Annotated in this window: 48 protein-coding genes and 2 pseudogenes; 26 read left to right on the top strand and 24 right to left on the bottom strand. The window is 70.0% G+C overall.

Going from position 1 to position 57,671, the window contains the following annotated elements; genetic code table 11:
• Positions 1-95 precede the first annotated feature (95 nt).
• Entirely contained in the window at positions 96-899 is an 804-nt protein-coding gene (locus tag FGD71_RS27740) for an SDR family NAD(P)-dependent oxidoreductase (protein ID WP_240436802.1), read from the bottom strand.
• A 94-nt stretch (positions 900-993) separates the two neighbouring features.
• Here FGD71_RS27740 and FGD71_RS27745 point away from each other — a divergent pair, with 94 nt between their 5' ends.
• The 6 genes from FGD71_RS27745 to FGD71_RS27775 all read left to right on the top strand — a co-directional run bounded on the left by FGD71_RS27745 (position 994) and on the right by FGD71_RS27775 (position 9,911).
• Entirely contained in the window at positions 994-2,034 is a 1,041-nt protein-coding gene (locus FGD71_RS27745; RefSeq protein WP_119103263.1) for an NAD(P)-dependent alcohol dehydrogenase, read from the top strand.
• A 59-nt stretch (positions 2,035-2,093) separates the two neighbouring features.
• Complete coding sequence (locus tag FGD71_RS27750; RefSeq protein ID WP_119103264.1) at positions 2,094-2,846, top strand: SDR family oxidoreductase; 753 nt, start codon at positions 2,094-2,096, stop codon at positions 2,844-2,846.
• A 94-nt stretch (positions 2,847-2,940) separates the two neighbouring features.
• The gene (locus tag FGD71_RS49120) at positions 2,941-5,397 is read left to right on the top strand and encodes an FAD-binding protein (protein WP_240436803.1); all 2,457 of its coding nucleotides are present in this window, start codon (positions 2,941-2,943) and stop codon (positions 5,395-5,397) included.
• A 404-nt stretch (positions 5,398-5,801) separates the two neighbouring features.
• On the top strand, positions 5,802-6,866 hold the full coding sequence (locus FGD71_RS27765) for an extracellular solute-binding protein (RefSeq protein WP_119103265.1): 1,065 nt from the start codon (positions 5,802-5,804) through the stop codon (positions 6,864-6,866).
• 107 nt (positions 6,867-6,973) lie between these two features.
• Complete coding sequence (locus FGD71_RS27770) at positions 6,974-8,167, top strand: ABC transporter ATP-binding protein (RefSeq protein WP_119103266.1); 1,194 nt, start codon at positions 6,974-6,976, stop codon at positions 8,165-8,167.
• A gap of 4 nt (positions 8,168-8,171) precedes the next feature.
• Entirely contained in the window at positions 8,172-9,911 is a 1,740-nt protein-coding gene (locus FGD71_RS27775) for an ABC transporter permease (protein ID WP_119103267.1), read from the top strand.
• 7 nt (positions 9,912-9,918) lie between these two features.
• Here FGD71_RS27775 and FGD71_RS27780 read toward each other — a convergent pair whose 3' ends face one another.
• Both FGD71_RS27780 and FGD71_RS27785 read right to left on the bottom strand, forming a co-directional pair.
• A complete protein-coding gene (locus tag FGD71_RS27780) occupies positions 9,919-11,220 on the bottom strand; it encodes an MFS transporter (RefSeq protein WP_119103268.1) in 1,302 nt (433 codons plus the stop codon).
• Between the two features lie 206 nt (positions 11,221-11,426).
• A complete protein-coding gene (locus FGD71_RS27785) occupies positions 11,427-12,062 on the bottom strand; it encodes a TetR/AcrR family transcriptional regulator (protein WP_119103269.1) in 636 nt (211 codons plus the stop codon).
• A gap of 200 nt (positions 12,063-12,262) precedes the next feature.
• Here FGD71_RS27785 and sthA point away from each other — a divergent pair, with 200 nt between their 5' ends.
• Together sthA and FGD71_RS27795 are read left to right on the top strand one after the other, a co-directional pair.
• Positions 12,263-13,666: a Si-specific NAD(P)(+) transhydrogenase gene (sthA, locus tag FGD71_RS27790; protein ID WP_119103270.1), complete on the top strand. Its 1,404-nt coding sequence runs from the start codon at positions 12,263-12,265 to the stop codon at positions 13,664-13,666.
• Between the two features lie 74 nt (positions 13,667-13,740).
• A complete protein-coding gene (locus tag FGD71_RS27795) occupies positions 13,741-14,361 on the top strand; it encodes an L-threonylcarbamoyladenylate synthase (protein WP_162931235.1) in 621 nt (206 codons plus the stop codon).
• Between the two features lie 36 nt (positions 14,362-14,397).
• Here the strand turns inward: FGD71_RS27795 and FGD71_RS27800 are convergent, their stop codons facing one another.
• Complete coding sequence (locus FGD71_RS27800; protein ID WP_119103271.1) at positions 14,398-14,622, bottom strand: hypothetical protein; 225 nt, start codon at positions 14,620-14,622, stop codon at positions 14,398-14,400.
• A 453-nt stretch (positions 14,623-15,075) separates the two neighbouring features.
• On the opposite strand from FGD71_RS27800, the gene FGD71_RS27805 reads away from it, so the two are divergent.
• Complete coding sequence (locus tag FGD71_RS27805; RefSeq protein WP_119103272.1) at positions 15,076-16,572, top strand: metallophosphoesterase family protein; 1,497 nt, start codon at positions 15,076-15,078, stop codon at positions 16,570-16,572.
• A 231-nt stretch (positions 16,573-16,803) separates the two neighbouring features.
• Positions 16,804-17,649 carry a hypothetical protein gene (locus tag FGD71_RS27810; protein ID WP_119103273.1) on the top strand — a complete coding sequence of 282 codons (846 nt, stop codon included), beginning with the start codon at positions 16,804-16,806 and terminating at the stop codon, positions 17,647-17,649.
• A gap of 65 nt (positions 17,650-17,714) precedes the next feature.
• On the opposite strand, the gene FGD71_RS27815 is transcribed toward FGD71_RS27810, so the two are convergent.
• The 3 genes and pseudogenes from FGD71_RS27815 to FGD71_RS27825 form a co-directional block, all read right to left on the bottom strand.
• Entirely contained in the window at positions 17,715-18,482 is a 768-nt protein-coding gene (locus FGD71_RS27815; protein WP_119103321.1) for an NPP1 family protein, read from the bottom strand.
• Between the two features lie 237 nt (positions 18,483-18,719).
• Positions 18,720-19,407, bottom strand: a pseudogene (locus FGD71_RS27820) (2-phosphosulfolactate phosphatase).
• Between the two features lie 96 nt (positions 19,408-19,503).
• Positions 19,504-20,373: an alpha/beta fold hydrolase gene (locus FGD71_RS27825; protein ID WP_119103322.1), complete on the bottom strand. Its 870-nt coding sequence runs from the start codon at positions 20,371-20,373 to the stop codon at positions 19,504-19,506.
• Positions 20,374-20,608: 235 nt separating this feature from the next.
• On the opposite strand from FGD71_RS27825, the gene FGD71_RS27830 reads away from it, so the two are divergent.
• Positions 20,609-21,646 (top strand): questin oxidase family protein, encoded by a 1,038-nt coding sequence (locus FGD71_RS27830; RefSeq protein ID WP_119103274.1) that lies wholly within the window; start codon positions 20,609-20,611, stop codon positions 21,644-21,646.
• Positions 21,647-21,685: 39 nt separating this feature from the next.
• Here FGD71_RS27830 and FGD71_RS27835 read toward each other — a convergent pair whose 3' ends face one another.
• The 3 genes from FGD71_RS27835 to FGD71_RS27845 all read right to left on the bottom strand — a co-directional run bounded on the left by FGD71_RS27835 (position 21,686) and on the right by FGD71_RS27845 (position 24,347).
• Positions 21,686-22,891, bottom strand: a complete 1,206-nt coding sequence (locus FGD71_RS27835; RefSeq protein ID WP_119103275.1) for an MFS transporter — start codon at positions 22,889-22,891, stop codon at positions 21,686-21,688.
• 370 nt (positions 22,892-23,261) lie between these two features.
• Positions 23,262-24,002, bottom strand: coding sequence for a class I SAM-dependent DNA methyltransferase (locus FGD71_RS27840; protein WP_119103276.1), 741 nt, complete (start codon positions 24,000-24,002; stop codon positions 23,262-23,264).
• A 102-nt stretch (positions 24,003-24,104) separates the two neighbouring features.
• Positions 24,105-24,347 (bottom strand): DUF6296 family protein, encoded by a 243-nt coding sequence (locus FGD71_RS27845; RefSeq protein WP_119103277.1) that lies wholly within the window; start codon positions 24,345-24,347, stop codon positions 24,105-24,107.
• 337 nt (positions 24,348-24,684) lie between these two features.
• Here FGD71_RS27845 and FGD71_RS27850 point away from each other — a divergent pair, with 337 nt between their 5' ends.
• Positions 24,685-27,501, top strand: coding sequence for a SpoIIE family protein phosphatase (locus FGD71_RS27850; RefSeq protein WP_162931236.1), 2,817 nt, complete (start codon positions 24,685-24,687; stop codon positions 27,499-27,501).
• Positions 27,502-27,729: 228 nt separating this feature from the next.
• Complete coding sequence (locus FGD71_RS27855; RefSeq protein ID WP_119103278.1) at positions 27,730-28,359, top strand: lytic polysaccharide monooxygenase auxiliary activity family 9 protein; 630 nt, start codon at positions 27,730-27,732, stop codon at positions 28,357-28,359.
• Between the two features lie 102 nt (positions 28,360-28,461).
• Here FGD71_RS27855 and FGD71_RS27860 read toward each other — a convergent pair whose 3' ends face one another.
• From FGD71_RS27860 to FGD71_RS27870, 3 genes are all read right to left on the bottom strand, one after another.
• Positions 28,462-28,842 (bottom strand): DoxX family protein, encoded by a 381-nt coding sequence (locus tag FGD71_RS27860; protein ID WP_119103279.1) that lies wholly within the window; start codon positions 28,840-28,842, stop codon positions 28,462-28,464.
• A gap of 130 nt (positions 28,843-28,972) precedes the next feature.
• Complete coding sequence (locus tag FGD71_RS27865) at positions 28,973-29,467, bottom strand: peptidylprolyl isomerase (RefSeq protein WP_119103280.1); 495 nt, start codon at positions 29,465-29,467, stop codon at positions 28,973-28,975.
• 122 nt (positions 29,468-29,589) lie between these two features.
• On the bottom strand, positions 29,590-30,558 hold the full coding sequence (locus FGD71_RS27870; RefSeq protein WP_119103281.1) for an alpha/beta hydrolase: 969 nt from the start codon (positions 30,556-30,558) through the stop codon (positions 29,590-29,592).
• 186 nt (positions 30,559-30,744) lie between these two features.
• Here FGD71_RS27870 and FGD71_RS27875 point away from each other — a divergent pair, with 186 nt between their 5' ends.
• The 4 genes from FGD71_RS27875 to FGD71_RS27890 all read left to right on the top strand — a co-directional run bounded on the left by FGD71_RS27875 (position 30,745) and on the right by FGD71_RS27890 (position 33,151).
• On the top strand, positions 30,745-31,203 hold the full coding sequence (locus FGD71_RS27875; protein ID WP_181359289.1) for a MarR family winged helix-turn-helix transcriptional regulator: 459 nt from the start codon (positions 30,745-30,747) through the stop codon (positions 31,201-31,203).
• Between the two features lie 176 nt (positions 31,204-31,379).
• Entirely contained in the window at positions 31,380-31,739 is a 360-nt protein-coding gene (locus FGD71_RS27880; RefSeq protein WP_119103282.1) for a cupin domain-containing protein, read from the top strand.
• A 138-nt stretch (positions 31,740-31,877) separates the two neighbouring features.
• A complete protein-coding gene (locus FGD71_RS27885; protein ID WP_119103283.1) occupies positions 31,878-32,645 on the top strand; it encodes a tetratricopeptide repeat protein in 768 nt (255 codons plus the stop codon).
• Positions 32,646-32,917: 272 nt separating this feature from the next.
• A complete protein-coding gene (locus FGD71_RS27890) occupies positions 32,918-33,151 on the top strand; it encodes a hypothetical protein (protein ID WP_119103284.1) in 234 nt (77 codons plus the stop codon).
• Here the strand turns inward: FGD71_RS27890 and FGD71_RS27895 are convergent.
• From FGD71_RS27895 to FGD71_RS27905, 3 genes are read right to left on the bottom strand one after another with little or no spacing between them, the layout of a single operon-like run.
• Positions 33,140-33,658 carry a hypothetical protein gene (locus FGD71_RS27895; RefSeq protein WP_119103285.1) on the bottom strand — a complete coding sequence of 173 codons (519 nt, stop codon included), beginning with the start codon at positions 33,656-33,658 and terminating at the stop codon, positions 33,140-33,142. The genes FGD71_RS27890 and FGD71_RS27895 overlap by 12 nt on opposite strands.
• Positions 33,655-34,311, bottom strand: coding sequence for an RNA polymerase sigma factor (locus FGD71_RS27900; RefSeq protein WP_119103286.1), 657 nt, complete (start codon positions 34,309-34,311; stop codon positions 33,655-33,657). The genes FGD71_RS27895 and FGD71_RS27900 overlap by 4 nt, the downstream gene beginning before the upstream one ends.
• Positions 34,308-35,747 carry a S8/S53 family peptidase gene (locus tag FGD71_RS27905; protein WP_119103287.1) on the bottom strand — a complete coding sequence of 480 codons (1,440 nt, stop codon included), beginning with the start codon at positions 35,745-35,747 and terminating at the stop codon, positions 34,308-34,310. Before FGD71_RS27905 ends, FGD71_RS27900 begins: the two co-directional genes overlap by 4 nt.
• Positions 35,748-35,890: 143 nt before the next feature.
• Between FGD71_RS27905 and FGD71_RS27910 the strand changes: the two genes are divergently transcribed.
• Entirely contained in the window at positions 35,891-38,494 is a 2,604-nt protein-coding gene (locus tag FGD71_RS27910; RefSeq protein ID WP_119103288.1) for a CHAT domain-containing protein, read from the top strand.
• A gap of 97 nt (positions 38,495-38,591) precedes the next feature.
• Here the strand turns inward: FGD71_RS27910 and FGD71_RS27915 are convergent, their stop codons facing one another.
• A complete protein-coding gene (locus FGD71_RS27915; RefSeq protein ID WP_478131492.1) occupies positions 38,592-40,532 on the bottom strand; it encodes a LuxR family transcriptional regulator AbsR2 in 1,941 nt (646 codons plus the stop codon).
• 96 nt (positions 40,533-40,628) lie between these two features.
• On the opposite strand from FGD71_RS27915, the gene absR1 reads away from it, so the two are divergent.
• Entirely contained in the window at positions 40,629-41,714 is a 1,086-nt protein-coding gene (absR1, locus tag FGD71_RS27920) for a beta-glucuronidase AbsR1 (RefSeq protein WP_119103289.1), read from the top strand.
• 157 nt (positions 41,715-41,871) lie between these two features.
• On the opposite strand, the gene FGD71_RS27925 is transcribed toward absR1, so the two are convergent.
• Genes FGD71_RS27925 through FGD71_RS27940 form a run of 4 tightly spaced genes read right to left on the bottom strand, consistent with a single transcriptional unit; the run spans position 41,872 to position 45,665 of the window.
• A complete protein-coding gene (locus tag FGD71_RS27925; protein WP_240436804.1) occupies positions 41,872-43,170 on the bottom strand; it encodes an NAD(P)/FAD-dependent oxidoreductase in 1,299 nt (432 codons plus the stop codon).
• A complete protein-coding gene (locus tag FGD71_RS27930; protein WP_119103290.1) occupies positions 43,167-43,979 on the bottom strand; it encodes an amino acid ABC transporter ATP-binding protein in 813 nt (270 codons plus the stop codon). Before FGD71_RS27930 ends, FGD71_RS27925 begins: the two co-directional genes overlap by 4 nt.
• On the bottom strand, positions 43,976-44,737 hold the full coding sequence (locus FGD71_RS27935) for an amino acid ABC transporter permease (RefSeq protein WP_119103291.1): 762 nt from the start codon (positions 44,735-44,737) through the stop codon (positions 43,976-43,978). The genes FGD71_RS27930 and FGD71_RS27935 overlap by 4 nt, the downstream gene beginning before the upstream one ends.
• 4 nt (positions 44,738-44,741) lie before the next feature.
• The gene (locus FGD71_RS27940; RefSeq protein WP_240436805.1) at positions 44,742-45,665 is read right to left on the bottom strand and encodes a substrate-binding periplasmic protein; all 924 of its coding nucleotides are present in this window, start codon (positions 45,663-45,665) and stop codon (positions 44,742-44,744) included.
• Between the two features lie 214 nt (positions 45,666-45,879).
• On the opposite strand from FGD71_RS27940, the gene FGD71_RS27945 reads away from it, so the two are divergent.
• Together FGD71_RS27945 and helR are read left to right on the top strand one after the other, a co-directional pair.
• Positions 45,880-47,076 carry a CdaR family transcriptional regulator gene (locus tag FGD71_RS27945; RefSeq protein ID WP_119103293.1) on the top strand — a complete coding sequence of 399 codons (1,197 nt, stop codon included), beginning with the start codon at positions 45,880-45,882 and terminating at the stop codon, positions 47,074-47,076.
• A 261-nt stretch (positions 47,077-47,337) separates the two neighbouring features.
• Positions 47,338-49,500, top strand: coding sequence for an RNA polymerase recycling motor ATPase HelR (gene helR, locus FGD71_RS27950; protein ID WP_119103294.1), 2,163 nt, complete (start codon positions 47,338-47,340; stop codon positions 49,498-49,500).
• Between the two features lie 93 nt (positions 49,501-49,593).
• Here helR and FGD71_RS49125 read toward each other — a convergent pair.
• Positions 49,594-49,647: pseudogene (locus FGD71_RS49125) on the bottom strand (hypothetical protein); the annotation flags it as partial.
• Here FGD71_RS49125 and FGD71_RS49130 point away from each other — a divergent pair.
• Positions 49,630-50,706, top strand: a complete 1,077-nt coding sequence (locus tag FGD71_RS49130; protein ID WP_119103295.1) for a substrate-binding domain-containing protein — start codon at positions 49,630-49,632, stop codon at positions 50,704-50,706. The pseudogene FGD71_RS49125 and the gene FGD71_RS49130 sit on opposite strands and share 18 nt — an antisense overlap.
• 264 nt (positions 50,707-50,970) lie before the next feature.
• On the opposite strand, the gene FGD71_RS27960 is transcribed toward FGD71_RS49130, so the two are convergent.
• The gene (locus FGD71_RS27960) at positions 50,971-51,432 is read right to left on the bottom strand and encodes a DUF6069 family protein (RefSeq protein WP_119103296.1); all 462 of its coding nucleotides are present in this window, start codon (positions 51,430-51,432) and stop codon (positions 50,971-50,973) included.
• A gap of 154 nt (positions 51,433-51,586) precedes the next feature.
• On the opposite strand from FGD71_RS27960, the gene FGD71_RS27965 reads away from it, so the two are divergent.
• A complete protein-coding gene (locus FGD71_RS27965) occupies positions 51,587-52,351 on the top strand; it encodes a YqjF family protein (protein WP_119103297.1) in 765 nt (254 codons plus the stop codon).
• A 61-nt stretch (positions 52,352-52,412) separates the two neighbouring features.
• Complete coding sequence (locus FGD71_RS27970) at positions 52,413-55,394, top strand: ATP-binding protein (protein ID WP_119103298.1); 2,982 nt, start codon at positions 52,413-52,415, stop codon at positions 55,392-55,394.
• Positions 55,395-55,437: 43 nt separating this feature from the next.
• Here the strand turns inward: FGD71_RS27970 and FGD71_RS27975 are convergent, their stop codons facing one another.
• Positions 55,438-56,058, bottom strand: a complete 621-nt coding sequence (locus FGD71_RS27975; protein WP_338120084.1) for a DUF6624 domain-containing protein — start codon at positions 56,056-56,058, stop codon at positions 55,438-55,440.
• Positions 56,059-56,589: 531 nt separating this feature from the next.
• Here FGD71_RS27975 and FGD71_RS27980 point away from each other — a divergent pair.
• Entirely contained in the window at positions 56,590-57,411 is an 822-nt protein-coding gene (locus tag FGD71_RS27980) for a helix-turn-helix domain-containing protein (RefSeq protein ID WP_119103327.1), read from the top strand.
• 3 nt (positions 57,412-57,414) lie between these two features.
• Positions 57,415-57,660, top strand: coding sequence for a DUF397 domain-containing protein (locus FGD71_RS27985; RefSeq protein WP_119103300.1), 246 nt, complete (start codon positions 57,415-57,417; stop codon positions 57,658-57,660).
• Positions 57,661-57,671 lie beyond the last annotated feature (11 nt).

Consider the following 57,671-nt stretch of genomic DNA (forward strand, 5'->3'; position numbering starts at 1 on the left):
CAGCGAGCGGGCAAGACTGCCGCACGAGTCGATTCAGGCCCGCGACATGCCCGACACTCCCGCCGGCGGGGCCGGGGCCCGCCCACCGGGGCCGATCACGTAGTGAACCGGCCGCCGTTGGCGAGCAGCACGGCGCCCACCAGGTTCGCCGCCGCATCGCTCGCGAGAAAGAGGGCGATGTCGGAGATCTCCTCCGGCGTCGCGTACGGACGCACTCGCGGATCGGCGAAGCCGGCACGCAGCGCCTCGGGCGTGCGGGCCGCCATCCCCGTCTCCGTCGGTCCCGGAGCCACCACGTTCACACGGATCCCGGACGCGACGACCTCTTTGGCCACCGCCTGACTCAGGGCGTGCACGCCCGCCTTGGAGGCGGCGTAGTGGGGATAGCCGACGGGGGTGTCGAAGGCCGACGACGAACCGATCACCACGATCGCCCCGGCTCCGGCGGGCCGCATGGCCCGCACCGCGGCGCGCAGCACATGGAACGTACCGTCCAGATTCACCCGCATCACGCGCCGCCAGGAAGCGTCGTCGAGGGAGTCGGTGATCTCGATCGGCCGCCCGTCGACCAGTGCGTCCGCGATGCGCTGCTTGGCCTCGGGGTCATCGACCCCGGCCGCGTGCACCAGGACGTCGAGTCGCCCGTACCGGTCCAGTACGTCCCGTACGACCGCATCGACGGCCGCCGCGTCCGCCACGTCGAGCGCGACCGCGCGAGCGGCGGGCAGCCCCACGGCGACGGCCGCGGCACCGTCGCCGTTCACGTCCGCCAGGACGACGACCTGCGCTCCTTCCGCGGCCAACTGACGCGCGACCGCGGCACCCATGCCGGAGCCGGCGCCCGTCACCATCGCGATCTTGCCCGCGAACCTGCCTGTCTGCCCCTCTCCCGCCGCCAAAGCACTCTCCCTTCACCTCACTGGAATCTATTGAACTGACTTCACCTCTGTTACCGTGACGGCCGCGGGGATGACAAGACCAGGGACGGTGACGATGAGGGCACTGCGACTGACGGCCTGGGGCGAACCCGCGACACCGACCGAGGTCGAGCGGCCCGTCCCGCACGGCACCGAGGTGCTGGTGCGCGTCGAAGCCGCCGGGCTGTGCCACTCCGACCTGCATGTCATCGACGGGGTTCCGGGGGCGCTCCCTTACCGGCTTCCGTTCACCCTCGGCCACGAGGTCGCCGGGCGGGCCACGGCGCTGGGGCCCGACGCCGAAGGGGTGACGGCCGGTCAACGCGTGGTCGTTTACGGACCGTGGGGCTGCGGCGCGTGCGATCGCTGCGCCGCGGGCCGGGACAACTACTGCGACCGGCGTGACACCCTCCCTTGGCATGGCGTGGGACTGGGCCGTGACGGCGGAATGGCCGAGTATCTGCTCGTCCCGTCCGCCCGCCATCTGGTGCCGATCGACGACTTGCCGGCCGTACAAGCGGCTCCGCTCTCCGACGCGGGCCTGACGTCGTACCACGCCGTGGCCGGGCTGCGACCCGCGCTCGGGGAGGGCGGCACCGCCGTCGTCATCGGTGTCGGCGGGCTCGGACACCTGGCGGTGCAGATCCTCCGCGCGACCACCGCGAGCCGCATCCTGGCGGTCGACGTCCGGGAGGATGCCCTGGCTCTGGCGGACCGCTCCGGCGCGGACTTCGGCACCCTGGTGCGGGCGGACACCGCGCGTGTCTTGCGGACGCGGAGCGGTGGCGCGGGGGCGGACGCCGTACTCGACTTCGTCGGCACCGCTCAGACACTGGAACTCGCGACCGGCATTCTGCGCCCGGGCGGTGAACTCGCCGTCGTGGGCAGCGGCGGCGGCCGGCTGACGGTCGCCAAGCCGGGCGTGCTCCCACCGGGGTTCAGGCTCTCACTGCCCTTCTGGGGAACTCGCGCCGAGCTCGCCGAGGTCGTCGGGCTCGCACGCTCGGGGGCGATCCAGGTCGAGACGGAGCGGTTCCCGCTGTCCGCCGCCCCGGAGGTCATCGGCCGACTCCGCCGGGGCCAAGTGCGGGGACGGGCCGTACTCGTCCCCGACTGACCAGGTGCACGGGCAGCTCAGTGCCCTGTGCCCCACTCCTACTGAAGGGAAGCTCGCCGATGCGCTTCGACGGAAAGGTCGCGATCGTCACCGGAGGGGCCCGGGGCATGGGCGCCTCGCACGTCCGTGGGTTGGCCGCGGAGGGCGCCCGGGTCGCCGTCTGCGACCTGCTGGACGACGAGGGAAAGGCTCTGGCCGAGGGCCTCCCCCACGCGCAGTACCACCACCTCGACGTCACCGACGAAGAGGCATGGCGGTCCGTCGTCCGCACCGTCGAGGACACCTTCGGCCCGGTGGACGTCCTGGTCAACAACGCGGGGATCATTCACTTCGGCGGCGTGGAAGAGCAGTCGTCCGCACAGTTCCGCCGGATCCTCGACGTCAACCTGGTCGGTGCCTTCCTCGGTATGCACACCGTCCTGCCCGGCATGCGCGCCCGCGGTCAGGGCTCGGTCGTCAACATCTCCTCGGCCGCCGGCCTCATGGGTTTCGCCGACGGCATCGGTTATGTGGCGAGCAAGTGGGGGGTGCGGGGCATGACCAAGGCCGCGGCGCTGGACATGGCGGGCACCGGGGTGCGCATCAACTCCGTGCATCCGGGCGTCATCCGCACGCCGATGGGTGTGAGTGCCTCACCCGAACTGTTCGCCCACCAGCCGGTACCGCGCATCGGGGAGCCCGAGGAGGTCACCCGCATGGTGCTCTTCCTCGCGAGCGACGACGCCTCCTACACCACGGGCGGCGAGTTCCTCATCGACGGAGGCCAGACCATCGGCCACGCCGGTCAGGCCCACGCGACGGTGGACCAGTGACCCGATCCGCCGAGCAGGTCGGCGGCTGCGCGCACACCCGGGATGCCGCGCTGGAGTACCTGACGCACCGAACGTCAAGAAGGGGTGAGCGCACATGCCGGACCACCAGACGGTCGACCTGCTCGTCATCGGGGCGGGAATGGCCGGACTGACCGCGGGCGCGAGAGCCGTACGCAACGGGCTGTCCGTCCTGGTCATCGAGATCAGCGATGACATCGGGGGATCCGCGCGCTTCGCCGGTTACGCCTGGACCGCCCCGAGCCACGAGGTGATGGAGCGGCACAACCCGGGCGGAGAGGCCTCGCTCAAGCGCGCCCTGGTGGACCGCTTCCAGGACGGTATCGCGTGGATACGGAGCACGGGGGTCGAGGCCAAAGACGCTCAGCCCATCCTCAGCTTCGGTCAGGGGCACCAGTTCGACACCCATCACTACGTCGACACCTGCCGCCGCATCATCGTCGAGGCGGGTGGCGAACTGCTGCTGACCACCGACACCGAGCGACTCCTCCTGGAGGAGGGGGCCGTGACCGGAGCGGAACTCGTGATGGGCGACGGCACGCGACGAACGGTGCGCGCCACGTCGACGCTCCTGGCCACGGGGGGCTTCCAGGGGGACGTGGGTCTCCGCAACCAGCTCGTCCATCCCCATGCCGACCGCATGGAGCTGCGCTCCAACCCCTGCAGCCGCGGGACCGGCTACCGCCTGGCGACCGCCGCCGGGGCCTCTGCCGGACTACCCGGGGCCGGCTTCTACGGGCATCTGATCCCGAGCGGCATCCCGTTCGCGGACCCGTCGGACTTCGTCGACCTGTCGCTGTACTACAGCGAGCACGCGCTGCTGTTCAATCTGCTGGGCGAGCGGTTCACCGACGAGACGCTGGGCGACCACCTGACGACGATGGCGCTGATGGAGCAGCCCGAGAACCGCGGGCTCCTCATCGCCGACGCCCGCGTGTTCCGCGACTGGGTGGTGGGCTCGTACGTGAAAGGGGCGGTCGCCGTCGACAAGTTCGCGCTGGCCGGCAAACGGGGCGGCCGGGTCGGTTTCGCCGAGGACCTGGACGAACTCGCCTACCTTCCCGAGGAGTGGGGATACGACGGGCCGACCGTCCGCGCGGCCGTCGAGCGGTTCAACGCCCGGACGGCGGCGGGTGAGGATCCGGTGCCGGGCCGCCGGCTCGATCGCCTGCCGCTCGACGAACCGCCTTACTACGTCGTCGAGACGGTACCGGCCATCACGTTCCCGTTCCACGGGATCCGCATCGACGACCGGGCACGGGCTCTGAGAGAGGACGGCGAGCCGGTGGAAGGGCTCCTCGCCGCCGGTTCGGACACAGGGGGCCTGTGGTACCGGGCCTACGCCGGCGGTATCGCGTCGGCCCTAGTGTTCGGACTCACCGCGGCCGACACCGCGACGCTTCGTGCCGCGCCTCATGGCACGAGGCGCACCCGGTCCGGGTCGGGTCCCGTGCCCCGGGAAGGCACGGCGACGATCGGCCGTGAAGTCCGGCCGATCGCCTATCCCCGCGGCGAGGTCCGGGCGTCGGACTTTCGCGTCGTCGAGGTCGAGGTCCGGCAGCCACGGGCGGGCGAGGTGCTGGTCCGGAACACTTGGACATCCGTCGACGCCGCCCTCCGGCTGCGACTCAGGCAGACGGCACCACCGGGATACTTTCCGGCCTTCCCCCTCGGAGAGCCGATGGACGGGATCATGACCGTCGGGGAGGTCGTGGAGTCCCGCGCCGACGGGTTCGCCCCCGGCGACACGGTGTGGCACGCCGCCGGCTGGCGCGACTACGCCGTCGTCGAGGCGGGGAAGCAAGCGCTCGGCGGCGTCGGCACGCTCACAAAGCTCGACGTGCGCGTCGCACCACCGCAGGTCTACCTCGGTGCGCTCGGCGGCAACGGACTCACCGCCTACGCCGGCCTCTTCCATGCCGCGGGCCTGCGCGACGGCGACGTCGTCTGGGTCTCCGCCGCGGCCGGCGCCGTCGGCAGCCTCGCCGCTCAGATGGCGAAGATCCGCGGGCATCGCGTCATCGGCAGCGCCGGTTCCGACGAGAAGGTGCGCTACCTCCTGGAGGAGCTCGGTCTGGACGCCGCGTTCAACTACAAGCGCGGCGCCCTACCCGACCTCTTGCGCGAGGCGGCTCCGGACGGCATAGACGTGTACTTCGACAACGTCGGTGGAGACCATCTCGAGGCCGCCCTCGGGGCGCTGCGGGGGTCGGGCCGTGTCGCGATCTGCGGCATGATCTCGGAGTACGCGGCGAAGGAGCCGCCGCACGGCCCCGGAAACCTCATGTTGGCGGTGACGAAGGGCCTGACGATTCGCGGCTTCCGAGGCAGCGCCCACACCCACTTGCTGCCCGAAATGACACGGCATGTAGGCGCATGGATCCGCGAAGGCCGCCTCCGCTGCCACGAAACGATCATCGATGGGCTGTCGCAGGCGCCCCCGGCACTGGCGGGGCTACTGCGGGGCGACAACACCGGCAAGACGCTTGTGCGGATCGATGGCTTCACGCATCGTGAGAACGCCATCGACTGAGGCTGACCCCGTGGGGCGCCCGGGCGTTACCGAGCCCAGTGCCGTTGCCGACGTCGCCACCCTCTTCGATGCGCACCACTCATGACGCCGTCCCGCACACGCCACCCCGATCGTGCCGATACTGAACTGAAATAAGTCCAACACCTGTCACCGGGCGGCGGCCGCCGGTGCGACCGGGCCGCCCCACCACACTCCGCACCCAGACCGACCACCGCTTACTACTGCGGCGCCACCCATGCCATCCCATCAACCCCCTGCACCGTGCAGCTGCGCATACTATTGCCTAACCTAGTTCAGTTTGGTAACTTCCACGAAATCTTGGCCATCCAGCCACCGTCCAGCGCTAAGTCCGCTCGGTTGTGTGCCGGTTCGGCCTGAGCCGGTTTCACATAAGGGAGCCGAGAATGAGATCAGATCCGCGACGGCGCGGGACTTTGCTCATCCTGCTATCGATCACCACCCTGATGCTCGCCGCGTGCGGTGGCGGCAGCGACAACAAGGCCGAGTCCAAGGTCGTGCCCGCATCGGCGGGCATGGACGAACTGGTCGCCGCAGCGAAGAAAGAAGGAAAGATCACGGTCTACTCGGCCCAGGATCTGACCGCTCTCAACAACCTCGCAAAAGCCTTCGAGGCCAAGTACCCGGGGATCGACGTGAAGACCGTCCGGGGCACCGACGGTGACCTCGGAGTGAAGGTCGAGACGGAGTTCAACAGCGGCAAGGGCATCGCCGACATGTATGTCAGCGCGAGCCTGTCCTGGGTGAAGCCGCAGGCCGAGGCCAAGCGGTTCCTGGCGCCGACCGGTCCCGAACTGACCGGCAAGGGCGCCTACGACACCAAGGAGTACGTCCACGACGGCAACTACTTCGAGACCAACTCCGCAGTGCTGACGTTCGGTTGGAACACCAAGCTCTACGCCGAAGGGCTGACCGACTACACGGGCCTGCTCGATCCGTCGCTCGCCGGCGGAAAGATCGGCGTCATCGAGCCGACGGCGCCGTCGATCGTCGACTTCTACCTGTGGCTGGAGGAGACGTACGGCGCCGACTTCGTGAAGAAGCTGGCCGCCCAGAAGCCACGCATCTACCCCAGCGCCCTGCCCATGGGTGAGGCGCTGCAGTCCGGCGAGATCGCCGCCGGCAGCTTCGTGGCGCCGATCGCGCTCGATCCCGCCAAGAAGAAAGGCGCGCCGGTCGACTACCGCATGCCGCCGGACGGCGCGTGGGGTGCCCGGTATTACGGCATGGTGCTGGAGAGCGCCCCGCACCCCAACGCCGGCCAGCTGTTCGCCAACTTCATGGTGACCGCCGAGGGGCAGAAGCTGATCACGCCGTCGGCGGGTTCGGTGCTGCCCAAGGTTCCCGGCACAGTGATCACCAACGACAAGGTACGGGTACAGGATCCGGCCAAGCTCACACCGGATGCCGTGGCCGCGTACCAGAAGAAGTGGAAGTCCCTGTTCAAGTAGGGACAGTGGGCGGCATCTGCCAGGACCGACGCACAACAGTGTGGGCACCCGCGACGACGGGTGCCCACACACCTGATCTTTGGATATCTGGATATAAGGAGTCCCCCGTGTCCCACGTGCGCATCGAGGGTCTGACGAAAAGGTTCGCCGGCAAGCCACCTGCGGTCGCCGTGGACGACCTGTCACTCGAGATCGAGCCGGGCGAGTTCATCGTTCTGCTCGGCCCGAGCGGCTGCGGGAAGACCACGACTCTGCGCTGTCTGGCCGGTCTGGAGACGCCCGACGAGGGACGCATCTCGCTGGGCGACCAGATGGTGCTGAACGTACGCGGGAAGGTGAACCTCCCCCCGAACAAGCGCAGGATCGGGATGGTCTTCCAGTCGTACGCGCTGTGGCCGCACATGACGGTGCGCCGCAACATCGGATATCCCCTCAGGACCCGACGGGTGGCCCGTGAGGAGGCGCGCAGGCGGATCGACGAGGCGGCGGAGCTCGTCGACTGCGCCGCCCTGCTCGACCGCTATCCAGCTCAGCTCAGCGGCGGCCAGCAGCAGCGGGTCGCCCTGGCCCGCGGCCTGGCCGCCCAACCCGACCTGGTGCTCTTCGACGAGCCGCTCAGCAACCTCGACGCCCGGCTGCGCGACCAGGTGCGCGCCCAACTGCACGAGCTGCACGCACGGCTGGGCTTCACCGCCGTATTCGTCACTCACGACCAGAGCGAGGCGCTGGCGCTCGGGGACCGCCTGGCCATCATGAAGGCGGGGCGGATCGAGCAGCTCGACACACCGGAGCGGGTCTTCGACGAACCGGCCACCGAGTACGTCGCCGGGTTCATCGGCATGTCGAACCGGCTTCCGCTCCGGCGTCAAGGCACGGGATGGATACTCGCCGGCGGTCCGGGCACCGACGAACAACCGGGCGAGGCAAGCTCATCGGCCGGCGCGAGCCGGCTGGTGGCCGACGAACTCCCGGTCCCCCGCTCACACAGCGAGGTCGCCGTCCGGCTGCGCCCCGACGACCTTCGGCTCTGCCCGGCCGAGGAGAAACCGCCGGCCCACGGCGTCGCCCTCGCGGCGGAGGTCGTCGACGCGCAGTTCGGCGGGCGGCACATGGACGTGGTCGTCGCGATCGCCGGCAGTCGCCTGCACGCCCAGGCACCCCTGACCGGCAAACCATGGGCCCGGGGGCTGGCGCGCGGACAGCGGGTGACCGCGTGGTTCGCCAAGGACGCGGCCCTCTACTACGACGCCGACGGGGCACGGGCAGCCGCGCACGCGCCCGCCGCCGCAGTGGGGGCGTGACGTCATGGCCGCACCCGCCGTACCCGCCCCCTCCACCACGCCGACACCGCCGCACCCGAACCCGCCGCACCCGACGGCACTGACCCGTGCGCGGCGCCACCTGCCGCGACTCGGCGCGCTCGTCTTCCTGGCCGCCATCGGCTACTTGGTGATCGCCCCGCTGGTGGGCCTGCAACGGCTGGCCTTCGAGGACGACGCCCGTGGCTACAGCGCCGCCTTCGACAACCCCGACATGGCCGAGACGCTGGGCACGACGGCCGGCCTGGCGCTGGGCTCGCTGACCATCGCGCTCGTACTCGGCACGTTCCTGGCCTGGGCGGCGACGCGTCTGCCACCCCGGCTGCGGCTGCTGCGCGTCCTGCCCATCCTGCCCATCGTGATCCCGGCCGTGGCGGCGGTGACCGGCTGGGCGTTCCTGTTCTCGCCCCGCCCCGGCTACCTCAACGCGGCACTGCGCAACCTGCCCTGGTGGGACCATCTCGACGAGGGTCCCGTCGACATCTACACCCTGCCGTGGATCGTGCTCATCACCGGCTTCGGCCTGACCGCCTTCGTCTACCTGTTCGTCAGCGCCGGCTTCGGCAACATCAACGCGGAGCTGATCGAGGCGGCACAGGTCAGCGGATCGTCGGCCGCCGGGGTGTTCTTCCGGGTGACGCTTCCCCTGCTGCGCCCGACCCTGGTGTACGGGGGCTTTGTGGCCCTGCTCCTCGGACTCGGGCAGTTCACGGGACCGCTGCTGCTCGGCAGGAACAACGGCATCAACGTACTGACCACCGACATGTACGTCGCCGTGTCGCAGAGCCCGGTCGACTACGGCAGGGCCGCCGCGATCGGGTCACCGCTGCTGCTCTTCGGCATCGCCGTCGTCTTCTTCCAGAAGGTCGTCCTCGGCGACCACAGCCGCTTCGTCACGCACGGCGGCAAGGCGTTCCGGTCCGGCGGGCGGCCGTCGTGGGTGGCCGTCACGGGCATCGTCCTCTACAGCCTGGTGGCGCTCGCACTGCCGCTGGGCGCGCTCACGGTGGTGTCGCTCTCCGCCTTCTGGAGCGGGAAGATCCAACCGAGCGGGTTCACGCTCGACAACTTCCGGCGCGTGTTCCAGGAGTCGGGGATCACCGACGCGATCGTCAACAGCCTCACCACTTCGGTCATCTCCGTCGCCATCGCGCTCCCGCTCGGCTTCATCGCCGCCTCGCTGCTGCTCAAGGGACGCCGGTTCCGCATCATCCGGGCCGCGGTCGACTTCATCGTGGCGATGCCCCTCGGGATCCCCGCGGTGGTCTTCGGCGCCGGTTTCCTGCTGACGTACAGCCGCGAGCCCTTCATCCTGTACGGCACCCGAACCGTCATCGTCCTGGTCTATGTGACCCTGATGCTGCCCTTCGCCACCCGGATGCAGCTGTCCGGGATGGTGGCGCTCGGCGACACATACCTGGAGGCGTCGCGGACCAGCGGGGCGGGCGCGCTGCGGACCAACACCGAGATCGTGCTGCCGCTGCTGCGCCCCACGCTCGCGGGTGCCGGAGCGCTGATGTTCGTGCTGCTCACCCACGAGTTCACCGCCTCGCTGCTGGTACGGGCGCCCACGACGCAGGTCATGGGCACCATCCTGTTCGACTACTGGTCCAACGGCTCGTACCCGCTGGTGGCGGCGATCGCACTGGTCATGACGCTGGTGACGTCGGCGGGTGTCTTCGTGGCCATGTCCGTCGCGGGCTCCGACATCTTCGAGAAGCTCTGACCGCCGGCTACACATCCTCGCGGACGGTGAGGAGGGCACCGATCCCGATCACGCAGACCAGCATGACGAAGAACGCCGGGGAGAGCAGGTTCCCGGTCCGCTGGACCAGGAAGGCCGCGATGTACGGAGCCGTACCGCCCGCCAGGACGGTGCCGATGTTGTAACCGATCGCCATGCCGGTGTAGCGGACCCGGCGTTCGAACAGATGCGGCCACAGACTGGCCGCCGGAACCTGCACGAACGCGCTGCTCAGCATGAAGATCAGGTAGGCCACCCCGGCCAGGGCCAGGCTCTGCCGGCCCATGAGGACCATCGCGGGGTAGGCCGTGACCAGGAATCCCAGCAGTCCGAGAAGCAGGACGCGACGGCAGCCGAACCGGGCGGCGAGCCAACCGGCCGGCACCATGAGCAGCACGGTGAAGAGCACGACGCCCGCGGTCATCCAGAACACCAGCGTGGGGTCGTAACCCAGGTTGGTGGACAGGTAGATACCGATGTACGTCAGTCCGAGGAAGATGGCGCCGCCCTGTGCCATGGCCAGGCCGATGGACTGCAGAAGGGCCTTGCGGTGGGTGGACAGCACCTCTCGGATCGGAGCCGCGGGGATGTCGGCCTTTCGTGCGGCATCCTCGAACTCCGGTGTGTCCTCGATCCGTAGCCGGGCCCACAGGCAGAACAGAGTGAGCGGCACGGCCATCAGGAAGGGCAGCCGCCAGCCCCACTCGGCCATCTGGTCCTTGGTGGTGAGGGCGGAGATCGCCCCGGCTGTCGCGGCGGCGAGCATGAACCCGAGATTGGATCCGATGGGTGTGACAGCACCGAGGAAGGCCCTGCGCCGGGGAGGCGCCGACTCGTAGATGTAGGTGTAGGCACCGACCGACTCGCCACCCGTGGAGATGCCCTGCACCAGCCGGGTGACAAGGAGCAGCACCGCGGCGGTCACACCGATCTGACTGTAGGTCGGCAGCAGCCCGGTGATGCTGCTGGCCACTCCCATGCACAGCACGGAGGAGACCAGCGCCTTGCGACGCCCCCATCGATCGCCGAGCCACCCGAAGAAGACGCCGCCGAGCGGCCGCACCACGAGGCCGGTGGCGAACACCGCGAGCGCCGCGAGCATGGAGGCCGCCGGATCGGCGCTCGGGAAGAACTGTGGCGCGATCACCACGGCGAGATAGCCGTAGACGCTGAAGTCGAAGTACTCGATCAGGGTGCCGACGCTCCCGGCGAGCATCGCGCGACGCACGGTACGTGGTTCGTACGACGCCGATTCCGCCCCCTGTGTGGCGGACTGGTGGGTGGTGCTCATGATCCGACTCTCCTTCCCACGGCACGGTGGCTTGGCCTGTCGACGCCGGGAACGGTACCGAACTGAATTCAGTCCAGCTACCCTTGACGCAGGCCTTTCTACGGATGGCGAGTGGAGGAAGAGGGTGCGGAACTCGACGCCGTCGAGCTGTTCAACCAGGCGGGTCCGGCAGGGCTGGAGCCGGAACCGGCCGGGCTCTCACGGGCTCAGCGCGCTCCGGCCAGCCGCAATGCGAAGTCGCCGTACTGGTACACGACCTGGTCTTCCGTCAGGTCGCCGTGCTCGTGGTACCAGACGGGCACGCCCATCCCGAGGTCCAGGATCGCGTAGGACGTCAGCTTCACCGTGGTGATGCTGAAGCGGTCGGCCTCCACGCCTTCGGTGAGCAACGTCCGGAACGCCTGCTCGTAGGCCGCTCGGCGCCGCAGGACCTCCGTGCGGTGGGGCTCCTCGAGACTGCGGATCTCCCGCGTTCCCACGAACGCTTCCAGGCGGTGCCGCGCGTGGTAGCGGACATGAGCCTCCGCGGCCCGGCGTAGCCGCTCCACGACGTCCTCACAGCCGGCCACCGCGATGCGATGGTTCCGCAGCAGGTCGTCCATCGTGCCCGTCATGATCTGGGTGAGCAGCTCCTGTTTGGACCCCACGTGCTTGTACAGGCTCGGCCCGCGCATCCCCACCGCTTCGCCGATGTCAGCCATCGTGGTGGCGGCGTAGCCCCGCTCGGCGAACAGGACGAGGGCCGCGTTCCGGATCTCCGCCGCGCGCGGCCCGGGAGCCCGGCCGGCCGTCGTGCGACCCCGGGCAGCTGCCGCAGACTGGCTGCCGCGCTCTGACGTCACGCTTCCCCTGCCTTGTCCATCGGCCGGCGCCCCGTAGCCACATGCGTTGATCGCCCCGCCCAGCTCACCGTAACGCATCCGGGGCACGCCGATCCTCAGGGAGTGCCGCAGGTCGGCAGGTCGGCGCCTGCATCCAGGATGCGCCCCAGACATGGGTGTTCGCCCTTTCGGGTGAGGGTGTTGGCTGTCAGACTCCGGAGGTGCCCGACTTCGACATGCTCGTCATCGGATCCGGCCCGGGCGGCCAGAAGGCCGCCATCGCCGCCGCCAAGCTCGGCCGCCGGGTCGCCGTCATCGACCGCCCCGACATGGTCGGTGGGGTCTCCATCCACACCGGAACCATCCCATCCAAGACGCTGCGTGAGGCGGTCCTGTATCTCACCGGCCTCAGCCAGCGCGATCTGTACGGCCAGAGCTACCGGCTGAAGGAGGACATCACCGTCGCCGACCTGACCGCGCGCACCCAGCACGTGGTCGGACGTGAGGTCGACGTCATCCGCAGTCAGCTCTCGCGCAACCACGTCTCCCTCTTCGCCGGCACCGGCCGCTTCGTCGACGACCACACCGTTGCCCTACGCGAAGTGACCGGCCACGAAAGGATGTTGAGCGCCCAGCACATCATCATCGCCACCGGTACCCGTCCTGCCCGGCCCGCGAGCGTCGAATTCGACGAGCGGACGATCATGGATTCGGACAACGTCCTCAATCTGGAGCGGGTGCCGCGCTCCATGGTCATCGTCGGGGCCGGTGTGATCGGTATGGAGTACGCCTCCATGTTCGCCGCCCTCGGCAGCAAGGTCACGGTGGTCGAGCAGCGGCCGGGGATGCTCGACTTCTGCGACGTCGAGGTGATCGAGTCGCTGAAGTACCACCTGCGGGACCTGGCCGTCACCTTCCGTTTCGGGGAGACCGTCGCCGCGGTCGAACGTCATCCCCGGGGCACCCTGACCGTCCTGGCCAGCGGCAAGAAGATCCCGGCGGACGCCGTGATGTACTCCGCGGGCCGGCAGGGCCTCACCGATGACCTCGACCTGGACAAGGCCGGCCTGTCCGCCGACCGTCGCGGCCGGATCACGGTCGACGAGCACTACCGCACCGAGGTGCCGCACATCTACGCCGTCGGCGACGTCATCGGTTTCCCGGCGCTCGCGGCGACGTCGATGGAGCAGGGGCGTACGGCGGCGTACCACGCCTGTGGCGAGCCGGTGAGCCGCATGCACGGCCTCCAGCCGATCGGTATCTACACCATCCCGGAGATCAGCTTCATCGGGAGGACCGAGGACCAACTCACCGAGGACTGCGTGCCGTTCGAGGTCGGCATCTCCCGCTATCGCGAACTCGCACGGGGGCAGATCATCGGCGACTCGCACGGCATGCTGAAGCTGTTGGTCTCACCGGACGACCGCACCCTGCTCGGCGTGCACTGCTTCGGCACCGGAGCCACCGAGCTGATCCACATCGGCCAGTCCGTCATGGGCTGCGGCGGCACGGTCGACTACCTGGTCGACGCGGTGTTCAACTACCCGACGCTCGCGGAGTCCTACAAGGTCGCCGCCCTGGACGCGACCAACAAGATCCGGCAGATCGACCGGCTCAGGGACTGATCCGAGGCCCGACCCGAACCGGCCGGTGGTGGTGCCTGCGCGGACGCCACCGGCCGAGGGCATAAGCTCGACGGATGGCGAAGTACTTCGACGTGCACCCCGACAACCCCCAGCCGCGCACCATCGGCCAGGTGGCCGAGAGCATCCGCTCGGGCGCCCTTGTCGTCTACCCCACCGACTCCTGCTTCGCGCTCGGATGCCGGCTGGGCAGCCGCGACGGCATCGACCGGATCCGTTCGATCCGCAATCTCGACGACCGCCACCACTTCACCCTGGTGTGCCAGAACTTCGCCCAACTCGGCCAGTTCGTCCACGTCGACAAGGACGTCTTCCGCGCCATCAAGGCATCGACACCCGGCAGTTACACCTTCATCCTCCCCGCGACGAAGGAGGTACCGCGCAAGCTGCTCCATCCGAAGAAGAAGACGGTCGGAGTCCGTATCCCCGACCACGTCGTCGCCCAGGCCCTGCTGGCCGAACTCGGTGAACCGCTGCTCTCCAGCACCTTGCTCCTGCCCGACGAGGAGGAACCGATGACCCAGGGCTGGGAGATCAAGGAACGGCTCGACCATGCGGTGGACGCGGTGGTCGACTCCGGGGACTGCGGCACCGAGCCGACGACCGTCATCGACTTCTCCGGCGGCGAGGCCGAGATCATACGCCGCGGAGCGGGCGACACCACCAGGTTCGAGTGACCCTCCCGTCGGCGAGGTGCTGGTTGCGTTGAATGCTCAGCTCGCCCGCAGCAGGCTGACGGCGATGCCCGCTGCCGCGGCGGCGCAAGCGAGCGCCGCCGTGACCAGATAGGCCACGTGGTAGCCGGCCGGCGTGTCCGAGGCCGCCGTACTCGCCGCGACCAGGGCCGCGACACCCACCCTCGCGCCGATCTGCTGGGCGGTGACGTTCACCGCTCCGTGCCGCTCCGGTGCCGCGCCGAACAGCGCGGCCGCCGTCATCGTGGGGACGCGCGGCGACGCCGACGGCTGCGGCGCAGATGGCGCTGACGGTGGGGTTCCAGACCTGGATCGGCCGTGGCCTGGTCCCGACCACCACGGCCCGCCTTCACGAGGTGCTGCCCCACTGGCGGCTGCGCTTCCGACAGGTGTCGTGAGATGACCCGACCGCCGGGCCGGCCGTCGGCGAAACGGATGTCTCCAGCGCCTGGCTGCCCATGCCGGACAGCGGGCTGTCCTGGAAGGTGTTCAGAGAGGAGGAACGATGGGTGGCCCCGCCGGGCGGGCCACCGGCTCGGGCGGCTTGATGTCGTGTCGTTCGAAGACCTCGCCGGTGAGCCGTTCATCGCGCTGCCGCTCTCGGCCGGGCCCGAAGTCTGCGAGCACTGATCAACCCAACTCGGCGCAGTGGGGCCCGCCCTCCCACGTGCGCAGCAGCGTTGTTACGGTTCGACGATGTCTGACTCCTCACGCGATACAGCCGGAGGCGCCGGCTGGGACGACGAAGAACGCGGCAGCTACAAGGAATTGATGCCACGTCAGGTCGAGAAGCTCTACTGGCTCAATCCGAAGACGATCTGGCCCGCCCGCAACGGCGTACTGGCCTCATGGTTCGGGGACCCCACCGGCCGGACCCGCAGCCGCTGGGTGGAGCAGCAGACAGCGGCCGGCGCGCCCGCCGACAAGGTGATGCGGCGCGAAGACGGGGATCGTTTCTCCTTCATGGTGATCGGCGACACCGGCGAAGGCGACGAACCGCAATACGCGGTGGTCCCCGGCTTTCTGAAGGTGAGTGAGGGAACCGACTTCTCCGTTCTCGCCAGTGATGTCATCTACCCGGTCGGCAGCACGGACGACTACGGCACGAAGTTCCACCGGCCGTACAAGGACTACCAGGCCCCCATCTACGCGATACCCGGCAACCACGACTGGTACGAGGACCTCGACGGTTTCATGCGCGTCTTCTGCGACGCACCGCCCCTCGCGCCAGAGCCCACCCCTCGACGGTCGATGCGTGAGCGGCTCCGCTCCTGGCTGTGGCACAAGCCGCAGCGGACCGACGAACAGCGACTCGCCGAGGCACGCCAGTTGCGCTCCTCCCCCGCCCAACAGGCCCTCCAGCCGGGCCCGTACTGGGCCATCGACTCCGGTCCGGTGCGCATCATCGGCATCGACACCGGCCTGCAGGGGACCATTGACGCGGAGCAGGGCCGATGGCTCCAAGAGGTGTCCAAGGGGCCCCTCCCGAAGATCCTCATCACCGGCTCACCGCTGTACGTGGACGGCGAACACCACCCCTGCGCCATCGACGGCGGTGGCACGGTCGACGACATCGTCCGCGCCCCCGAACACCACTACATAGCCGCGATAGGCGGTGACATTCACAACTACCAGCGCTACCCGGTGCAGGTGAACGGCCGCACCATCCAGTACGTGGTCTCCGGCGGGGGCGGGGCCTTCATGCACGCCACCCACACCATCCCCCGTATCGGCCTCGCCCACGTCACCGAGGACGACTTCCGCTGCTACCCGCTGCGTGGCGACTCCCTCGCCTTCTACAGCAGGCTCTACGGCCGCCGTCTGCGCATGCGCCGCCTGTTCACCCTCACTGAGGCGCAGGCAACGGCCGTCATCGCGAAGCGACTTGGTATACGGCCGACCCGCTCCCAGGGTCAGCCGGCCCGGGTCACGCTGCGCACCCGCTTGGTGGCCGGCCTGCTGGGAGCGGGCGGCCGACCCGACCGCACGGCGCGGTTCCGTCTGCCCGTACGCAAGGTGTACACCCAGCTCTTCTCCCCCGGATCCGCCACGTACAGCCCGCCCTTCTTCAAGAGCTTCCTGCGCCTGGATGTCACCCCGGAATCGGTCCGGCTGCGCTGTTTCGCCGCCACCGGCAACCGAAAGCAAGAACTTCACCCGCCCGTCGAGGACGACATCACCATCCCGCTGTAATGAGGCCCGCGGCCACCGCGGAGTTGACCCCGACACTCAATCGACGACGTCACTCGAAAGAAACATCCCGAACAACCAGCGCTTCACAGACGTACCATCTCTACGCCGGGACACCCGCAGCAGGTGCGACCCGCCACAACTCACCAGACAACAGCGGGAAGCAATCTTCCGCACCGTCGGCAGCACCGCAGGTCCTTCACCCGCGGCCAAGAACCGAGAAAGGTCGGCACCATGCCTGACAGCACCATCCCCGCCACCGAACTGACATCGCAGTACGTTGCACAGGTGGCCAGCGACCTCGAGCGCAATGCCAAGGAACAGGAACGCCTCAGTGCGGAAATCACCGCGCTGCAGGAACAACTGCTCGCACTGCAACATGACCACACGGTGCTGCTGACCATGCAACAGGCGCTGGGCGGCGCCGCAGGCGCACCCACTCAGCCCGCTCCCGACGATGTCGCGGCGCCCACTGTGCCTCGGCAGAAAGCCCCCACTGCGCCGGCCTCCGGCAAGACGAAGAAGACCGCCACCCCACAGGGCGACAAGACGGCGAAGAAGACAGCAACCAAGAAGTCAGCCGCCAAGACAGCGACCTCCAAGGCAGCGACTCCCAAGCCAGCAACCTCAAAGGCGGCGACCTCAAAGACCGCGACCCCCAAGGCATCAACTCCCAAGACAGCAACCTCCAAGGCATCAACTTCCAAGGCTGCACCCTCGAAGGCCGCGGCCCCCAAGAAGTCCGCGGCCACGGCTGAGGCACCGAAGACGGCGCAGCCCACGCTCGTCGAGCTGATCCGTCGCCACCTCACTGAGCAGAGCGAACCGCGTTCCGCTGCCGAAATCGCCACCGCGCTCGGAAAGGCGCAGCCCGACCGCAGTATCAAGACCACCGTCGTGCGCACCTCGCTCGAAGGGCTTGTGGCCAAGAGCCAGGCCCAGCGCACGAAGCAGGGCTCATCCGTCTTCTACACCTCCCCGGACGCCTCGGACGCCCCGAAGCCGACGGCGTCGTCCCAGACGGAGACGCAGCCCGAGAAGGCCGAGCAGACCAAGCAGGCCAAGCAGGCCGCCGGCTGAGGCTCTGAGCAGTAGACCCGCACGTGCTGTGCGGTGCCGGTGACCACGATCACCGGCACCGCCTGTCACGCGTTGGGGTCGAAGGTGATACCAGCCGGCTTGGCCGTTGCGAGGTGGGAGTTGAAATTCCCGTCCTTGAGGCCGAAGTTGGCGCTGCCGAAGTCGGCCTGGCTGAGCTTGTCGCGCAGACCCGCGGGGTAGCCGTTCCAGCCGACCAGCGCGGGGAACTGCCAGCTTCCCTTGTGGTTCTCCGGCGGCTCGTCTCCCGCGTTCCCGGGTCGGAAGGCGTGGGTGCTCGCGCCGTCCTTGTGGTAGACGATCTTGGGATGTGTCCCGTCCCAGCGGATCCTGTCACGGCTGTAGGTGGTGAAGCCGCCGTGGGCCGAGGTGGAGACGTACTTGGCCTCGTTGTTCTGCACCCACAGCACGACATGCTCCCAGTCGTGCCGGTGTCCGCCGAGACCGCTGCCCGCCAGGGCCTGGTCCTTCTCGAAGTACAGGCCGTACATGATGGCGCACCAGCCGTTGTTGCACTTGTAGCGGGCGTATCCGTTGGTGTTGTCCAGGTCCCAGGAGTCACGGCACTGGCCGTTGATGGCACCACCCGGCTTGAGGCCACCGTTCAGAGCCCCGTCAGGGCCGATGGCGGGTGTCGGGTAACAGCCGTCCGTGTCGTAGTCGTACGCCGGCTGGTAAGTCTGCTCCAGCGCTTCCGCGTTGGCGGGCAAAGCCGTTGGCGGATCCGCGAGCGCACTGCCCGGAAAGGCGATGACGAGCGCCACGGCGCTGCCGAGGGTGAGGGATGCTCTGCGGATACGCGAACTCGTCTTCAATGCGTCCTCCTGGTCGACCGCGGTGTGGGGCACACGGTTAAGCAAGATTGACATGCCCAGATCAGCATCCATGAATCTTGTTGACACACCGAGGTCCACAGAAGGCTGCGGTGATGAAGGGTCAACCAACAGACAGAGAAGGCAACCTGCGAAATTGCGGACGGTTTGCGCTCAGCGACGACGCCGGTGGCGAGGGTGAGGATGCGACGCCACGGAGGCAGGGCGCCTGATCATCTGTCAGACCTCAACGGGGCGCAGGACCATCATCGATTTTTCGTTACGAGCCACCATCGCGAACGTGAACCTGTCGTACTCAAGGCAGAGCTCCACATCGTCCGGGTGAACTCCTTGGTATCCGAGCCGCAATCCCTCGGCGAGATCGGCAGCGGCTCGAGAATCCCGCGCCCGACGGAGATAGGGGGCCGCCGTCTCCTCATCCCCCACAGCGACGCGTCGGCCAATGTATTCGGCGCAGGCCAAGTCCTCGTCGGCCCGCCCGTCCTCGCCAGTGACGACGAACGTCACCGGACCGGCGCCTTCGGCCCGCAAGAACCGCGCCGTCGCGCCGGCCACCACGAAACTCGCGCACAAGACCAAAGGCGCGTTCGCCACCGCCAGGGCGCCCACGGTTCCCGCCGTCGTCTTCTGCACCACCGTGCGTCCGGCCAAGTCGGCCGATCTGATCAGGCCCGGTGAGTTCACCGCGTCGAAACCGGCTGCCGGAGCTCCGTCCTTCAAGGCCGGCCATCCCGGATGCTCTTCCTTCAACTCCAGGGCTCCATGCTCGGAGGCCGCCAGGACAATCCGCTCGGCGCCACGCGCGAAGGCCCACGCGGCCACGGTGAAAGCCCGCATCACGTCGATGACGACGGCCACAGAAGGGACTTCGGCCTGGCTCCGGGATGCCAACGAAACGATGCTTCATGCAGCCCGTCTTCCGAGACCCGGGCGCGCCATCCCCCCCGGCGACACCCGAGTTCAGTGCGACACCACCACCGCGTGACGACGAGAAGGACGATCGTCAGCCGGCATCGTCGAGGACCTCGCGCAGCTTGCGCGCGAAGGCCTCAGGCTGCCCGGCATAGCCGAACTCGCCGTCGAGGAAGCCGCCGTGGTGGCTCGGGAACACCGTCGCCTGCTGACCGAGCAGCTTGCCTGTCGCCACCGAGGTGCGTCCGGTGAAGGTGTCCAGGGACTCCTCACCCACTGCGATCACGACCCGCGTCGACGCCGCGGCCAGGGCGTCGGCGTCGGGCTCGTAGCTACTGACCGCCCAAGACCGGTCGGACAGCAGCGGATCGTCACGGGAGCCGTCGTCCTCGGTCGGCATCCCGAAGGCGGCCGGGTCCGGCGTGGGCTGGACGAAGTAGTCGTCGGTGAACTCGCCCTGCCACGACGTCATCACGATGAAGGCCGCCATGCCGGCACCCCAGCCCTTCTCCTCGTACGCAGCCCGGACGCCGGCCCGGGCGCGCTCGGCAGCCTGGGCGTCGGGGAGCACCGGAATGAGCGGCGGCTCGTGCGCCACCAAGGTGGTCACGTCATCGGGGTACGCCGCCACGAGGGCGAGCGCGGTCACCGCACCGCCGCTGCTCGCGAACATCTCGACCGGTCCGGCGCCGAGCGCCTCGATGACGGCATGCACGTCGTCCGCCTGGACCCTGGGTGCATGGTCGACGCGGCCGTCCTTGCGGATGCTGCGGCCGAGGCCCCGCGGATCGTAGGTGATCACGGTGCGCTCGGGGAAGAGCGACGCCAACGCGCGGAAACCGCTGGCGTCCATGGGCTGGCCGATCATGACCAGAGGTGAGCGTCCGTCGGCGGTCGGCAGCGGGCCGTGGACGTCGTAGGCGAGATCGACGTCGGGAGTCTCGAGCTTCTGCGTAGTCATGACGGTGTAGACCCCGCCCACGTCCAGAACTCATCGGACCTCACGCTCGCAGTTACCCTTGGCGGCCTGTTGCTTTGAAAGATGCGTCCACACGCTCCCGTTGAGCCCTCTGCGGTCATCCAGCCGCTGGCGGCCATGCGTCGACCGGGGCCACTGGTCCTAAGCCCGGTGTAGGGGACTATCTCGGTCCCTGGTCCGATGGTGGCGGATCAGCGAGCAGTTAGCGTCTGGTGGCATGAACATCGACGGCACGCTCGACGAGGCTTACGAACGGCTGCATCGGACGGGACCGGAGTTCGAAGGCTGGTTGAGCAATCACGGTCCCATGGCGGTGGAATCCATGGTCCGACGCGGCCACGCGCGACAGGTCCACCGCTGGTTGGACCGCTACACGCGGCGACTGGACGATCGGCCACGCGGTACCTCGCCCCTCACAACCGACGGATGGCGTACGGCGCTTGGGGACCCTCAGCGTCTTGGTGACTGGCTTGTGTTCTTCGAACGCGAGGTGACCGAACAGCCCTGGCGTACGGTGCTGGAAACGTGGTGGCCACGGCTTCTGCCCGGCATCGCGGCCGGCGCCACCCACGGGGTGATCCGTACCGGCCACGCGGTCCACGCCCTGCTGGACCACGAGGACGGGCCACGCCTGACTGAGCTCGGCCAAGCCCTCGGTTACTGGGCTGCGCGCTGGCAGCGCGTCCCGTCCGCTCCCCCCTCCGGAACCGCCGACCCGGCGTCCGCTCTCGCCGGCGTTCCGCGCGTGCCCGACCAGAGCGCGGGCATCAACCACCGGCTCGACCAGCTCACCAGCCTGACAAGCTGGCCAACCGCGCTGGCCGAGTTGAGACCCGCTACCGACGCCGGGCAGGCCCGGAAGCTGCTGGCCGATCTGACGACTGCTGCCAGCGAGTACTACCTCCCGAACGCACACGGCTCGCCCGTCATGCTGGTTCACGCCGCGACCGCGCCCATGGCCGTCCTGCGCACCCTGCCCGCGCTCCCCAGTACCCAGTGGGTCATGAGCCTGCACGCGGCCTGGGCGGCCGCCGCGGCCGTGACCGCGGCCTACGCCCCTGCCGCACCCACACCTCGGCACAGCCTCCCCTCCGCCCCCGAGTCGGCGGACGAGGTGTTCGACCTTGCCGTCCGTCACCAGGACGAACATGTCATCAAGCTCGCCGACACGTGCCTCGACGTCCACCAACACACGGGCCACCCCGACGCGCTTGCCGCAGTGATCCGTGCGACCGATCTGATCGACGAGTTCTGACGACACGCCTCAACGGGCTGGCCCGTAACCGGCATTCATTCACATGGAGTGGTCAGCCTGCTGCGCGGGTGACCTGGCCTGGTGTGCGGCAACGACCATGACGATGACGGAGGTCAGGGCGATGCCGGCGCCGACGAAGAGCGGCGCGGTGTAGCCGAGACCCGCGGTGATGGCCAGGCCCCCGAGCCAGGCGCCAAGGGCGTTGCCGATGTTGGACGCGGACACGTTGGCGCTGGCGGCCAGTGCCGCCCCGTGGGCGAAGTCGGTGACGCGAGTGATCATGCCGGGCACGCTGGCGAATCCGGACAGTCCCATCAGAAACACCAGTATCACCGACGCGGTGGCGCTGCCGGCCAGCAGGCCGAACACGGCCAGGGTGATGGTGAGTCCGAGCAGGGCGAGGACCAGGGCGCGGTCACGGTCATGGTCGGCGGCTCGCCCGCCGATCAGGTTCCCGACGACCAGGCCGACGCCGTACACCATCAGCAACCAAGCGACATCCGCCGAGGAGAAGCCGCTGACCTCGGTGAACGTGTAGGCGATGTAGCTGAACGCACCGAACATCCCGCCGTAGCCGAGCGCGGTGGCCGTCAGGGTCAGCCAGACCTGCCAGGACCGGAACGCTCGGAACTGGGCCCGCAAGCCGCCGCCCGCTGTCGGGTCTGGGTGGCCTGTCCCTGTCGGCGGCCGTGCCTCTCCCGCCCCGCGGGGGACGAGTGCGACGATTCCCCCCAGCGCGAGCACGCCGATTGCGGTGACCGCCCAGAAGGCCGCCCTCCAGCCCCAGCGCTCACCGACCAGCGCACCGAACGGCACGCCCAGCACGTTCGCAAGCGTCAGCCCGGCGAACATGACCGCCACCGCTCGGGACTTCTTCTCCGGCGCGACCAGACTGCGAGCGACCAGCGAGCCGATACCGAAGAACGAACCGTGGCATAACGCCGCCACGATCCGACCGAGCAGCATCACCTGATAGTTCGGCGCGAGAGCGGACAACAGGTTGCCGATGACGAACAACGCCACCAGGCCGACCAGGATCTCCTTGCGGGGCAGCCGCGCCGTCGCCGCGGTCAGCGCGATCGCGCCGATCGCGACACTCAACGCGTACCCGGAGATCAGCCAGCCGGCGGCCGCCTCGGACACCGCGAAACTCGACGCCACCTGCGGCAGCAGCCCGGCGATCAGGAACTCGGTCAGACCGATACCGAAACCGCCGAGTGCCAGCGCGATGAGTCCACTCGGCATCCGTCGCTCTCCGATCGACCGCCCAACGAGTCGCGGGGATACGGGACTTCCCGCCGCGGCGTGTGGATCGCCCGGATCCCGAACCGCACCCGCGTGGCCCCGTGCCGGACCGCGCGACACGAGGCACCACTATGCCATCACGGGTACGGAGTTCGTACGGGTGTCCGTCGCCTTGCGCTGCCCACGCGCCGCACACATGCGGTCGAGGCGAGCGCGGAAAACCGAGTGCGGCACGGCGAACGAACCGAGGAAGAACCAGACGGCGAAGCCTGCGTGAGTGATGGCCGGAACGGCCCGTAGCGGGCGGCGAATTGGACGGTTGTCAGTCCGTCGTCCTCGCCGGCCGGCGATCAGGCCGAGCCTGGTGTGATCAGTCGGCGGGCTTCTCCCAGACCGAGACGTGCCGTCGGCTCTCGCTGGTGAACGGCGCCCGGGTCCACGTCTCCCACCGGTCACGCAGCCGCAGCCCCGCGAGCCGAGCCATCAGATCCAGCTCGGCCGGCCACACGTACCGGAACGGGATGGACCAGTGCTCGGCGCGCCCGTCGACGATCGTGACGTAGTTCGAACTCATTGCCTGAGTGACGACGTCGTACGTGTCGAAGGCCCACCCTGTCGGGCCGATGCGGAACGGTACGGCGCTCTGCCCGGGCGGCAGCCGGCGTAGTTCCGGAACGGTCACTTCGACGACGAAACAGCCGCCGGGTCGCAGATGGTCGGCGGCATTGCGGAAGCAGTCCACCTGAGCGTCCTGCGTCGTCAGGTTGTTGATCGTGTTGAAGACGAGGTAGGCGACGGCGAACGTGCCCGGCACCCGCGTCGTCGCGAAATCGCCGATCGTCACGCCGATGGTGTCGGCGCCGGGCTTGGCGCGCAGCCGGGACACCATGGCCCGGGACATGTCGATGCCGTGCACCGGGACCTCGCGACCTGCCAGCGGCAGAGCGATCCGTCCGGTACCGATGCCGAATTCGAGCGCCCGGCCGTCGCCGGCCAGCTCCGCCAGGACGTCCACCGCCGGGTCCACCATGTCCGGGCGGAACATGTCCGCCGACGACGCGTCATAGGTCGCCGCTACGTTCTCTCCGAAGTAACCGTCCTCATCATGCATCCCGGGACCGTACCGGTCGCGTACCGGTCGGCGCCCGCGATTTTTCCGCTCACGGCCGACCGGCGGCCCGACGAGATGCGCAACTGCAAGCGGACCGGACGCTCAGGGCAGCGGTTCGGCGGAGGGGAACAGGGGGGACTGGTAACCGCCGCTCGCCAGCATTCGCACCTCCCCCGCCGGGCTGATTTCGGCACGGAGGATCCCGGTGGAGTCGCAGTACACGGGATTGTCACCCGGGCCGAGGGTGTCGGTCCGTTCGACGACCACCTCGTCCGTGACGACGCCGGTACCCGATCGCCGATGGGTGAAGGTCAGCCGATAGCGGTCCGGAGTTTGCGTCTGCATAGCGGCCTCCCGCGCTTGGGACCCAAATCCAAGTAGGTGGTCCTTTCTCCCATAATGTGCCCAGATGCTCCTGCCCGAAGCACGGCACCTCTGCCGCGGTTGTCGCGCTCGGTCAGCCATGGCGCTTCAGCCGCCGCAGGACATCGCTGCCGCCACACGACGGTTCAGCCGCCACGGACAGTCACAAGCAGCAGGTCGGCTCGGGCCCCAATCCCTCGCGGAGAGTCGCGGAGAGTCCAAGAGCATCCAGGGGCGAGGCCGCACGGCCGGAGACCGCTTCCTTCACAGTGCGTGACATCCCTCGCCTCCTGGCATCGGGCAGTGTAGACATGGGCACATGGTCCGACTCTTGGGTCGATCCTGGGCTGAGTCGACCCCCTCTCCCAACGGTCTGCGCACACGACGCAGGCCTGACAGCGCTCGCCAATCGCACCGCGGCCCGCGAGATGAGCATCAGGCACGGCGCGGAGCGTACAGACGGCGCGAACGGGGGCCCGACGACGGCGGGCCTCGGTGGGCGCCGGCCGCGGCCCTGCGGTCGGCGCTCAGCGGGCGGAGCGTCGCCGGCCAGGTGTTCGTTCTGCAAGTGGTGATCGTGCTGCTACTCGTCGTGGCCGCGGTGGTGGCGCTGGTCCTGCAGGTACGCCACGACAGCGCGCAGGAGGCCCGCAATCGTTCGCTCGCCGTCGCCGAAACGTTCGCAAACGCTCCGGGCACCCGCGAGGCACTGCGCGCTTCCGATCCCACGGCTGTGCTCCAGCCGCGCGCCGAAGCCGCGCGCGAGCAGTCCGAGGTGGACTTCATCGTCGTCATGAACACCGACGGGATCCGCTACACCCACCCCAAACCGGACAGGATCGGGAAGCGGTTCGTCGGGAACATCGAACCCGCGCTGGCGGGCCGCTCCCTCACGGAGGAGATCGAGGGAACCATCGGGCCGCTGGTGCAGGCCGTGGTTCCGATCAAGGCGCCCGACGGCTCGGTCGTCGGCCTGGTGTCGGCGGGTATCACGACCGCCAATGTGGGCGGCGTCGCGGACCGGCAGCTGCCACTGCTCCTGGGCGCCGCGGCGGCGGCACTCGCCCTGGCCACGGGCGGGACGGCGCTCGTGAGCAGACGGCTGCTGCGCCAGACCGGTGGGCTGGGGCCGTACGAGATGACGCGGATGTACGAGCACCATGACGCGGTGCTGCACGCCGTCCGGGAGGGCGTGATCATCGTCAGCGGGGAGGGACGGATGCTGCTCGCCAACGACGAGGCGCATCGGCTGCTCGACCTGCCCGACGACGTCGACGGTCGGCACGTCCTCGACCTCGGCCTCGACTCGGACACCGCCGAGCTGATGGCTTCGGGACGAGTCGCCACGGACGAGGTGCACCTGGTCGGCGACCGGCTGCTGGCGATCAACCAACGGCCCACGGACCGCCAGGGCGGCCCGCCGGGCAGCGTCGCGACGCTGCGCGACTCGACCGAGCTGCGTGCCTTGTCCGGCAGGGCCGAGGTGGCACGAGAGCGCCTCAAGCTGCTGTACGACGCCGGAGTCGGCCTCGGCACGAGCCTGGACGTCACCCGCACCGCCGAGGCGCTGGCGGAGGTGGCCGTCCCGCGGTTCGCTGACTTCGTCACCGTCGATCTGGCCGACGCGGTTCTCGGCGGGGAGGAGCCGGACGCGGCCACTGATCTGCGCCGCACGGCGTTCAGCGGGATCCGGAACGACGCCCCCCTCTATCCCGTCGGCGAGCAGATCAGCTTTGTCCCCTCCTCACCTCAGGCCCGCAGCCTCAGCACCGGCCAGGCCGTCGTCGAGCCCGACCTCAAGGACGCCCCCGGGTGGCTGGCGCAGGATCTCGAGCGCTCCGCCCAGGTGTTGGAGTACGGAATCCATTCGCTGATCACCGTCCCACTGCGTGTGGGAGGCCTGGTGATGGGCGTGGCCAATTTCTGGCGGTCCCAGAAGCCGGAGCCCTTCGACACGGAGGAGCTGGCCCTGGCCGAGGAACTGGTCGCCCGGGCGGCGGTCTCCATGGACAACGCGCGCCGCTACACGCGCGAGCACGCCATGGCCGAGACGCTGCAGCGCAGTCTGCTGCCGCGCAACCTGCCCGAGCAGAGCGCCCTGGATGTGGCCTACCGCTATCTGCCCGCGCAGGCGGGGGTGGGCGGTGACTGGTTCGACGTACTGCCGCTGCCCGGCGCACGCGTCGCCCTCGTGGTGGGCGACGTCGTCGGCCACGGTCTGCACGCCGCGGCCACCATGGGGCGGCTGCGTACCGCGGTGCACAACTTCTCGGCTCTGGACCTGCCGCCGGACGAGCTCCTCGGCCTCCTCGACGAGCTGGTGGCCCGTATAGACCAGGACGAGGCGGCTGAGGCCGGCCGTGCCCCGGTCACGGGTGCCACCTGCCTGTACGCGATCTACGACCCGACCACCCGGCGCTGCACCGTCGCCCGTGCCGGACACCCTCTGCCGGCGCTGGTGGGTCCCGACGGCAGCGTCGAGTTCCCCGAGGTGCCCGCCGGGCCGCCGCTCGGTCTGGGGGGCCTGCCGTTCGAGACGGCCGACCTGGAACTGACTGAAGACAGCCGGCTCGTCCTGTTCACGGACGGGCTCGTCGAGGACCGGGAACGGGACATCGACGCGGGGCTCGAGCGGCTGCGCACCGCCCTGACCGGGGCCGACAGGTCGCCGGAGGACACCTGCCGGGCGGTTCTCGACGCCATGCTTCCGGACCGGCAGAGCGACGACATCGCTCTGATCGTCGCCCGCACGCGTGCGCTGGGAGCCGACCGGATCACCGACTGGCAGGTGCCGTCCGACCCGGCGGCCGTCGCCGAGGTGCGCTCCTCGGTCGCCCGGCAGCTGGCGGAGTGGGGCCTGGACGAGATGGCGTTCACCACGGAGCTCATACTCAGCGAGCTGGTCACCAACGCGATCCGTTACAGCAGTGGCCCCATACGTATCCGCCTCGTACACGACCGCAGCCTGATCTGCGAGGTCTTCGACAACAGCAGCACCTCGCCCCACCTGCGCTACGCGGCCACCACCGACGAGGGCGGACGCGGCCTTTTCCTCGTCTCTCAGATCGCCGAACGCTGGGGCACCCGCTACACCCTCTCCGGCAAGATCATCTGGGCGGAACAGGCCCTGCCTTGAGCGACCCCGCTGTGCTGCGTGACGACCACACAGCAACAGAGCTCCGCTGGAGGGACCGAGTCGAACGCGCCATGGACCGCGGAAGTGGCGCAATCGAAGGTTGCAGCTCCGTTTCGTGAGGCCCAGCCTGGAAGGTGCGGGAGCGCTCCCACACCCCAAATCCCCCACTTCGGAAAGAAGGAGCCCGTGTCTTGTCATGATCGCATCAAGCTGACCCGGTCTCGTCCGATGCTCGCCCTGACCCTGCTCACCGCGGTGCTGCTCTGCCTGATTCCCTGGAGCGGCACCGCCACCGCCCACGGCTCGGTCATCGACCCGGCGTCCCGCAACTACGGCTGCTGGCTCCGCTGGGGAGACGACTTCCAGAACCCGGCCATGGCCGAGGAAGACCCCATGTGCTGGCAGGCGTGGCAGGACAACCCGAACGCCATGTGGAACTGGAACGGCCTGTACCGCAACGGCTCCGCAGGCAACTTCCCCGCGGCCGTCCCCGATGGGCAACTGTGCAGCGGCGGACGGACCGAGGGCGGCCGCTACAACTCCCTCGACACCGTGGGCGCCTGGAAGACGACGGCCGTCGCCGGCGACTTCACGGTGAAGCTGTACGACCAGGCCAGCCATGGCGCGGACTACTTCCTGGTCTACGTCACCCGCCAGGGATTCGACCCCGTCACCCAGCCTCTGACCTGGAATGACCTCCAACTGGTCGCCCGGACCGGCAAGTACGCCCCCAGCCAGAACTACGAGATCGACGTGAGCACGTCGGGCCTCAGCGGCCGCCACGTCGTCTACACGGTCTGGCAGGCCTCGCACATGGACCAGACGTACTTCCTGTGCAGCGACGTGAACTTCCGCTGACCTGCCGAGTCCCGCCGGACGCACCGCGTTCGGCGGGACATCGCGCGGCCCGGGAGCCCGCGGCTGCGGCCGCGGCCGCAGCCGGGAGAGTGGCTCACCTTTTCACCCCTGTCGGGCCTGACCACGTGCGACGCCCCGGGCCCACAGCACGAGCGGGATCTGCAGGGGCAGGCGGCCGAACGCAGCGGCCTTGAGCGCGGTGGGACGATGCCGCCAGTCGACCGCCATCTGCACGTTGGCCGGCAACACCCCGACGAAGAACGCCGCCGTGGCGTGTGCCGCGGCGCGTCGTGTGCGGGGCAGGGCGACCCCTGCCGCCAGGGCGAGTTCGACTGCGCCACTGACGTAGGTCCACGTTCGGGGCGACCCCGGCAGGAAGCTCGGAATCGTCGCGTCGTACGGCTTCGGTGCGACGAAATGCGTGACGCCCGCAGCGGCGAGAAGACCGGCGAGTGCGAGCGGGGAGCGGGGGGAAGTAGCCATCGTTGCCTCCGTGGTCGTCAACGCGGCAACGTTACTGGACGGTAAGTACCTTTGTGCGCAGCCCGAACGATCGTCGGGCCCCCGCCGACCCGAAGAGTCGGCGGAGGCCCGGTTCCGCGGTACTTGTCGGCTACTCCGCGAGGACGCCGGACTTCGCGATCACGATCGGCGCCTTGGTGGCGCCCGAGCGCGAGCCCTGGGCCTCGACGGCCTTGACGACGTCCAGGCCCTCGACGACCTCGCCGAAGACGACGTGCTTGCCGTCCAGCCAGTCCGTGACGATCGTCGTGATGAAGAACTGCGAGCCGTTGGTGTTCGGCCCGGCGTTTGCCATGGACAGCAGGCCCGGCTTGGTGTGCTTCAGCTGGAAGTTCTCGTCGGCGAACTTCTCGCCGTAGATGCTCTTGCCGCCGGTGCCGTCGCCCCGGGTGAAGTCGCCGCCCTGGAGCATGAAGTCAGGGATCACCCGGTGGAATCCGGAGCCCTCGTAACCGAAGCCGTGCTCGCCCGTGGCCAGCTCACGGAAGTTCCGCGCGGTCTTGGGGACCACGTCGTCGTACAGCTTGAAGACGATCCGACCCGCGGGCTCGCCGTTGATGGTGATGTCGAAGTACACGTTGCTCATGGCTTCATCCTCACATCTCCTCTCCCCCGCGCGTATCCCGGGTCCTGCACCATCCGGGTGAGTCACCGTCACAGAGCCTCGTGAGCGGGAACGTGAGGCCGGAACGCGGCAGTTGAGCGGTGTCAGGCGGCACCGAAGGCCGTGCGCAGAGTGGCGACGGCCTGGCTGATGGCGGCGCGGGCGGCGTGGGTGTCGGCGAGGGCGTTGAGCATCACGAAGTCGTGGATGATGCCCTGGTAGCGGACCGCGGCGACCGGGACACCGGCCTCGCGGAGCTTGCCCGCGTAGGCCTCGCCCTCGTCGCGCAGGACGTCCGCTTCGGCGGTGATGACCAGGGCCGGGGGCAGTCCGGTGAGCTGCTCGGCAGTGGCGCGCAGCGGGGACGCGGTGATCTCCGCACGCTGCGCCTCGTCGGTCGTGTACTGGTCCCAGAACCACCGCATGGCATCGCGGCGCAGGAAGTACCCCTCGGCGAACTGGCGGTAGGAGCCGGTGTCGAAGGCGGCGTCGGTGACCGGGTAGAAGAGGACCTGGGCGGTGAGGGGGACGTCACCGCGGTCCTTGGCCATCAGGGTCAGGGCGGCGGTCATGTTGCCGCCGACGGAGTCGCCGGCCACCGCGATGCGGGTGGCGTCGAGCTGGTGGCCGGCGCCGTCGGTGACGATCCACCGGGCGACGGTGTAGTTCTGCTCGATGGCGACGGGGTAGCGGGCCTCCGGCGAGAGGTCGTACTCGGGGAAGACGACCGCGGCGCCGGTTCCGACGGCCAGTTCGCGCACGAGGCGGTCGTGGGTGTGGGCGTTGCCGAAGACCCAGCCGGCGCCGTGGAGGTACACGATCACCGGGAGGACGCCCTCGGCTCCCGCGGGGCGGACGATGCGTACGCGGACCTGGCCCGTCGGGCCGCCCGGCACGGTGATCCACTCCTCGTCGACCGCCGGCTTCGCGATCTCGTCCGACTGCACCTCGTCGACGACCTTGCGGCCCTCTGCCGGACCGAGGTCGAAGAGGTAGGGCGGCTTCGCGGTCGCCTCGGCGAAGGCCTCGGCAGCGGGTTCCAGGACGGGGCGGGGACTGGAGTTCTCGGTCATGGCGATCTCCTCCGATCGGATGCCGCGCGCAGCCTCCATCAGCGGTCTGCGCTGCGGAGCGGCGGCACGCCATGAAGGTAGCGCAGTATTAAGTCGTGCACAACTAATTCGTGCTCGATGCAATCGGGAGGACTTGAACGATAGGCTGGAGACCGCGACGCACACGCCGGACCAGGGAGCACTTCCGTGAGCACAGCCGAGGCAGAACCGAGCCAGGAGGGTTCGCTGCTTCTGGACGACCAGCTGTGCTTCGCCCTCTACGCCGCCTCACGGGCGGTCACCGCGCGCTACCGCCCGCTGCTGGAGGAACTCGGGCTCACCTACCCGCAGTACCTCGTCATGCTCGTGCTGTGGGAACAGGACTCGATCTCCGTGCGCGACCTGGGCACGGCGCTCCAGCTGGAGTCCAGCACCCTCTCCCCCCTCCTCAAGCGTCTGGAGGCAGGCGGCCTGCTGCACCGCGAACGACGCGCGGAGGACGAACGCTCCGTGGCCATCCGCCTCACGGACGCCGGAGCGCGGCTTCGGGAACGGGCCGGCACCGTCCCCCTCGCCATCGGTGACGCCATGGGCCTGAGCCCGGAACAGGACGCCATGGCCAAGCAACTCCTGCGCCTGCTCACGGCAAACGTCACCGAGAACTGACTTTGCCCGTCGGGTTCCGGGTCCCTCCCCCAAATGGCGCCCCCAGGTGGACAGGCAGACGATGGAATGGCGGGAGCCTGCCGACCGGTGTCGGCCGTGGCCGTCGTGACCGTCGTGGGGCGGCGACCACCGCGCCCGCGACAGTGTCGGCCACAGCCAGAGTGAAAGGAGCCGTCATGATCGAGGTCAAGACGGTCGAAAAGCCGGATGAGCGGCGCGATTTCCCCCGGGGCCACCTCGAAGCCGTGCACCTCACGGGACTCGACTTCGCCGTGGGAACCTTCGAACCGGGTTGGCGCTGGTCCGAGTCCGTGGCGCCGATCGCGGGGACCGAGAGCTGCCAGATCCATCACAACGGCTACGTCGTCCAGGGACGGATGCGCATCCGCATGGACGACGGCGGCGAGACCGAGGTCGGGCCCGGCGATGTCTTCGTGGTCCCGCCCGGGCATGACGCCTGGGTCGTGGGTGACGAACCGGTGGTGCTGTACGACTTCGAGGGAGGCATGGCCCAGAAGTACGCGAAGGCGGAATAGGGCTTTCGGCCCGGCACACCCTTTCACGTCACGTATCCGGTTCACGTCACTTATCCGGTCACGCATCCCGTCCTGCATGCCGTCGCGCCTGCCACGCGTACCCTGTGGCCAGGCAGATGACTGGGCCGGGGGGAAGCCATGTCCGGAATGCCGTGCGCGCGATGTGCCGAGACGATGCGCGCGCTGCGCAGGGAGTTGCAGCAGGCCGCGGAGGACTGGTCGGTGGAGGGACTGCCCGCGCTCCGGGTGGGCGGGGACCGGCCGGTGGTGGAACTACGGTCAGGGCACGACCTGGTGTCGTTACTGGAACGGCAGATGACCGGTCGCGAACGTGACCTCGGGCCCGACCATCCCGACACCCTGCGCTCCCGCAGCAACCTGGGGGGTGCCTGTCAGCAGGCGGGACACCTCGATCGTGCCGTATCGCTGTTCGAGCGGACCCTGGCCGACAGCGAACGCCTGCTCGGGCCCGACCACCCCGACACCCTCACCGTTCACAACAACCTCGCGGGCGGCTACGAGGCGGCCGGCGATCCGGCCCGCGCCATCCCGCTCTACGAGCACGCCCTTGCCGGCCGTGAACGCGCCTTCGGCCCCGACGACCCCCGCACCTTGCTGTGCCGTGACAATCTCGCCCGCGCCCTCGAGCGGACAGGGAACCTGGCCCGTGCCATCCCCCTGCACGAGCGGACCCTGGCCGATCGTGAGCGGGTCCTGGGCCCCGGCCATCCCGAAACCCTGCTCTCCCGGGCCAATCTCGCCCAGGCCCATGACAGGGCGGGAAACGCGGAGCGGAGCGCGGAGTCCTTCCGGCGCACCCTGGACGACAGCGAACGCCATCTCGGGCCCGACCACCCCGCGACACATCATGTCCGGGAGCTGCTGGCCCATGTGCGGAGTGGCTGAACCGCCGGCTGTACCGCCGGCAAAACGGCCGACTGAACGGCCGGCTGAACTGCCGTCCCTGCGGCTCGCGTTCTTCCTGGGGCTGAGCTCGCGCTGTCACTGCGCACCGACGGCTGACTACGGCTGACTCTGTTTGACATCCCGAGTGGCCTCGGTGCCCCTCCATGCTCGTGTGACTTCCGGTTCTGTCCGAACCGGGTGGACGGCAGCCGCGGCGACGGCGCGGCCCTACCGTTGGGGCGAGGCACCGGACCCGAGGGGAAGCGACACTCGTGCATGAAGCACCGATCTACGCCCAGCTGATCTCCGAGCGCGGCGACGTACCACTGCAGGTGCGCAGCGAAGCCCGTCGGCTCCTGCGCGAGCTCGGCTGGATCCTCAACACGGACTCCTCGTCCACGGACCGCCCGCCAGGGTCCCCCGCGGCCCCCACCCCCGTCTCCACCTCCGGCTCTCGCTCCCTGCCACCCCGCTCGCCCGGCCGGTTCGTCAGGTCACAAACGTAACCACTCCGTCAGGACGACCTCCTCGCCGCTCCGCAGCCGCAGTGCGAAGGGGCCGCTGAGGGACAGGTCGCAGGTGAAGCGACCCATCTCGTCGGCTGTGACCGTCGTGGCCGAGGCCGACTGCGGACCGCCCAGGATTTCGATCCGTGCCGGCCGCGGTGGCAGTACCTGCCCCATCATCCCTTGGGCCGTCACCTCGACGTCGACGGTGAGGGCGACGGTGCTGAATGTCAGCATCCTGGGCACGTCCGGCCCTCGGACCGGGATGGCGTCGACGAGGGAGTCGAAGGTCAGCTGAGCGAGTTGTGCGTCCACGTCGTGCAACGAGTGCAGGGCGTAGGCCTCGACGGCGGTGCGCCGCAGCTCGGCGGGCACCGGGTCCAGGATGGCCGCGGCTTGGCGCAGTGCCTCTTCGAGAACGTCGTCCTCCAAAGCCTCGTGGTCGAAACTGTCGCCGCCGCGTCCGCCGTCGTCGAAAACGTCGTCGTCGAAAACCTCGTCGTTCACAGAACCCCCCGTGCGGCAAGGCGCGCTCGCAGGCGACGCAGGCAACGCTGGCGCAGGGGCCCGATGCTGCCCACGGCGATACCCAGTGCGGCGGACACCTCCTGGTAGCTGGGCGGCGGCGACGCCATCAGGACGCGGAGCAACTGCCGGCAGCGGTCGCCCAGTTCCTCGAACTCCTGCCACAGCCGACGGATGCGCTCCGCTTCGGCGGCCGCCTCCTCGGAGTCGATGACCGTCTGCTCGGGTGTGCGGTCGTCGCTGACCCGGTCGAGCAGTCGTGGATCGTCCGTGGGGGTCAACCGGCTTGTGGTCCTGATGACCTTGAGGCACTCGTGCCGCGCGGTGCTCGCGAGCCACGACCCGGCCTTCTGCGGTTCGCGGATCCGCCGTAAGTGCTGGGCGAAGCGGAACCAGGCGGTCTGATACACCTCGTGCCCGTCCGCGTCGGAGAGCCGATGCGCGCGCACGACCGACCACACCAGCGGGCTCAGCCCGTCCACCAGCGCTTTCCAGGCCGCCGCGTCTCCGTCGGCGGCGGACTGGACAAGCGCACCGACAGCAACACGGTCCACGGCCCCACCCCTCGTGTACGGCAAGTCATCGTACGCCGCGGAGGGGGTGGTTCCGGCCGTGATCGTGCAGGAGAGCGTCATGCCGGAGGAGTCGGCTGGACGACGGGGACCGGGCTCCAGGTGGGTGGGCGCAGCGCGGGCACGACGGCACCGCGCACTTCCGCGTGACCGCTGTTCGCCAGCAGGAGCTGTCGCCGGGCGGCACGCGGATCGGCCTCCTTGTGCGCCACCATGTGGGCGGCGACCATGCCGGCGACCACGGGAGTGGCGAACGAGGTCCCGCTCCACTGGGCGAACCCCTCGAACATCACCTGCTCCGGCCGGCCCGACTTCGGCTTGCTCCCCTCGCTCAACTCGCCGATGTGCTTGGGGTACTGGCAGGTGCAGGCGTAGCTGAAACCGTGCCGGCACGTGTCGTACGAGGAGTGCTGGTAGACGTACGGGACGGGTGCGTCGAAACCGGTGAACGAGCTGGTCAGCCGCTCTCCCGGGGCGTATACCTTCACCCAGGGCCCGTGGTTGCTGAAGCAGGCGCCGAACTCGCCGTCGCCGCGCAGCGCTCCGACCGACAGCACGACGTTCTCGTAGCCGGGGACACTGGCGTAGGCGGCGGGCCAGAAGGGTGTGGCGCTGGCGTTGTTGCCGGCTGCCGCGACGAGCAGGGTGTGGGGCTGGTCGCGCAGCTCCCGCATGAACGCCTCCACGCCGAGCAGACCCTCGGAGTTGCCGTTCGACGTGCCCGCGGAGAGGCTGATGACGGCGGGCCAGCCGTTCCGGTCGACGGCCTCGAAGAGTTTGTCGCCGAAGTCGGATTCCAGGATGGCGCCGGCGTCGTTCAGTGTGTTGCGGACCGTGATGTCCGTGTTGGGTGCGACGGCCGCGACGAGCCCGGCGATGAAGGTGCCGTGGCCGACGTACTGCTGGAGGATTCCCTTCTTGTCGGTCTCGGTGAGCTGACCGTCCCCCTGGGTGTGCGCCAGCGCGGCGTAGGCCCGGTAGTCGTGCATGAGCCCGGTGTCGATCACCAGGACGCCGACGGCCGTGTCCTGGTCGTACAGGCCCTCCTCCACGGCCGGGTTGGGCGGGAGGGTGAGCGGGGCGGGCACGGGTTCGTCGCCGGGACAGGCGTTGACCGCGATCGACACCACGTGGTTGCGGCTCACCAGCCGGTGCCCGGCCCGCCCCTCCACCTCGCGCAGCGCCCGCAGTGCGCCCGCGACGGCGCGGTCGCCACGTCGGTCACCGTGTCCCGGATCGCCCACCTGGATACGGGTGATGCCCGAACGGCTGGCCGTCGGCCCCGCCCTGCGCACGCTGTCCGCCTGGAGTCCGGTGAACTCGGCGAACCGCTCCCGCACGGTGTCCTCGACGACTTGTGCCTCCTCGCCGTCACGGGCAAGCACGACCCCCTTCTCGTAGAGGAACTCGGCGGAGTCGTCCGGGCCCATCGCCAACGGCACATCGGGCATCGAGCGCTGGATCTGATCGAACTGCTCCTGGAATCGCTGAGGTGCCATGGCGTGTCCTCCCCTTGAGCCGACGTTCGTCAATCAGAGCCGCGAGACGATTGATTGATACAGGCTCAGGATTGATACGGCACGAGGATTGATACAGCGTCACACCTGTCTGCGACGCTGCCGGGACCTCTACCATCCGAGGGGTGACAGGCGGAAGCGACGCGATTCTCGATCTCCTCCCGATGGTGTTCGCCCGCCCCAACGACGCGTTGGTGAGGGCAGAGGCGGTGCTCGACGCCGATCCCTCGCCGCTCCACGCCTCCGTCGCCCACCAGGTGATCGGCATGTGGCAGCGTGACTTCGGCGATCTCCGTATCTCCCTGCGGCATCTGCGGCGCGCCCGCGACCTCGCGGCACGTTCGGGTTCCGCCGACCGGGAGGCGGATGTCCTGGCCACCCTCGGGGTTGCGTTGGTGCACGCGGGGCGCACTCGGCAGGGCCTGGCCGCTTTTGAGCGCGGTGTCACGCGGGGTACGGGTCACACCCGGGCCCGTGTCCTGTTCCGCCGGGGGTACGTCTGGTGGGTGCTGGGGCACCATCGCGAGGCCCTGGACGATCTGCGCCGGGCGACTCCCGTACTGCGGCAGGCGGACGACGTCATCTGGACCGCTCGGGCCCTGACCCTGCGCGCCACCGTGCACCTGGCGCTGGGCGCGGTGGAGCGGGCCGACGCCGACTTCGCCGCGGCCGAGCGGTTGTGGGACACCACCGGCCAGGAGCACGACAAGGCCGATGTCGTCGAGAGCCGGGCGCTGGCCGCCTTCCGGTCGGGCGACATCCCCGCGGCGCTGCGTCTGTTCGACGAGGCCGCCGAGCGGTACGCGAAGCTCGGCACCCCGATCTTCGTGTTCTACATCCGGCGCTGCGAGGTCCTGATGGCCGCCGGGCTGGCACCCGAAGCGCTTGCCGAGGCCGATACCGCGATAGCCGAACTCGACCGCATCGGCGGCCAGAGCACCCGTAAGGCGGAGCTGTTGCTGGCCGCGGCCCGGGCCGCGCGGCTGGCGGGCGATCCGCACACCGCGATCGCCCGGGCGGCCCTGGCCGTGCGCCTCTTCGCGGGGCAGCGTCGCAGCTGGTGGGAGACGCACGCCCGGCTGGTGTCGATCGAGGCACGGGTGGCGGCCGGCCGCAGCTCGGGGCGGCTGGTGGCCGAGGCAGCGGAGTTGGCCGAACGGCTGGCCGGATTCGGTTCGCCCGCCGCACCGGAGGCGTCGCTGCTCGCGGGCCGGATCGCCCTCTCCCTGGGCTGGACCGCCGACGCCGAGCGGCATCTGGCCGTCGCCGCCCGCAGCCGCGGGAGCGGGCCGCCGCTGGCGCGGATGACCGGCTGGGCGGCACAGGCGCTTCGGGCGCAGGCCGCCGGCTCCGGCCGGGGCGTGCTGGAGGCCTGCCGGCGTGGGCTCGACGTGCTCGACGACCACCGGATGACGCTCGGTGCCTCGGAACTGCGTGCCCGGGCCACCGCGCAGGGAGCGGAGCTCGCCGCCCTGGCTCAGCGGGCCAGTCTCGACTCCGGTGGACCGCGGCGGCTGCTCGTGTGGAGTGAGCGCTGGCGGGCCACGGTGCTCTCGTCACCCCCAACTCGGCCGCCTGCCGACCCGGCGCTGCTGAGCAGCCTCACCGCGTTCCGGGAGATCGCGGCCCGTGCGGAGGCCGCCCGTGTCGAGGGCCGGCCGGTGCCGCCCCTGGAGCGTGAACAGCGCCGCCTGGAACGCGAGGTGCGGTCCCGGACCCTGCACATCCGCGGTGAGGTCCCCGGCGACGGACACCGGTTCGATCCCGGCAGACTGCTGGAGCGGTTGGACGGCGGGCGCCTGGTCGAGATCGCCGTGCTCGACGGCCGGGTCCAGGTGCTGCTCTGCGGCGACGGCCGCGTACGGCGCTTCGAGGCGGGTCTGCTCGCGGACGCGGTGACCGAGGCCGAACATGTGCAGGCCGGATTGCGTCGGCTGGCCCACCCCGGGGCGGAGGGCAGGCTCAAGGTGCTCGAGGCCTCGGGCCGGCGCCTGGAGGAACTGCTGCTGGGCGCGGCCGTCTCTCACCTGGGCTCCGGCCCGGTCGTGGTGGTGCCGCCCGGCAGTCTGCACCGCGTGCCGTGGGCGCTGCTGCCCTCGCTCCGTGAGCGTGTCCTCAGCGTCTCGCCGTCGGCGAGCAGCTGGCTGCGCGCCGTGGAGACCGAGCCGCCGCCGGACGGAGGGCATGTGCTGGTCCGTGGCCCGGGTCTGGCGACCGGCGGCGCGGAGGTGCCCGAGCTGGTCGACCGGTACCGCAGGACGACGGTGCTGGAAGGTGACGACGCCCGGGTGCCGCGTGTGCTGGAGTCGCTCGACGGAGCCATGCTCGCCCATATCGCGGCGCACGGAACGTTCCGCGCGGACAGTCCGTTGTTCTCGTCGCTGCGGATGGCCGATGGTCCGCTCATCGTGCATGACTTCGAGCGGCTGCAGCGCAGCCCGTACCGGATCATCCTGTCCAGCTGCGACACCGCAAGGCTCGCTTCGGTCGGCGCCGACGAGGTCCTCGGACTCGTCACAGCCCTGTTGTCGCTGGGCACGGCGGGGATCGTGGCGAGCAGCGTGCCCGTCAACGACGCCACGGTGGTGTCGTTGATGCTCGCGCTGCACAAGGGCCTGAGCTCGGGTCTCTCTCTGGCCGAGTCGCTGCGCGACGCACGTGCCGCGCTGCCGAGCGACGCGGTGCACCAGGCCACCGGGTGGGCGTTCGCGGCGTTCGGTGCGGCCTGAGCCCGCTTCGGGTGGGGCCTGAGCGCGCGCCGGATGCGGCCTGACGCGCGCGCCGGACGCGGCCTGACGCGCGCTCAGTGGAGGTCACACCCACGCTTCAAGCTGAGCGCGCGGTCGGCAGACCGGCCTCGTCCGGGGCGTCCACCAGCCAGGTCAGGGCGTCACGATCGCCGGCGCCGAGCCGGGCATAGGCGCCGTACAGGTGGTTGCCGACAGTTCGGATCGACAGGGTCAGCTGCTCCGCGATCTGCCGGTTGCTCAGGCCGGCGGCCGCGAGCGTGACGATCTGCCGTTGCCGGGCCGTGAGTTCGCCCAGCACGAGCCGGGACAGCGCAGGTGTGCGGGCTCCCTGGCAGCGCCGGGCCAGCGTCACGGCACGCGACCGCGACATGCGGGCGGCCCGCGGGTCGCGGTGGGCCTGTACGGCCTGCGCGTGTGCCTCGGCCGCGAAGAGCAGGAAGCCGCGCTGCTCGAGTCGTTCGGCCGCCCGGTCCAGCGCCGGTCCGTCCCCCCGGGCGAGCGCGTCCGCATGCGGGGCCAGCAGAGCCGCGGGCTCACCGGGCAGCCGGGCGAGCCGGTCCGCGACCAGATCGGGGGCACCGAGCCGCACCGCGTCGTACAGGGCGAAGGCGCTGTCCCCGCTGAAGTCCCCGCTGACCGGCTCCAGGCAGACAGACTTCAGCGCTTTACCGGTGTCGCCCCGGGCGGCCCGCAGCCAGGTGGCCGCCTGGCCGGGCGCCGGATGGCCCTCGAGCACGTCGTGGGCTGCTGTCGCATCGCCCGACTGGGCTTCGGCCAGGGCGAGTTCGGCGCGGCAGGACAGATCGTCCGCCGCCGTCCGCAGTCCTTCCCGCGCCCACGCCACGGCCTCCCGCAACGCTCCGCGCAGCCGTGCGACGCGGGCTCGCACCGCGGCGTACTCGGCCGGCACCGGGCTGTCCGGGCCCGCGCTTTCCTCCGCCAGCCAGTCCCCGACAGGAGTGGGCACTTCCCGTACGTCGGCCTGCTCGATTCCTCGCGTCAGAGCGGCCCTCTCCGCGTCGAGGGCAGGCCCGAACCGGGGCGGCGTACGGGTCAGTCGCCTGGCCCTCAGCTGTCCGGCGCCGGCCCGCAGTACCGGTCCGTGCAGCGGGTGCGCGAGGCGAACGGCAAAGTGGTCGTCGATGCCGATCAGCCCTTGGGCCTCGAGGTGTTCGAGCAGCCCCTCGTCCAGTTCGCCGATGTCCAGGCCCAGCGGCTCACTGAAGGCGAGCCGCTCGAGAGCCGCCGACTCGTCCGGGCTCAAGCGGTCGAGGGCCCTCGCGGTCCGCTCCAGCACGGTCGCGGTCACCGGCACCGGGCCCCGCCAGGCCCACGCGTCGGACGACACCCGGGTCAGCAGGCCCCGTCGGCGCAACGCGCCCATCAGTGCTCGCAGCAGCCGCAGGTCCCCCTGGCACAGCCGGTGCAGCCGGTTCACGGTGAGCGGCTCCACGGCACCGTCCACGTCCGCGGCCACCAGCTGGGCCACGTCCTGACGCGGCAGCGGCTCCAGACGCAGGCGCGGCAGCAGCTCTCCGGTCCAGAGCCGGGACACCGCGCCGGGAACCGGTTCGGTAACCGGTTCGGCGCGGATCGCGCCGGGGACGGGCGCGTTGTCCGTCGAGACGACCAGCAGTCGGGTGCGCCCGTGCACGGCCAGCTGATGAACCAGCGCGGCCGACGCGTCGTCCAGCAGGTGTGCATCGTCGACGAGCAGACTGCGGATGCCGGCCAGGAGATGGACCGCTCGGTGCAGCGAGACCCCCTCCGGCAGGAGGTGCGCGAAGGCGGCGAAGGGGATCCGCCGTGTCTCCGGCGTGCCCGTCACGGTCGCGCAACCGGTGCCGCGGACGGCCTCCTTGACGAGCCGGGTCTTGCCGCAGCCCTCGGGGCCCGTCACCACGATGCCGTGGCGTCCGGCGGTGAGCGATCCGCGGATCAGCTCCAGTTCGTCCTCCCGGCCGGTGAACGGCCAAGGCATCTCAAAAGTCTTCGCGTCCCGTTCGAAGGTCTTCACGTCCAATGAGAGCGGGGCTACTCAGTTCTGATACAGGGGGACTTGAGTAGCCCTCGACTCAGGCGCACGGAGGTCCGGCGGCCCCAGTCTGAGTGCATGAACGCACGCTACTGCTCGCTCCCGCAGCAGCCGGCCCCGGCCTTCGGCCCCGGGCTGACCGCCGAGCGGCTCAGTGCGCTCATCTCCGGCCGCCAGATGTGGGTCAACGGCAGTGTTCTGCACTACTACTTCTTCGACGACGAGACCGACGGGTCCGTCATCCCCGTCCCGGGGACCGACGAGACACGATGGGTGTCGTGGGCCGGCTCCAAGGAGCAGCAGGACGTCGTGCGCGACTGCTTCCAGGAGTGGCAGGATCTCGGTGTCGGCCTCGCCTTCGCCGAGGTCGGCGACCGGTCGGAGGCGGAACTGCGCATAGGGTTCCAGCTCGGCGACGGCTCCTACTCCACGGTGGGCCGGGACGCGCTCTCGGTCGGCCGCGGCAGGCGCACCATGAACTTCGGCTGGGACCTGACCGCGTCCGGGAACCGGTCGACAGCTCTGCACGAGATCGGCCACGCCCTCGGCATGCTCCACGAACACCAGAGCCCGTTCGCGGGCATCCACTGGGACGACGAAGCCGTTTACGCCGACCTGGCGGGTCCGCCGAACTTCTGGAGCCGCGACAAGACGTACTACAACATTCTGCGCAAGCTCGACCCGGGCGAAGTCAACGGCTCCGCCTGGGACCCGCAGTCGATCATGGAGTACCCCTTCGAGGCGGGGCTGATCCTCGAACCGGAGCGGTACCGGGCGGGACTGCAGCCGCCCGGCGCCCTCTCCCCCGCCGACAAGGAGTTCGTCCACCGCTGGTATCCGTCGGCCGGCACGCCCCGGCCGACCACGCTCGTGCCCTTCCGCTCGGTGCCCTTGGGCCTCGGCAGCGGCGAACAGGCCGACCTGGTCATCGAACCGCTGGAGACGCGCGAGTACACCGTCGGCACCTTCGGAGAGAGCGACACCGTCGTCGTGGTCTTCGAGGAGATGGGCGGCGAGCCGCGCTACCTGTGCGGACAGGACGACGGCGGGACACCGCACAACGCCCACATCAAGGTCCGGCTCGTCAAGGGCCGACGCTACTTCGTCCGCGTGCGCCTCTACTCCACCTGGGGTTCGGGCGAGACGGCGGTCATGTGCTGGTGACGGCACTGGCCAACAGCACGAGTCCGTTTCCGACGGACACACAGACCATCTTCCGGCACCGGGGGAGCGGTCGAGGACGTCGCCTTCGGGGGATGGTGACGTCCTCGGCCACGCCCGGACCACGGTTTTTCCGTGGCCGTGTGACACGACGGTGCACTCAGCGGCCGAGTCGGTCGAACCGGAAGGGTGCGAGGACTTCGGGCCGCCTGCCGGTAAGGACGTACTCGGCGAGCCGGTGCCCGGTGGCCGGGCCCAGCGTGACGCCGAGCATGCCGTGGCCGGTGGCCGCGAAGGCGTTCTGATGCCCCGGCACGCGGTCGATCAACGGGAGCCCGTCGGGGAGGAAGGGCCGTCCGCCGACCCAGGGATCGCGGATCAGCCCGACCAGATCGTCCGGGTCGTCGAACCAGCGGCCCAGGTAGTGCCGGCTGGCGAGGGCGACCGCGACGATACGACGCCAGTCGAGGCGGTTGTTGTTGCCGCTCAGCTCCATCGTGCCGCCGATCCGCGTGGTGCCGCCGATCGGTGACGCGACGGCCCTGCGCTCGCCGAAGTACAGCGTGTGCCGGGGCGCCGGGTCCAGGTCCACCGAGAAGCTGTAGCCCTTGCCCGCCTGGAGGGGCAGTGGACGTCCCAGCGAGCGCAGCAGTTGGGAGGAGTGCATTCCGGCCGCGATGACGAGGGCCCCGCAGGGGATCTCGCCCTGGCTGGTCCGCAGCGCGGTGACCCGTCCCGCCGCCGACCGGAATCCGGTGACCTCCGCGTTCTCGTGAACCTTCACCCCCGCTGCTGCGAGTGCCTCTCCCAGCCCGCGGGCGAATGCCCCCGGGTCGACCACGCCCTCCCCCTCGACGAGGTAGGCCGCGCGTACGTCCGGCGACAGCGCGTCGTCCAGCATCCGCGCGTCGGGACCCGTGGTGACGTCGTCGGGCATCGGGTAGTGGCCGTCCGCCATCTCCCGCTGGACCGCGAGGTGGTGGCGGGCCTCGGACGGCGACAGGAAGGCGTGCACCATGCCGGGCCGGGTCAGGGTCGTGCTCACCCCGGCCTCGCGCATCTGGTCGAAGAGGTCGAAGGTGTTGTGGTTCAGCTCGGCGATCGCCGCGTAGCCGCGTCGGAACGCGGCCGGTGTGCTGCTGCGCCAGAACCGCCACAGCCACCGTACGAACGCCGGGTCCGGGAGCGGGCGCAGATACAGGGGCGAGTCCGGCCGTCCCAGCGAGCGCAGGGCGTAGCGCACCACACCCGGAGCCGGGACGGGCGTCGAATGGCTGAGGCAGACCCAGCCCACGTTTCCGCGGGACACCCCCGAGCCGAGGGCGCGTCGTTCGACGACCTCCACCGGCAGACCGGCAGCGGCCAGGTAGTACGCCGCGCACAACCCCACGACGCCGCCCCCGACCACCACGACGGGGCCGTCGCCGACCGGGCCCGCCCTGCCCGGGGCACCCGTCATGAGGTGGCCCCGTACGTGGCGAGGAACTCCCGGGTGCGGGCCTGGGCGGGGGTTTCGAGGACGTCCTGCGGCCTGCCCTCCTCCACGATCCGGCCGCCGTCGACGAAGACGACATGGTCGGACACCTCGCGGGCGAAGGGCAGTTCGTGGGTGACCAGCAGCATGGTCATCCCCTCCTCGGCGAGTTCCCGCATCACGCTCAGTACCTCCCGGGTGGCCTCGGGGTCGAGGGAGGACGTGGGTTCGTCGAAGAGCAGCACCTCGGGCCTGAGGGCGAGGGCCCGCGCGATGGCGACGCGTTGCTGTTCGCCGCCGGAGAGCTGGTCGGGCAGGGCGAGCGCGCGGTGGGCGACGCCGACCCGGCGCAGCAGGGCGACGGCCCGCTCCAGTGCCTCCGGCTCGGCGACGCCCGCCTTGCGCTGCGCCAGTACGACGTTCTCCACGGCGGTGATGTGTGGGAACAGGTTGAACCGCTGGAAGACCATGCCGACGGTGCGGCGCAGCCCGGGCAGGTCGCGGCAGACCATGCGGCCGTCCTGGTGCACCACCTTCCCGGCGACCTCGATGGTGCCCTGGTCGGGCCGTTCCAGCAGGTTGACGCAGCGCATCAGGGTCGTCTTTCCGCCGCCGCTCTGCCCGATGACACTGACGATGCGGCCGCGGTCGACCTCCAGGTTCACGTGGTCGAGCACCAGGCGGCCGTCGAAGGACTTGCACAGTCCCTCGATCCGTACGACCGCTTCGGTGGTGGGGGGTGCCGGCTCGGTGGTCTTCGCCGTGGTCTGGGCGGTGGTGACGGGCTCGGTCATACCGTCGCCTCCTTCCGGTCGGCCCCGGCACCGAGGTCGGCCGCGAGCAGTACGTGTGCGGCCCGCACCCGACGCCGTCGCCAGGGGGACAGCGGGACGCCCGCCCGCACCTTCCGCTCCAGCAGCAGAAGCAGTTGGGAGAGCGGGTAGCAGAGGGCGAAGTAGACGGCGGAGATGACCAGGTAGACCTCCAGTGCCCGGAAGGTGGCCGAGGTGATGAGCCGCCCCTCGGACATCAGCTCGGCGGCGGAGATGGTGACCAGCAGCGACGTGGACTTCAGCAGGTCGACCAGCATGGTGTTGGTGCCGGGCAGCGCCAGCCGGACGGCCTGCGGCAGGATCACATGGCCGAAGATGCCGGCCTTTCCGAGTCCGAGGGCCTCGCCCGCCTCCGTCTGCCCGGCGTGCACCCCGCTGATCGCGGAGCGGAAGATCTCGGACAGATAGGCGGCGTAGAAGACGACCAGGCTGAGGCATCCGGCCGTGAACACGTCGAGGCGGAGCCCGGCCGACGCCAGGCCGAAGTAGGCGAGGAAGATGATGGCCAGGAGCGGGATGTTCTTGAAGACCTCGGTGTAGAGGGCGGCGACGGCGCGCGCGGGCCACGCCTTGCTCAGCCTGAGCAGCGCCACCGCGAGGCCCAGCAGCACCGCGCCGACGAAACTCACCACCGTGTAGGAGACGGTGCGCCAGAGCGCGTCGATCAGGTCGGACTGGTAGTCGGACCAGGGGACTTGGAAGAGGCCGGACACGTTCATCCCCTCACTTCGCGATGGACGGGGGCGTCCAGTCCTGGGGGCGGTCCACGCCGCGGCGTGCGGTGGCGACATCGGCGGCGGGCTTGAGGAACTGCTCGGGGTCACCGCCGTACTTCTTGACGAGCTTCTCCAACTCGCCGTTCTCGTACATGGCGTCGATCTGCTCGGAGATCGCCTTCTCCAGCTTGGTCGCCTTCTTCGGGAGGTAGAAGCCGGTCTGGTACGGCTGGAAGTAGGCGTAGGCCGGCTTGGCCTTGACCTCGGCGGCGGTCGGCGGGGTCATGTACTGGGTTTCGATCTTCAGCTCCGGCCGTTCCTTCTGCGCCGCGATGATGATCAGCGGGTCGAGGAAGCCGACGTCGACACGGCCCGCGCCGAGGTCGTCGAAGACGCCGTTGGCGTCGGGGTAGGCGTGCAGCTTGGCCTTGGGCACGGCCTGGATGGACTTGACCCAGACGTATCCCTCGACCGTGCCCAGATCCAAGCCCTTGAGGTCGTCGACCGTCTTGTAGGTTTTCCCGTCCCGGACGGCCATCGCGGGCGGCGAGTAGTACGGCGGATCGGTGAACAGCCCCTGCTTCTGCCGGTCGGCGGACCAGGCGACACCGCCGATGGTGATGTCCACCCGGCGGGACTGCACCCCGGCGAGCATGCCGGCGAAGTCCGTCACCTGGGGTTCGACCTTCAGCCCCAGTTTCCCCGCCGCGTAGTTGAGGATGTCGCCGTCCAGTCCGACGATCTTGTCGCCCTGGACGCTGGTGTACGGCGCGTAGGGCTGCACGGCCACCTTGATGACGCCGGGCTTGAGCGTGCCCAGCGCCGCGGCCTTCGCGGACACGTTCTTCGGTTCGTCATCGCTGTCCGAGCCGCAGGCGGCGACCGTCGACATCAGGAGCAGTGAGGAGAGAAGAGCGGTAAAAGAGCGCATGCGGGCCATCGGCTTGGGCCTTCCGTGTCAGCACTGAAGAGACCCGCCGTTCACCGCACTGTGGCCCCGGCGGGGATGTGATGGGGCCATACGCTATGGACAGGCTCGCTGTGCGTCATCGGTCACTCCGTACGAACTTGTGGCTGAAATCACTCGATCCGCTGTACGGTGCGTCCAGCCCTCCGGGGGCCATCCCCAGACGGGAGGAACGCTCGTGCTGAGCCCGTCACTCGCGCAGGAGATCGCCGGGGACACCTCCGCGGTCATCGGCTTCAACGTGCTCATCACCGACGCGGAGGGCATGGTCATCGGCAGCGGCGACAGCAGTCGGGTCGGCACCTTCCACGAGGCGTCCATCGAGGTGCTCCGCACCCAGGAGGCCACCACGCACAGCGCGTCGCAGGCTCACCGGCTCCGCGGCGTACGCCCCGGTGTCACCCTGCCGCTGGTCAGCGACGGACAGGCGGTGGGGACGGTCGGCATCACCGGAACTCCCGCCCAGGTACGCCGCTTCGGGCTGCTGGTGAAGCGTCAGACCGAGATCCTGCTCAGGGAATCCGTGATGCTGCGCTCCCGCCTGCTCGCCGAGCGGGCGGCCGAGAAGCTGCTCGCCGACATCGCCTCGTACGACCCTCATGTCGTGGAGGGCGACTTCCTCGTGTTCCGGGCTTCCGAGCTGGGCTTCGACCTGGGACTGCAACGCGTCGCGGTGGTCTTCCAGGTGACCGCGCCCGGCGCGAGCGCCCGGCGCCAGGACGCTCCCGCCCGGAACATCTCGCTGGTCCGCTCGGAACTGCTGCGCACGGTCCGTGAGGTGTTCGCCGGACCGCAGGACATCGTCGCCGGCACGGCCCCCGGATGGATCGGCGTACTGCACCGGCTTTCGGCCCGGCGCCCGATGGCGTCCCTGATCGGCGACTGCCGGCGCATCACCGACGTCATCGCCGCGCAGGACGGCCTCAGTGCCCGCGCGGGGATCGGCGAACCGGTCGCCTCCGTCGGGGGCTTGCACGACTCCTACCAGGACGCGTGCGACGCGCTCCGTCTCGGTGCCCGTGTGGCCGGTGATTCCCCCGTCCACCTGATCACCGATCTGCGGGTGCACCAAGTCCTGGCGGCGGTGGGTCAGCCCGCCCGCAACCGCCTGCTCGCACTCACCGCCGCGGACCTGCGCGCCCAGCCCGACTGGCCGGTGCTGCGCGACACGATCACCGCCTGGTGCGAGAACGGCTTCAATCTCGTACGGGCGTCCACCGCCCTGCACATCCACCGCAACACCGTCGTCTACCGGATGAACAAGATCGAGCAGATCACCGGTCGTCCGCTGCGCGAGCACCGCACGACGATGGCCCTGTATCTCGCCTGCCTGGCCGACCAGCTGGGCGGCGGCGTGGCCCCTGCCGAAGGGTGAGGTCCTGACAGCGGGCTACAAAAGACAAAGGCAAGGAGGTCACTCGCTCCTTGCCACTTTCAACTTATAGCGCACAGGGGGGCTTGCGGCAAGACCCCGGTCATGCCGCAGAATCGCAGGCCAAGGCCAAAACTTATGGAAATGGGGGATTCACGAAGTGCGTGTGCTGTTGTCAGTTTATGGGTCGTGCGGTGACGTCGAACCGGTGGTGGGAACCGCGCAGCGGTTGCGGGCACTCGGCGCCGAGGTGCGGGTGTGCGGATGAATCCCCTGATCACCAGCGCGTTCGACCTTCCCGACCGCCTCTCGCCCAAGGCCGACCCGACGCTGATCGCCGGCGACGAGCAGCACTTCGCGGCTCTCACGGAGAGCCTCGAGCAGACGATCGCCGAACTGTCCGACCGCCTCGATGCCGAGCTCAAGGCGCCCGGCGGCGTGGGCCGGCAGGCGATGGACCGGGACATGGAGGTCCACCGGCTGACCGGTCGCCTGCGCGCCTTGCGTCGCTTCGGTCTGGACCTGTGCCTCGGACACATGGTCAGCGCGGACAACCCCGAGCCCGTGTACATCGGACGACTTGGCCTCACCGACCGCACGGGTCGTCGGCTGCTGCTCGACTGGCGCGCCCCCGCGGCCGAGCCGTTCTTCGCGGCGACCCACGCCAACCCGATGGGTCTGGCAAGCCGCCGCAGGTATCGCTGGACCCGCGGCCGGATCAGCGACTACTGGGACGAAGTGTTCACCGCTGACGGACTGGAAGGGCACGCCGCGCTCGACGACCAGTCCGCCTTCATCGCCAGCCTGGGCAGCAACAGGTCAGCCCGGATGCGCGACGTGCTCGCCACCATCCAGGCCGACCAGGACGCCATCATCCGCGCGGGATCCCGCGGAGCTCTCGTCGTCGACGGCGGCCCGGGGACGGGAAAGACCGTCGTCGCTCTGCACCGCTCCGCCTACCTCCTCCATTCCGACCCTCGCCTCGGTCACCGTCGGGGTGGCGTGCTGTTCGTCGGTCCGCACCGGCCCTACCTGGCCTACGTCGCCGACGTCCTCCCCAGCCTCGGCGAGGAGGGCGTGCAGACCTGCACCCTGCGGGACCTCGTTGCCGAGGGAGCCGCAGCAGCGGTCGAGACCGACCCGGACGTGGCTCTCCTGAAGTCGTCCGCGAACCTGGTGGAGGGGGTCGAGACGGCCGTCAGGTTCTATGAGGAACCGCCCACCAAGGGGATGACGGTCACGACCCACTGGTCCGACATCTGGCTGAGCGCCGACGACTGGGCCGTGGCGTTCGAAGCGGCGGAACCCGGTACTCCGCACAACGAGGCGCGCGACCAGGTCTGGGAGGAGCTGCTCACGATCCTGGTGGACCTGCACGACGGCGACGTCTCGCCCGACCTGCTCCGCAAATCGCTGCGGCAGCACAGGGAGCTGCTCACGGCCTTCAACCGCGCGTGGCCGCTGCTCGAAGCGGCCGACCTCGTGGGAGACCTGTGGTCGGTACCCGCCTACCTGCGGATGTGCGCTCCCTGGCTCAGCCCCGATGAGGTTCGCAAGCTGCAGCGCGAGGACCCCCAGGCCTGGACGGTGTCCGACCTGCCGCTCCTGGACGCGGCGCGGCAGCGGCTCGGCGACCCGGAGGCGGCACGACGACAGCGTCGTCACAAGGCCGCTGTCGCCGCCGAACGCGAGCGCATGTCCGCCGTCATCGACAGCGTGCTCGCGGCCGATCACGACGGTGAAGGTGCGGTGACGATGCTGCGCGGAAAGGACCTGCAGGACAGCCTGATCGACGAGGCCGGACTGCCCAGCGCCGAACCGGACCTGCTCGCCGGCCCGTTCGCGCACATCGTCGTGGACGAGGCTCAGGAACTGACCGACGCGGAGTGGCAGATGCTGCTGCTCCGCTGCCCGTCCCGGAGCTTCACCATCGTCGGGGACCGCGCCCAGGCCAGGCACGGGTTCACGGAGTCGTGGCAGGAACGGCTCGAGCGGATCGGGTTCGACCGGATCGACCTGGCCTCCCTGAGCATCAACTACCGGACGCCGGAAGAGATCATGGCGGAAGCCGAGCCGGTCATCCGGGCCGTGCTCCCGGACGCCAACGTGCCCACCTCCATCCGCAGCAGCGACGTCCCCGTCGTACACGGATCTGTTGCGGATCTGGACTCGATCCTCGACACCTGGCTCGTTGCGCATGCCGACGGGATCGCCTGCGTGATCGGCACGAGTGACATCGGAGGGGGCACGTTCCGGGCGACGTCCCGCGTCCGGTCGCTGACCCCGGAGCTGTCGAAGGGGCTCGAGTTCGACCTGGTCGTCCTCATCGACCCGGAGGAGTTCGGCAAGGGTGTCGAAGGAGCGGTCGACCGCTATGTCGCGATGACCCGAGCGACCCAGCAACTCGTCATCCTCACGAGCTTCTGACGTCGGCCAAGGCAGTCCGTACGACGGCGAGGTCCAGGGGGCCAGCGTGATGGAGGGGCCCGTTTCCTTTCCGGAGATGAGGTCGAAGCCCTCCTCGGGCAGCGGGATGAGTGCCGTGTCGGTCTCCGAGTGGTTGAGCAGGAACAGGAACCCCGCTTCACCGCTCGTACGGCGGGTCGCTTCCACGAAGGCGGGTGCCTCGGTGACGAGGGGCCTGACTCCCGCGTCCGCCACCGCGGCCAGCACGGTGTCGCGCAGGGCGTCGGCGGGCAGACGGGTGCCGATGTAGAGCACTCGGCCGGCGCCCATGGCGTGGTCGAGGATCGCGGCCCGCCCCTCGAGGTGACCGGATGCGTAGGAGGCGATCACGTCCGTGTCGGCAGCGCCGTCAACGCGCCGCTGCTGCGCGGGTTCGCCTCCGTGCTCCGCGCGACCGGCCGTCCCCTCACCGTGAGCCACGCCGACGACGACCACGACTGGCTGGACAACCTCCTCGCCCACCATCCGGGCGGCGCCGTGCTCGTCCTCTCCCCCGTGCCACCGGCCGTCCAGCGTCGGCTGGCCGAGTCCCGGCTGCCCACGGTCGTGCTCGACACGATCGGCGACGCCCCGGCCGAGATGAACACCGTCGGAGCCACCCAGTGGCGTGGCGGAGTGCTGGCCGCCCAGCACCTCACGGAACTCGGTCATCGACGCATCGCCCTCGTCACCGGGCCGCTCGACCTGGTCTGCTGCCGGGCGCGGTTCGGCGGATACCTCGCGGCCCTGCGCGCGGCCCGCATACGCCCGGACCGCGCCCTGATCCAGTCCGTGCCGTTCCAGACCGAACCGGCCCGGCGCGCCGCCCACGCTCTCCTGGACGGCTACCGTCCGCCGACGGCGTTCGTGACTGGCAACGACCTTCAGGCTCTCGGCGTCATCGAAGCGTGCGCCGAGCGTGGCCCGCGGGTTCCGGAGGACGTGTCCGTCGTGGGCTTCGACGACCTCGACGCCGCGCGGTCGGCGGCCCCCGCGCTGACGACGGTCCGTCAGCCGTTCGAGGAGATGGCGGCGGAGAGCATCCGCGTCCTGGGCATCGTCTCGGACGACCCGTCACCGGCTCCGGTCCGGCTGGACATGTCGGTCGACCTCGTCGTCAGAAAGTCCACCGGCCCCGCCCCGGGCGACAGCCCTCGTCCGCTGTTCCCGCTCCCCGGGCCGAACTGAAACTCCGTGACGCGGCACCGGCTGCTGGTTGAGGCAGAGCCGAACGGTTCTGCCTCGGCGGAATCCCGGGCAGCGTCGGCTCGTATGGGCAGCCATGGCACAAGCGGCCCTTCAGGACCACGGCCGGTGAAGCTCGAGTGCCCGCATGGCCCCGGACCGCCGACGGTTCGCCGAGGGCGGTGCCCCGACGCCGGCCGTGCTGGCGGTCAAGGGCACCAAGTCCCGGTGCTCCGGTTGAACAACAAGCTGGGGGCGCGGTGTCGGTCACCGGCGCTGGTGCGAGAGCCGCCTGGCGAGCAGAGGGATGATCACCGCGGCGGCCACCACGTGGGAGGCGGCGAGGACGATCTGGGTAGAGGTGGCGGTGTGCGGGGCGACGGCGGGACCCGCGAGGGACAACGCGGTGAGCACGAGGGTGGTCACCACGAAGGTACGGGCGGGCCGCCGGGCCCAGCGGGCGAGGGCCACCGCGAGGACGATCCCCGCGACCGACCAGAACAACACGCCTCCGGCGAAGCCGCCCACGGGAATCTCCGCGGCCTCCTTGGCCCCGGGACTGGCCGCGTCCATCGGTACGCCGGCGCCCCGGGCGATCAGCGCGAACGCCTCGGTCACGACGGCACCGGCGAGGGTGGCCAGGGCGCCGACCTGCCACACGGGGCGGGTGGCGAGGAAACCGGCGGAGGACGGGGACGCGACGGTGGTCTGGGATACGTTCACGCTCATGGCACTTACTCCTGTGTGTGGTCCGGAGTTCCGGAGTTGATGGGCCTTTCGCAGAGGTAGACCAGGAGCCGGCGCAGAACTCAGCGGTCCGCGGGCAACTTTCTTCGCGGCGGCGGTCCACGCCGAACCGGACGCGTCTGCGAACCTTGCACTCGTGCCGACCGATCCCGCTCCCGTCACCCCGGACGCCCCCTCCCCCATACACGCCCCTCTCCTCACCCAGCAGTGGCTCGACCTCGCCTTCATCCACTGGGCCGTCGAACCGGGCGTGGTGGCACCGCTGTTGCCGGCCGGGACGGTTCCCGACAGGCACGACGCAATGACGTACGTAGGGCTCGTCGCCTTTCGGATGGACCGGGTCGGATGGCTCCGGCTGCCAGGGGTGCCCTACCTCGGGACCTTTCCGGAGACCAACGTCCGTCTCTACTCGGTGGACGCGCACGGGCGGCGCGGTGTCGTCTTCCGGTCGATGGACGCCTCCCGGCTGATCCCGGTGGTGATGGGCCGCGTCGGCTTCCGGCTGCCGTACCTGTGGTCGCGGATGACCGTCCGGGCCGAGGGCGGCACCGTCACCTACACCAGCTCGCGCCGCTGGCCCGGCCCACGCGGCGCGTACAGCCGCATCACCGTGCGGACCGGTGAACGCATCGAGAAGCCCACGGAGTTGGAGCACTTCCTCACCGCCCGCTGGGGCATGCACAACGCGTTCTTCGGCAGGACCGCGCCGCCCGCGTATCTGCCCAATGTGCACCCGCGCTGGCCGCTGTACCGTGCCGAGCTGCTCACCTGCGACGAGAACCTGGTCGCGGCGGCCGGGCTCCCGGCACCGGACGAACCCCCGGTCAGCGTCCTGTACTCCCCCGGCGTCCCGGTCCGCCTCGGCCGCCCGGCCCGCCCGGCGGGCATCCCCACCCCGTGAACGGTCGCGCGCCGTCGCACGACCGCGAACCGGTGTCCGAGGCGCGTGCCAGGATGGTCAGGTGCCGACCACCGCATTCACCACGCCGTTCATCGGCCGCGAGGACGAACTCGCCCGGCTGACCCGGGTACTGGACCGTGCCCGGGCCGGTGAGACGCGGGCCGTGCTCGTGGCGGGGGACGCCGGTGTGGGCAAGACGCGCGTACTGGCCGAGGCCGCCGGGCACGCGTCGGAGACGGGGATGACCGTGGTCACGGGTCATTGCGTCGACCTCGGTGACGTCGGCCTGCCGTATCTGCCGTTCACCGAGATCCTCGGCGTGCTCGCCGCCGACGAGCGGTTTTCCGCCATGCCGGCGGCGCATCCCGCGGTCGGCCGTCTGCTCGGCGACGGCGGCAGCGCCAAGCCGGACGCCGGCAGTCGGCTGCAGCTGTTCGAGGGCGTGGCCGCTCTGCTGGCCGACGTCGCCGAGTCCGCTCCCTTGCTGCTGGTCCTGGAGGACCTGCACTGGGCGGATCAGTCCTCCCGCGATCTGCTGCGCTTCCTGCTCAGCCGGGGGACCCTCCAGCGCCCCGCGGGCGGTACCTCCGCCCTCCGCCTGGCGATCTTCGCGTCGTACCGGGCGGACGATCTGCATCGCCGCCACCCGTTGCGCCCCCTGCTGGCGGAGTTGGTGCGGCTGCCCGCCGTCGACCGCCTCGACCTGCGGCCGCTGCCCGACGCCGAGGTGGCCCGCCTGGTCCGGGCCCAGCGGGCCGCTCCCCTGCCCGAGGCCACCGTCAGCGACATCGTCGAGCGCGCCGAGGGCAACGCCTTCTACGCGGAGGAGCTGCTCGCCGCGACCGCCGACGCGCCACCCGGCGGCCCCGGTGGAGCGTCCGCCGTGCCCAGCGGTCTGGCCGAGGTCCTGCTCATCCGTTGCGAGCAGCTCCCGGCCACGGCCCAGCAGGTACTGCGCACGGCAGCCGTCGCCGGGCGCCGTGTCGAGCACGAGCTGCTGCGCGACGCCGTCGACCTGCCCGAGCAGGAGCTGGAGTCGGCACTGCGCGAGGCCGTCGGCCGCCAGCTCCTCGTCCCGGGCGGGGACAACACCTACTCCTTCCGGCATGCCCTCATCCGTGAAGCCGTCTACGCCGACCTGCTGCCCGGCGAGCGGGTGCGGCTGCACCGCGCGTTCGCCCGGCTGCTCGCCGGGCGGGGCCACCCGGCCGAGAGCGCGGCGGAGCGCGCCCACCACTCCCGGGAGAGCCATGACCTGGTCGACGCCCTCGCGGCCTCACTCGAGGCGGCCGACCACGCCGGGCGGATCGGCGCGCCCGCCGAAGAACTGCGCCACCTCGAAGCCGCCCTGGACCTGTGGTCGGCGGTGCCGACTTCCGCACTGCCGGACGGTGTTCCCGACACCGTGACGCTCACCCTGCGTGCGTCGGCGGCCGCCGCCCGCGCCGGCGAAACCCACCGGGCGGTCTCGCTCACCCGGGCCGCGCTCGCCGGCATCGGCTCGGACACGGACGCGGAACTGGCCGCCCGCGTCCGCTACACCCTCGCGGGCAACCTGATGCGCGTCGACAGCCTGAAGGCCGCGTTCGCCTACAGCAGCGAAGCGCTCTCCCTGATATCCGCGGAGCCTGCGTCGCATACGTGGGTGTGGGCCGCGGCCACCCATGCCATGGCGGCCCGCTATGTGGGCGAAGACGAGGTCGCCCGCCGGGTCGCGCTCCAGGCGCTGCGCGTCGCCGAGCAACTCGACGTGGCCGACGCCCAGGCCGATCTGCTGATCTCCCTGATCAGTCTCGAAGCACACAACCGCCGTACCGCACAAGGGCGATCCCGGCTGCGGGAGGCCCGCGAGCTGGCCCGCCGGGCCGGCAACGTCGCGGTCGAGATACGCGCGCTCTTCAATCTCGCCATGGGCGCGTACGAATCCGGCGACCTGGACGAGTGCCTCACCTGGATCTCCGAAGGATTGGCGCGCGCGGACCGCGCCGGGCTGCTCTCCTCGCCGTACGCACTGGAGACGCGCTACCTGCACTCCACGGTGCTCTACACCCTGGGCCGTTGGGACGAGTGCGCCCGTTCGGCGGTCACCGCGCCCGGCCGGCTGCCCGCCGCGGGCGCGTTCGCGATCGCTCCCGCGCTGTACGTGGCATTGGCCCGCGGCGATCAGACGGCCGCCGAGCGGGCCCGTGCCCTCCTCGACGGGCCGTTCGACTGGATGGCCACGCTCGTCGCGGGCATTGTGCTCACCGACGCCGCGGCCCTGCGGGGCGATCCCGAGGAGGCCGTCGAGCAGCTGCGTACGACGATGGCGGCGCTCGACGACGACTCCGGTGCCGAACGCCCCGATGTCGCCGTCCGGCTCGCGGCCCTCGTCCTGTCGGCCGTCGCGGACACGGCCGTGGAGCTGCGGCTGACCGGCGACGAGGCGGGGGCTCGCGGCTGGGCGGACACGGCGACGGAACTGGTGGAGCTGGCCCGGGTGACGGCCGCCAAGGGCGAGGACGGTGGGCAGCAGGGTCCCGAGGGCCTGGCCTGGCTGGCCCGCGCGGAAGCGGAATGGGTGCGTGCCACGACCGGCCCGGATGTCGCAGCGTGGGAGAAGGCCGTCGCCGCGTTCGGCTACGGGGACGTCTACGAGCAGGCCCGCGGCCAACTCCGCCTCGCGGAGGCGTTGCTGACGGCGGAGCGCCGCGAGGAGGCCGCCGAGCAGGCCCGCGCGGCGCGCGACACGGCCGACCGGCTCGGCGCCGTGCCGCTGCGCGAGCGCGTGGACGCTCTTGTGCGACGAGGCCGCCTCGCGGAGCGTTCACCCACGGCCGGCGGGTTCCCCGTGCTGACCGCTCGCGAGAACGACGTCCTGCTGCTCCTCGCCCGCGGCCGCACCAATCGCCAGATCGGCGAGGAGCTGTTCATCAGCGGCAAGACCGCCAGCGTCCATGTCTCCAACATCCTCGCCAAGTTGGGCGCCGCCAGTCGCACCGAGGCCGTGGCCCTCGCCTACCGCGCAGGGCTGATCCAGCCGGAGCCCGGCACAGCCGGATGACGACCGCGCGACGACGGGCGGCTCGCGTGCGAGCCGCCGTCCCTCACACCCCCTGGCGCAGCATCCGCAGCTGCTCGTCGAGCGGGGCCAGCCCGACATCGTGGCGGCGCTCGTCGAGAGTCTCGGGGCAACGGATCGGGTACGGGCGGAAGGTCGCCGGGTCGATGCGGGTCCCGTAGAACTGCGGCTGGCCCAGCTCCACGGCGCAGTGGTCGGCGATGTAGGCGTGGTGCAGGGCCGGGCAGCGCCCGTCCGCCGTGGCCTGGGCGATCAGGTCACGGCAGCGGATCTGGAAGTCGAGGTCCGGGGCGTGCAGCAGGATCATCAGCGCCGATGTCGAGGCGGGCGCGCCGACCAGGTCGGCGGTCGGCCAGGCGTGCCGTCGGACGATCGTCTTGAGCGCTTCGGCGTTGTGCTTGCGGCACTCGCTGATGCGGCGGCGGGAGGCGGAGGTGGGGGTCCGCTGCGCGTCCAGGGTGAGCCGGCGGTCCTCGTCGGCCCTGCGGACGAGTTCGTGTGCGAGGGCGGAGGCGAGCGCGGGGAGCACAGGCGTGCACCCTTCCTGGGCCGCGTCCTGCGCGGGGCTCGTGTGTTCCGCGTGTACGTCGCCTGCTTCGCCTGCTTCGCCGCGGGTCAGGTGCCCCGGAGCACCGGAGCCGTTCACGAGAGCCCCCGCGGAGCCCGCTTGCCTGTGAGGTGTGCCGCGACGGCCCGCACACTGGATGCCGTCATCGTGCCTCCTTCATGTGCAGCACGGAGAGGATGCCGGCCGTTGAGCCGGCGGGTGACCGACGCCCTGTCGTGGGAGGACTCCGCGCCCTGAAGGCGGCCCGGTTCGTCGACCCTTGGCGCGAGCATGGGGCCCTTGCCCCGGTTCCTCGTTCGTCCGTCGGTCACGGTGGCCATCCAGGTCTCGCATCACGGTGCGCGGCATCTGCGTACCTGCCGAGGCGTCAAGTCCGCAGCGACGAAGCCCGGTTGAACGCCGTCGCCGCTGACTGTGCGACAGGTCACTCGATCACTATGATGGCGTACAGACTCAACCCGCAACATGCGTTCTGATAATTTCAGAACGATCTTTATAGCTCTGTCTGTGTCAGCGAAGGCGTGGCACACTGCACGCTGTGAAGGCCGTTTCGGGAGGTAGGACGTGAGCGACAACCGCTCTGGCGGCAGCGCGCCGACCGTCCTGCGGATGGTCCTCGGCAAGCGCCTCCGCCACTTGCGGGAAAAGGCCGGGGTGTCGTTCGAGGACGCGGCACGGGCCATCGAGGTGACCCCTCTGACGGTCCGGCGGATCGAGAAGGCCGAGGTCGGCCTCCGTATCCCCTACGTAAGGGAGTTGCTGCACACGTACGGGGTTCCGGCGGCGGAGGTGGACGACTTCCTCTCCCTGGCCAGGGAGGCCAACCAGCCCGGCTGGTGGTACAAGTACCGCGACGTACTGCCGGACTGGTTCAGCGCCTACGTCAGTTTGGAGAGCGAAGCCAGCGTCATCCGTCTCTACGAACCCCACTATGTGCCGGGTCTGTTGCAGACGCACGACTACGCCGCCGCGCTGATGCGAGTCGGGTTCCCGAACGAGACGAAGGAGGACATCGACCGCCGGGTCGCGCTGCGCCTCAAGCGCCAGGATCTGCTCGCCAAACCGGAGTCGCCGGCCATCTGGGCCGTCCTCGAGGAGACGGTGCTGCGCCGTCCGGTGGGCGGAGCCGAGGTGATGCGGGCCCAGATCGACCGGCTGAACGAGGCTCTGGACCTGCCGAAGGTCCGGATCCAGATCATCCGTCTCGGAACGGGGGCGCATCCCGGCGCCTTCGGCCCGTTCCACTACTTCCGCTTCGGCTTCTCCGAACTTCCCGACGTCGTCTACACGGAAAGCCTCGCCGGCGCGGTCTATGTCGATCAGCCCGTCGACGTCGTCACGTATCTCGAAGTACTGGACCGGATGTCCGTACAGGCGGAGCCGGTCGCTCGTACCAGGGCCATCCTGGGTGAACTGCGTAAGGAGTTGTGAGTCATGGCTTCCATGGGCCCCATCTACAGCGGCATGCCGGCCATCGATCTGGGAACCGAGGGCTGGCACAAGCCCTGGAGCGGTACGAACGGCGGGAGTTGCGTGGAGGCCAAGCGGCTGCCCGACGGCAGCGTCGCCTTCCGTCAGTCCACGGACCCGGACGGGCCCGCGCTGATCTACACCCGGGACGAGATGGTGTCGTTCTTGGACGGCGCGAAGTCCGGCAAGGCCGACTTCCTGGTCGCCTGAACCCCACCCCT

Source organism: Streptomyces sporangiiformans, assembly GCF_005768555.2.
Taxonomy (GTDB): Bacteria; Actinomycetota; Actinomycetes; order Streptomycetales; family Streptomycetaceae; genus Streptomyces; species Streptomyces sporangiiformans.

Coding starts and splice junctions, on each gene's coding strand:
- FGD71_RS27745 (WP_119103263.1), top strand. CDS start 994: ATGAGGGCACTGCGACTGACGGCCTGGGGCGAACCCGCGACACCGACC.
- FGD71_RS27750 (WP_119103264.1), top strand. CDS start 2,094: ATGCGCTTCGACGGAAAGGTCGCGATCGTCACCGGAGGGGCCCGGGGC.
- FGD71_RS49120 (WP_240436803.1), top strand. CDS start 2,941: ATGCCGGACCACCAGACGGTCGACCTGCTCGTCATCGGGGCGGGAATG.
- FGD71_RS27765 (WP_119103265.1), top strand. CDS start 5,802: ATGAGATCAGATCCGCGACGGCGCGGGACTTTGCTCATCCTGCTATCG.
- FGD71_RS27775 (WP_119103267.1), top strand. CDS start 8,172: ATGGCCGCACCCGCCGTACCCGCCCCCTCCACCACGCCGACACCGCCG.
- FGD71_RS27780 (WP_119103268.1), bottom strand. CDS start 11,220: ATGAGCACCACCCACCAGTCCGCCACACAGGGGGCGGAATCGGCGTCG.
- FGD71_RS27795 (WP_162931235.1), top strand. CDS start 13,741: ATGGCGAAGTACTTCGACGTGCACCCCGACAACCCCCAGCCGCGCACC.
- FGD71_RS27800 (WP_119103271.1), bottom strand. CDS start 14,622: ATGACGGCGGCCGCGCTGTTCGGCGCGGCACCGGAGCGGCACGGAGCG.
- FGD71_RS27805 (WP_119103272.1), top strand. CDS start 15,076: ATGTCTGACTCCTCACGCGATACAGCCGGAGGCGCCGGCTGGGACGAC.
- FGD71_RS27810 (WP_119103273.1), top strand. CDS start 16,804: ATGCCTGACAGCACCATCCCCGCCACCGAACTGACATCGCAGTACGTT.
- FGD71_RS27825 (WP_119103322.1), bottom strand. CDS start 20,373: ATGACTACGCAGAAGCTCGAGACTCCCGACGTCGATCTCGCCTACGAC.
- FGD71_RS27830 (WP_119103274.1), top strand. CDS start 20,609: ATGAACATCGACGGCACGCTCGACGAGGCTTACGAACGGCTGCATCGG.
- FGD71_RS27835 (WP_119103275.1), bottom strand. CDS start 22,891: ATGCCGAGTGGACTCATCGCGCTGGCACTCGGCGGTTTCGGTATCGGT.
- FGD71_RS27840 (WP_119103276.1), bottom strand. CDS start 24,002: ATGCATGATGAGGACGGTTACTTCGGAGAGAACGTAGCGGCGACCTAT.
- FGD71_RS27845 (WP_119103277.1), bottom strand. CDS start 24,347: ATGCAGACGCAAACTCCGGACCGCTATCGGCTGACCTTCACCCATCGG.
- FGD71_RS27850 (WP_162931236.1), top strand. CDS start 24,685: ATGGTCCGACTCTTGGGTCGATCCTGGGCTGAGTCGACCCCCTCTCCC.
- FGD71_RS27855 (WP_119103278.1), top strand. CDS start 27,730: ATGCTCGCCCTGACCCTGCTCACCGCGGTGCTGCTCTGCCTGATTCCC.
- FGD71_RS27860 (WP_119103279.1), bottom strand. CDS start 28,842: ATGGCTACTTCCCCCCGCTCCCCGCTCGCACTCGCCGGTCTTCTCGCC.
- FGD71_RS27865 (WP_119103280.1), bottom strand. CDS start 29,467: ATGAGCAACGTGTACTTCGACATCACCATCAACGGCGAGCCCGCGGGT.
- FGD71_RS27870 (WP_119103281.1), bottom strand. CDS start 30,558: ATGACCGAGAACTCCAGTCCCCGCCCCGTCCTGGAACCCGCTGCCGAG.
- FGD71_RS27880 (WP_119103282.1), top strand. CDS start 31,380: ATGATCGAGGTCAAGACGGTCGAAAAGCCGGATGAGCGGCGCGATTTC.
- FGD71_RS27885 (WP_119103283.1), top strand. CDS start 31,878: ATGTCCGGAATGCCGTGCGCGCGATGTGCCGAGACGATGCGCGCGCTG.
- FGD71_RS27900 (WP_119103286.1), bottom strand. CDS start 34,311: ATGACGCTCTCCTGCACGATCACGGCCGGAACCACCCCCTCCGCGGCG.
- FGD71_RS27905 (WP_119103287.1), bottom strand. CDS start 35,747: ATGGCACCTCAGCGATTCCAGGAGCAGTTCGATCAGATCCAGCGCTCG.
- absR1 (WP_119103289.1), top strand. CDS start 40,629: ATGAACGCACGCTACTGCTCGCTCCCGCAGCAGCCGGCCCCGGCCTTC.
- FGD71_RS27925 (WP_240436804.1), bottom strand. CDS start 43,170: ATGACGGGTGCCCCGGGCAGGGCGGGCCCGGTCGGCGACGGCCCCGTC.
- FGD71_RS27930 (WP_119103290.1), bottom strand. CDS start 43,979: ATGACCGAGCCCGTCACCACCGCCCAGACCACGGCGAAGACCACCGAG.
- FGD71_RS27935 (WP_119103291.1), bottom strand. CDS start 44,737: ATGAACGTGTCCGGCCTCTTCCAAGTCCCCTGGTCCGACTACCAGTCC.
- FGD71_RS27940 (WP_240436805.1), bottom strand. CDS start 45,665: ATGCGCTCTTTTACCGCTCTTCTCTCCTCACTGCTCCTGATGTCGACG.
- helR (WP_119103294.1), top strand. CDS start 47,338: ATGAATCCCCTGATCACCAGCGCGTTCGACCTTCCCGACCGCCTCTCG.
- FGD71_RS27960 (WP_119103296.1), bottom strand. CDS start 51,432: ATGAGCGTGAACGTATCCCAGACCACCGTCGCGTCCCCGTCCTCCGCC.
- FGD71_RS27980 (WP_119103327.1), top strand. CDS start 56,590: ATGGTCCTCGGCAAGCGCCTCCGCCACTTGCGGGAAAAGGCCGGGGTG.
- FGD71_RS27985 (WP_119103300.1), top strand. CDS start 57,415: ATGGCTTCCATGGGCCCCATCTACAGCGGCATGCCGGCCATCGATCTG.